The sequence below is a fragment of the Eubacterium oxidoreducens genome (assembly GCF_900104415.1).
GTDB lineage: Bacteria > Bacillota > Clostridia > Lachnospirales > Lachnospiraceae > Eubacterium_C > Eubacterium_C oxidoreducens.
Genome location: NZ_FMXR01000016.1, coordinates 1 through 57,671, shown reverse-complemented (window position 1 = coordinate 57,671; position 57,671 = coordinate 1). Strand labels below are relative to the sequence as shown.

Sequence of the window (57,671 nt, the reverse complement as noted above, 5' to 3'; positions counted from 1 at the left end):
GATACCAAGGCTTAGCAACGGTATGGTCTAAGATTCTAATGGCATTTCAGCCGATTTTGATAGGATTTGTGGTAGCTTATTTGATGAATCCAATTGAGCGACGAATCGAAAAGAAAATGCTAAAAAATCGTTTAAAGAAAGCAAAGGATGAAAAAAAAGCCAGACGCAGGGCTAGAAATTCGGCAACGGGGATTTCGATCTTAATCTTTTGTGGGATTGTAGTTGCACTTATTTTGCTGATTGTACCGCAGACCATTATGAGTATTCAACAGCTTATGGTAAGCTTGCCGGATGATATCCGATCGTTTCAAAGCTGGGTAAATGAGATGGCTGAGCAAAATGAAAGAGTTAAAGCCGTGATCAATCAGTTGAATTCGATGGCAGGACAAGAGGAAAATGGACAGTTTTCCATGCAGGCCATTATAGATTGGGTGACCAATGAATTTTTGCCTAAGTCGCAGAGTCTGCTTGAGTCCATTACGAGCGGTGTCTTTATGGTAGCCAAGACGATTGTGAATTTTGTTATTGGAATCATCATTGCCATCTATGTATTAGCGACAAAGGATAAATTAAAGGCACAGGCGAAAAAACTGATATACAGTATATTTCAGCCGATCCGGGCAAATTGGTTGGTAAATACCATAAGAGAAAGCGATCGTATCTTTGGAGGATTTATTATCGGTAAGATCATTGATTCGTTTATTATCGGTGTTATTTGTTATGTGGCAATGCTGATTATTGATTTGCCATATCCGGCGCTTGTTTCGGTTATTATCGGTGTGACAAATGTTGTGCCGTTCTTTGGTCCGTTTATCGGAGCGATTCCTTGTGTGCTGCTTATTTTCCTGATAAATCCGTTGCAGGCATTATTTTTCCTGATCCTTGTATTGTGTTTGCAGACATTTGACGGGTATATTTTATCACCGAAGATTTTGGGTGATACAACCGGACTTAATACTTTCTGGGTACTCTTTGCGATTTTGACGTTCGGCGGTGTGTTTGGGGTGCCGGGAATGGTGCTGGGCGTACCGGTCTTTGGCGTGATTTATTATATCGTCAAGGATTTCATGCGGATGTCGTTAACAAAGAAAAAGCTTCCGGTTGAGGAAGAAGCCTATCAGGATTTGCAAGAGATAAATCCACAAACGAAGGAAACCTTCTATCATTCTCCGGAAAATGATCAGGGACGTCATAGAAAGAGAAACAATTATATTTCGAAAATGAAAAAGAATAATTAAGGTTTTATTAAAGGCTTAGAACCCCTTAAAATAGCGGGTTTTAAGCCTTTTTTTGGGGCTTTGTCATTTTGACAATAAGTAGTGCCTATGGTAAAATTTGGTTTATGAAAACGATGGGAAAGTCGGCTTTTTTCAAGGAAAGTGACACGATCGTATGAATAGAAAACTTTTGAGGTGTAAGTTTTGGACAAGTATGAATATAAAGTAAAAATGCAACAGATTAAAAGTCTGATTAATGAGAATGATTATACAACGGCCGCTGAGATTGCAGACGGAATTAATTGGAAGAAAGTTAAGAATTCCAATACGCTGGCACACATTGGCAAGGTGTATGAACAAGTTGGTCGTTATGATGACAGTATAGAACTTTTATTAATGGCCTATGATCGTTCGCCGATTGGACGAAATATCGTATATGAATTAACCTGTGTTGCGATTAAGGCCGGTCAGCTGGAATCTGCAAGAAATTATTATAATGAATTTCTCGAAATTGCGCCGCAAGATCCGATGAAGTTTATATTGCGTTACCATTTGGCAAAGGCTCTTGGTGCATCTTTGCAAGAGCAGATTGGAATACTTGAAGAGTATAAAGAATTGGATTATTCGGAGGAATGGTCCTATGAATTGGCTTATCTCTACCATAAGGCAGGGATGGGTGATCAGTGTGTAGAAGAATGTGACGAACTTGAATTGTGGTTTGGTGATGGTATTTATGTTGAGAAAGCTTTAGAGCTTAAGATGCTTTATCAACCGCTCACACGACATCAGGAAGATAAGTATCGTCAGCTTAAGCAAAGTAGAAGTGGAATTGTGGAAGTGCGTCCTACGGACGATTTAGAATCCGGAGAGATTGTGAATTCTCCGGTTAAGATTCCGACTGTAAAGACGAATCCGAGCAAGTTTAATACGGTGAATCTTCAGGCAGAGCTCGCAAGATCTATGCAGGAGATTATGGATGCAAAGGAGAAGGAAGAGGTTGCGGACACCTTAAATAATGTTAAGAAGATGGCCGCAGAGATTCCGTATCTACAGGTCAATCCACAAGTGGAAGAGAAGGCACAGCGCCTTAGTGCCATGGAGGAAGAAGCTGAGATTGACGGAACACTTAAGAATGATTTTCAAGAACTTTTAGCAGAGGATTATGATGGTCAGATTAGTATGAAGGTTCCGGAGGGTAATGAGCTGGAACGGCAGATTACCGGTCAGATCAGCATTGACGATATCCTTGCAGAGTGGGAAAAGACCAAGCATGCCGCAGAAGTTGCAATGGAAAATGCGAAGATGCGCAAGCTAGCGTCTGCAAAGCAAAGAGCATTGCAGGAAACCGGCAATCTGATGGAAAAACTTCAAGATGTAATGCCTCAGATTGAAGCTTCTTATCAGGCAGAACAAGGCGAAAATGAGCCGGAGAGCTTGAAGAATAAGATTGAGCCGACACAAGAATACATTCCGGAAATAGACTCGTCAGTACCTATGCCGAATCTTTCCTTATCAAACGAGGAGCCGGCGCCGTATATTAGTACGGAAGAACCGGAGGAGACGTTTTCGCAGATGGAAGAATCGAAGGAGCCAGAGCAGTCTGTGGATGAATATCAGCCGGAACAGTCGATAGAAGATGAGGATGAGCCGATAAACTATTTTGCAGTGCCGCAGGATACACAAGAGCCGGAAACAGCATCTGACGAGATTGAATTTGACCTTGATGATTTTGAGATGGGTAGTGGTTATACGCAGCAATCGACTTATGAACCGGAAGAAGAGATGCCGGAAGCGAAGGAGCCGGAGGATTCATCTGAGCCGGAACAGGTCGAACAGATTGAAGAGGCTAAAGAGCCGGATGTTAAAGAAACGGGCCCTGCGCCGGCACAAGATGAGGATGATTCGCAAGAGGCTATGGAGAAAGCGGAAAAAGAGGCGGATGGAATTACGGATATCTTAAAGCAGGAACTGTCAGGAATATTGAGTGAAGGAATTGGACAGCTTAAGAAGGCCGGTCAGGGTATCGAAGAATTGCTAAAGAAACCGGAGAACAAACTTCCAGATCCGACGCAAAAGTTGCCATCGCTTGATCAACTTATTATTGATGAAGCGAAAAAGGAGCAGGATAAGGAACGTAAAGAAGCGCAGCTCATTGCGGACGCAATTGGAGATGACGATTATTTACGAAAAAATATTACGATGCCGGTAATTGCAGATCTTGCAGAGGAAGATGAGATGCCTCAGATTGCTGAGCCGGAAGATGATTTTGATGAATACGATCAAGAGGAATTGACGGAAGAACAAAAGAAGACATTTTCTTATTTTGTCCCTGTTAGTGGAATGGAAAGACAGATATGTCAGGTTCTTGTGGGTGCTGCCAAAAGAATGCGGGATGCGGATGGTACATCTGCCAGTGGTAATATCATCATTCAGGGTTATCCGGGAAGCGGTAAGACGCAGATGGCATCAAATCTACTAAAAGCATTGCAGCAAAAAACAGGACGCATGATTGGGCGACCGGGCAGAATCTATGCCGATTCATTGAATCAAAAAGATATTTCGAAAGTATTTGAAAAAGTTCGAGGCGGTTGTTTAATCATCGAAAAGGCCGGAGATCTTACAAGCGGAACGGCTCGTGTTCTTGCACAGCTGATGGAACAGGATACAGGAGGACTATTGGTTATCCTTGAAGATACAAGACTTGGTATAGAAGATGCTATGAGACTGGATCCGTCATTTGCCAAGAAATTTACGGAGAAGATTTCTATTCCGATTTTCACTAGTGATGAACTGGTTACTTTTGCAAGGCGTTATGCAAAGGATGAAGGATATACCATTGATGAAATGGGAATTCTTGCGTTGTATAACCGGATTGGAAATGTGCAACGAATTGATCAGGCGACAACACTGACAGAGGTAAAGGACATCTTGGATGAAGCAATTGAGAATTCAGAAAAGAGCAGTTTTCGAAAAGCATTTGGCAATGTATTTTCTAAGAATAAATCTGAGGAAGGTCTTAAGACATTAGTAGAAAAGGACTTTGAAGTGTAGGCAAAATCGGCAGCAAAGTGAGGGATTAATATGAGTGGTTTCTCAGAATACGACATGTATCTGTTTGGTAATGGCAGACATTATGAGATTTACAAAAAATTAGGTGCGCATTATGATGAACGAGACGGTGCCAGCGGAGTTCGATTCAGCGTTTGGGCGCCACATGCACATCGAGTGTGGGTGATTGGAGAATTTACGGATTGGCAGGCTCAAGATGAGTATGCTATGCAACGTTTAGAGCCACTTGGAATCTATGAGCTATTTGTCCCGGGAAGAGTTAACGGAGAGATGTACAAATACCTCATTGAAACACAGGATGGCAGAAGGATTTATAAAGCAGATCCTTATGCTTCCTATGCGGAGCTTCGACCGGGAACTTCATCTAAAATTTTCGACAGTAGTTCATACAAGTGGAAAGATACCAAGTGGATGAACAAACGAAAGAAGATAGACAGTTCTAAGGATATTCCGATGGCGATATATGAGGTACACCCGGCTTCCTGGAAGCGTCATTTTACAACGGACGAGGGGATTGAAGGGATGTATACCTATCGGGAACTTGCGCAGAGTCTGTGTGAATATATAAAAGAGATGGGATACACACATGTTGAGCTCATGGGAATCAGTGAGTATCCGTTTGACGGCTCCTGGGGCTATCAGGTAACCGGATATTATGCTCCGACCTCTCGCTATGGCACGCCGGAAGATTTTAAATATTTTGTCGACACAATGCACAAAAATAATATAGGTGTGATTTTGGACTGGGTACCTGCACATTTTCCTAAGGACGAAGCAGGTCTTCGGGAATTTGACGGGGAGCCTCTTTATGAATATCCGGATCCTCGTATGGGAGAGCATCCGGATTGGGGAACGAAGATTTTCAATTATGGTAAAAATGAAGTCTGCAATTTTTTAATCGGCAGTGCGTTAAATTGGATTGAAGAGTTTCATGTGGACGGACTTCGTGTGGATGCAGTCGCTTCGATGCTGTATCTCGATTATGGAAAAAAGGATGGTGGGTGGATAGCAAATAAATATGGTGGAAATGAAAACCTTGAAGCGGTAGAATTCTTTCGCCATTTAAATACGTTGGTTCTTGGACGTAATCCGGGTACTTTTATGATTGCGGAAGAATCAACAGCATGGCCAAAGATTACCGGTGAGGCAGCCGATGGAGGACTTAACTTCTCCTATAAATGGAATATGGGATGGATGCATGATTTTTTGGATTATATGAAGCTGGATCCGATCATGCGAAAGGGTTCTCATAATAAGATGACATTTGGAATGAGTTACAATGAATCAGAGGATTATATTCTGGTGCTTTCTCATGATGAAGTGGTTCATCTTAAGTGTTCAATGCTAAATAAGATGCCAGGATTTAAGACCGATAAGTTCCGCAATCTTAAGGCAGGGTATGCATTTATGCTTGGCCATCCCGGCAAGAAATTATTGTTTATGGGTCAGGAATTTGGCCAGGAACGTGAGTGGGCGGAAGAACGCGAGTTGGATTGGTATCTGCTTGATGATCCTGAGCATGCGGATCTTCGCTTATTTGTAAAAGGGTTACTTGGGATTTATAAAAAATATCCGTGCCTTTATACAAATGAGAGAAAATGGGATGCTTTTGAGTGGATTAACGCCAATGATGCCGATCGCAGTATTTTTAGTTTTGTAAGAAAAAGTCCTACGGGTAAAAAGAATCTGTTGTTTGTGGTGAACTTTACACCGGTTGAGCGTAATGATTATCGCGTGGGAGTCCCAAAGAAGGGAAAGTACAAGTTAATTTATACGCAGGATATGCAGCTAAATGAGTTGTTAATAGAGTCGAAAGATTATACATTTGAGGCGGAGCTTTCGGAGTGTGACGGTAGAGATTACTCGATTGCTTATCCGCTGACAGGATATGGTGTTGCGGTGTTCCATTATAATTAGGGTTTCGGCTGAGAGAGGGCGCTCCCTTCAAGGCATACTATTTTCGCCTGCACCGACCCGCCGCTATTCGCTTCTTTCCGGCGCATCTTTGATGCGCTCGCTGACGACCGTGTTCTGCTAGGATGGGGATCAAAAAACAAATAGCGGGTGTGTCTACGACACCCCTTCGGAATAATAAAAATCACGACCATGTGCAAGCGAGCTTGCAGGTCGTGATTTTGTTATTCCTAGTCTGCTTCGCAGACCAGCTATTTGTTTTATTTATGTAATCCGAGGCAGCCTCGGTTCGTCCGTAGCTCGCTAATGATGCTCGTCAAGAATCGGCGGCTCTCGATGTGCATTCGAAAATGTATCCTTTCCGGTCGCTGGAAGGTTTCCGGCCGAAAATCCACTGTGAAGCGATTTCCGCCGCAAAACAGCGACAGCGAAACAAAGCTAAATCATAGATCCCAGCGAAACCATATGTCCGACAGGAGGTTCATCCTTGTATTCATCCCAATGAGATTTTACAAATTCAATAAATGTTCTTTCCGCTTGAGAACCATAAGCCTCATTTCTGCGCAGAAGAGAAAATACATGCTCCACATCCATCGGGACAGACTTCATACCATGAGCTTCCTCGTCATCAATTGTTGGTTGGTCTCCCCAAATCGTACACCAGTGATTAAAAGCAGCAACATGAAGCAAAAGATCTGGTTGGTCAGATGTCATTCGAATATTAGGTTTCTTACCGAGCTTGTGAAAATTCTCAAGAACGAGCTGATGGAGCTGATAGTTCTCAGGGAATAACGCAAGAGGTACATCAAGAATATCTTCCCAGAAAATAAGATCCTTTGCTGCAAGCGGATGATCATCCGGCATTAACAGATAATAGCGGGATTTTAGAAGCTCGATTCTTTCAAACTGCGTCTCGGCTTGTGGAGTGCCACAAACAATGGCAATGTCGGTATTACCACTGGTGAGATTCTCACGGTAAATATTAGAAGCAAGACGCTCCACATCAAGGACAATGTCCGGATAACGCTGAACAAAGTCTGTAATCATATGATAGACATTGGTCAGACGGTTCCAAGGACCGGATACAGAGATTCGAAGTGAACCGGTAGGGTTGCCCTTAGCAGCTTCAATCTGATTCACCGCAACGGAACATTCGTGAAGAATTTTCTTGGCCTGAAGATATAAAATCTTGCCGGTATCCGTAGGGATAGTATTCTTGCCCTGGCTGTATAATAAGTCGGTACCAAGTTCATTTTCCAGTTTTTTTATGATCTTACTTAAAGCAGATTGTGTAATAAAGTTTTTTTGTGCAGCAGCGGAAAAGGTTCCACAGTCTACAATCTGTACGAAATATTCTAATTGTTTGATTTCCATAGTAATACCCTCTTAAAAATTCCTATACAGCCTAATTCTAACGCATAGAACAGCGTTTTTCAAGAAAGGAAGGGTGGATATAGTCATTTTTGGAATGACAGTCGACAAAAATTCACTTCACAAGAAGAAACTAACCGTAGTAAAATTTAAAACAACGAAAATAATAATTCGGAAACGAGGTGAGTCATATTGAATCAGGAAGTTTCGATGAAGGTGAAAGAACTGATTGGAGATAAGACGAATTTCATATTCGTAGGAGAGGCCGGAAGTGGTAAGAGCGAGGTCTGTCTTAACTTTGCAACATATTTATTAGAGGTTGCAGGGGATAAAGAAGTACATTTCTTTGATTTGGATATGACAAAGCCATTATTTCGTTCACGCGATGTATGCGAATTGATGGAGCAAAAAGGTATCCATTTTCATTTTCAAGAGCAGTTTTACGATGCACCGACTATGATAGGCGGTGTTAATCATCTGTTAAAAGATGATAGCTGCTACGTCGTTATGGATGTTGGAGGAGATTACATCGGAGCAAGAGCCCTTGGTGGGTACGCACCGAAGATTAATAAAGACAACAGCATCGTCTATTATGTGTTAAACGCATATCGCCCGTGGTCATATGATATAGAGCATATTGATGAGACACTAGGCAAGATTCTTGGTGTATCGCATATTCAGTTGGGCAAGCTTCACATGGTGAATAATCCAAATAATGGAATGACTACAACTACGAAAGAATTTGTAGAAGGGTCACAAAAGATGGAACAGATATTAGATGATATTATTGCAGTTGATTTCGCCTGTGTGCGAGAAGAACTGTATGAAGAAGTCAAAGACTTTGGCAATGTGCCAATTCTGCCGGTTCATTTGTATCTGACCTATGAATGGCTAAAGGATGAGATGCCTTCCGGGGCGCCGATGCCTGGAAGAGGCTAAGTAACAATGATCTGTACGCGAGAGCGTTATGATAAATAAATTTCAAACAGGTATATTATTTTTGAGAGGAGGATTTTAAGCGTATGGCTAAGATCGAAGTAGTAGCAGAACGTTGTAAGAGTTGCGGCTACTGTATCAAGTTTTGTCCAAAGGGCGTAATTGCAGTAGGCGACAAAGTAAACTCAAAAGGATATGAATATGTATATCCAAAGAATCCAGATGACTGTATTGGATGTGCTATCTGTGGACGTATCTGTCCGGATGGTGCAATTAATGTGTATAAGTAAGGAAGGTGAATAAAACATGGCACGAGTATTAATGAAAGGCTGCGAAGCGATTGCAGAGGCAGCAGTAAGATCCGGCTGTAGATTTTTCGCCGGATATCCAATTACACCACAGAACGAAATTCCGGAATATTTTGCAAGAAGACTTCCGGAAGTAGGCGGTAACTTTGTACAGGGTGAGTCAGAAGTAGCATCTGTTAATATTGCATATGGTGCAGCTTCAGCAGGAACAAGAGCAATGACTTCTTCTTCAAGCCCTGGAATCGCATTAAAGAGTGAAGGAATCTCTTATTGTGCAGCAGCACGTATTCCACTGGTATATGCCAACATTTCAAGAGGAGGCCCTGGAGTAGGAGCAATCCAGCCGGCACAGCAGGATTACTTCCAGGCAACAAAAGCTTCCGGTAATGGTGGATTCCAGATGAGAGTATTTGCACCATCTACTGTACAAGAAGCAGTTGATATGACATATAAGGCATTTGATTATGCAGATGAAGACAGAAACCCTGTTTTAATTCTTGCAGACGGTGTTATCGGAACAATGATGGAGCCTGTAGAGCTTCCGGAAATGCGTTCTGAAGAAGAAATCGCTAAGATCAAAGCAGAGAAGAAGTGGGCTTGTGTAGGACATGAGCTTGACTATGAGAATCGTGGATGGATTCAGCCTGGTAACTGGGATACCAACATCATGCAGCAGGTGAACGAAGATGCACAGGCATTATATGATTCATGGGTACCGGAATACGAATCATACATGACAGAAGATGCTGAAGTAATCATCGCATCTTACGGAATCTCAGCTCGTATCAGTAAATCCGTAGCTGACATCCTTCGCGCAGAAGGCATCAAGGTTGGTGTTGTTCGTGCGATTACAGTAAATCCATTCCCATACAATGCATTTGACGAAATCAACTATGATAACGTAAAGGCAATCTTAGATGTAGAGATGTCAATTCCTGCTCAGTTTGTAAAAGACGTAGAAGCAGGCGTTAAGGGACGTGCTCCAATTGAAACATGCCTGTGCTCAGGTGGTAACATCATGAGCCGTGAAGCTGTAATTGAAGCAGTAAAGAAAATTGTAGAGAAATAGGAGGTACTGAAAATGGAATTAGTTTATTCAAGAACAAAAACAATTCGGGAAGAAAAAGTTTCCGGTTTCTGTCCTGGATGTATGCACAGTACCGTAATCAAATTAATCGGTGAAGTGTTAGAAGAAATGAATCTTGTAGACAAGGCAGCATGTGTACTTGGTATCGGATGTTGTGGTCTGCATATGGAATATATGGCATATGATAACATCACAGCACCTCATGGTCGTGCATGTGCCGTAGCAACAGGTATGAAGAGATCAAATCCTGATTCTCTTGTCTTCACATACCAGGGTGATGGTGACTTCGCTTCTATCGGTCTTGCAGAGTCTGTATCTGCAGCAAACCGTGGAGAGAACATCACAGTTATCTTCATCAACAATGGTATCTATGGTATGACCGGTGGACAGATGGCTCCTACAACACTTGTAGGTATGAAGGCATCTACAGCACCTAAGGGTCGTGATCCTAAGGAACATGGATATCCAATGCATATGTGTGAGATTTTGAATCAGCTTACAGCTCCTGCATATCTTGAGAGAACAAGCTGCAACAATCCACAAAATGTCATGAAGACAAAGAATGCTATTAAGAAAGCTTTCCAGAATCAGATTGATGGAAAAGGATTCTCAATGGTTGAAATCGTAACAAGTTGTCCTACTAACTGGGGCTTAGAGCCACTCGATTCCTTAGATTACTTAGAGGAAAAGATGTTTGCAGAGTTCCCATTAGGTGTTATAAGAGATAATTAATAAGTAAGGAGGACAATGATAATGGAAACAAATTTATGTGTAGCCGGATTCGGCGGTCAGGGTGTAATGACCCTTGGTAAATTCCTTGCTTCTGCAACTTGTGATGCAACAGATAAGAATGTAACATTCTTCCCATCATACGGCGCTGAGCAGCGTGGTGGTACAGCGAACTGTTTCGTTGTAATCTCAGACGGCATGGTAGGAGCTCCACTTGGAGACGTAATGGATGACTTAATCGTAATGAACGGACCATCACTTGCCAAATTCTTACCAACCTTAAAGCAGGGAGGAACATTGTTCATTAACTCATCAATCGTTCCGGAAGATGATGTTGACAGAACAGACTGTAAAGTAGTAAAAGCTCCTGTAACAGAGATGGCTCTGGAAATGGGAAATGCAAAAGTATTAAATGTCATCATGCTTGGTGTATATGTTGGTTATACAGAAGTAGTTCCACCAGAAGTTGTATGGGCTACAATCGAGCATAAGCTTGCTAAGAAAGCAAAGCTTCTTCCTCTCAACAAGGAAGCATTTGAAAAAGGACTGGAGATCGGAAGATCACAAAAATAAATCAGTCATGATTTCAGATAAATAAGGTACATAGTTTATTAGGGAAATATAAAGACAGTTCCTTGTCATCAATGGATGGCAAGGGACTGTTTTTTTTGCTGAAAGGATGCATTCCATATGGGATAGTATGGACAAAAGGAAACGTTCCCATTTCGAGGTGTAAAGATTTCAAAAGAATTGATATCAGTAAAAATAAGAAATTGTGTCAAAAATTTTTGGTAAATTTGTGCATTTTTTGGGAGTATTGTTTGACCGGGTGGGAAAAAAGTATTATTATAAAGTTATCTGAGTAGTAAAATTGTGTGAATTATTTAACCATTACCAAATAAAGTGTCAGAAATTGCATAAACCACAAGAGATTGTTATTGCAAATCGTATAGGCATTAGATATAATTGAAAATGTATTTATTTTTGTGCAATCTACTATCAGGATGGTCAATAATAAAACAATATCGCTTATTTTGTTGCGGTATGAAATCTAGGAAAGGGGGCAAACATATTGTTAAGCAAAACCTTAAAAGCTGTCACTGAGATTGAAAAAGAAGCAAGACAGATTGTTTTAGACGCAGAGAAAAAAGCAGATCAGCTTGTGGAAGATGCGAAAGCGAAAGCAAAGCAGTCACATGCAGAGGCAGTAGCGCGGGCAAATGAAGATGCTGAAAAGTTAATCGCAGATGCAAATGCGCAGGCCGAGAAAGAAAGAGCTGCATATGCAGAGGATCTTACCGGCCGACTTGAACAAGAAAAAGAGGAAGCAATTGCTAAGACCAATCATGTTGTTGATGCAGTTGTAGCAGAGCTTGTTTAAGAAAAATAAAAAAAAGGAGGAAATGGTACATGGCGGTAGTTCAGATGAAGCGATTGAACATCGTTGCCCTTACTAAGGACAAGAACGCGATTCTGAGACGCTTGCAGGAGCTTGGAACATTAGAAATTCACATGAATGTTGATAAGCTGAAAAGTAAGAAGAAATTAAAAAATCTTACGCAGCAGGATACTTCTAACGAAAGAGCAATGTATGACAAGTACGCAAGTATATCCGAACAGGCGATTGAGATACTTGATAAGTATGTAGAAGAAAAAGCTTCTCTTTTATCATCGCTTGCAGGACAGCCACTGGTAGCTCGGTCAGAATTTATTCGAATTGAAGATAACCAGGAAAAAATCGCAAAACGTGCAGGGCAGATCGTTTCATGGGAAAAACAAATTACAGAAGCAAATGCCGAAATCCAGAAGAAGGAAACACAGCTTGAAGCGCTGGTTCCGTGGATGGGTCTCGATATACCGCTTAACACACCGGGCACAAAGCGCACCAAACTATTCTTAGGTCTTATTCCGGAGAATCTGACGCAAGATCAGATTTCACAAAGAATATTGGAAGATAATAAGACCATTACTGCGGTAGATGTGGAAGTCGTATTTACAGAACAAGACACCGTATATGTCAGTGTCGTATGTCTCAATAAAGACGCACAAGCCGTAGAGGAAGCACTCAGAAAGATGAGTTTTGCAGCACCGGCAATCTGGTCGAAGTACACACCGGAAATTAAGCAACAAAGATTGAATCGTCAGATTGCAGAGAAGAAAGAGGAAATTGACGCTGCAATAGCGAAAATTAAAGAGGCTGCAGTTGACCGGCAGGATATCAAGATGGTATCGGACTATTATAGGATGCGAGCACAGCGTTATGAAGTGCTGGGAATGCTTCCACAGACCGATAAGACGATTGCAATAAGCGGTTTTGCACCGGCGGGAATTGCAGAATCAATTGCCGGAGAGATTGAAGCAGATTATGGCGCAGCGGTTGAAGTGATTGAACCGAAAGCCAAGACAAAGACACCGGTTCTTCTAAAGAATAATGCGGTATCCGAGTCTGTAGAAGGAATCGTTGCTTCTTATGGTTTACCTAAGAAGGGCGAAATTGATCCGACAGTTGTAACGTCAATCTTCTATATCATCTTCTTTGGAATGATGTTATCCGATGCAGGATATGGTTTGTTAATGGCAATTGCACTGGGTGTAATATTAGCGAAATTTAAAGACATGAATCCGGGTATGAGAAAGAGTCTTAAGATGTTCTTCTGGGGAGGAATCTCAACAATTGTCTGGGGATTATTGTTTGGAGGCTTCTTTGGAGATGCAATTGGAGTTTTCTCAGAATGTTTCGGAAACGGACAGACGACTTTCGATGGTTTCTGGTTTAACCCGATTGGAAGTCCGATGCAGTTGTTACTGTGGTGTCTGGTATTTGGATTGATTCATATGTTTGTCGGACTTGGCATTAACGGAGCGATGATGCTTAAGCGAGGAGATGTTGTAGGATTTGTCAGTGATGTAATCGCATGGTATTTATTCTTAATTGGATTAATTGTTTTACTGATGAGTTCTAGTATTTACGCATCTATGGCAGGTACTGTACCGTTCTTTAAAGATATTGATTTGGGAACAACCGGTTTATATATCGGATTGGTACTCGCGGTTGTCGGCGGAGTCATTATTTTGTTCATGTCCGGACGAAGAAAGAGCAATGTTGGAATGAGAATATTGCTGGGTGTTTATGATATTTATGGTATCACAAGCTGGCTTTCGGATTGGTTATCCTATTCAAGACTTCTTGCTTTGGGACTTGCGACAGGAGCCATCGGACAGGTTATTAATATGATTTGTCAGATGCTTTTCTTACACAATTATCAGTATGGAGCAGGCGGAGCCAAAGGAGCCATCATTGGAGGAATCTTATTCTTCGTTGTGTTCATTGTTGGACATGTAGCCAATATGGCAATCAACCTTTTAAGTGCATATGTACATAGTAACCGTCTTGAATTCGTAGAGTTCTTCGGTAAGTTCTACAACGGAGGAGCAAAAGAATTCGAACCATATGCAACAGAAACTAAATATGTAAGATTTGCGAAGAGCAAATAAAGCGTGGGAGAACGCAAATAATAAATTCTGAAAAGATTTAGGAGGAAATTGAAATGACATTAGACGGAGCATTAATTGGTAATGTATTGGTAGTTATCGGAGCCGCATTAGCAGTTGGACTTGCAGGTGCAGGATCGGCTAGAGGATGTGGTATTGCAGGACAGGCAGCAGCCGGAGTAACAAGTGAAGATCCATCAAAGTTCGCTAAGGCTCTTATCCTTGAACTTCTTCCTGGTACACAGGGTATCTATGGACTACTTGTAGCTTTCTTAGCTCTTGCACAGGCTGGAGTATTAGGCGGAAGCGGCGGAGTAGATTCTCTTGAAAAGGGAGCTATGTATCTTGCAGCTTGTCTGCCAATTGCACTTGCAGGTTATGTATCAGGAACATTCCAGGGTAAAGCATCTGCAGCATCATGTAGTCTTTTTGCTAAGAGACCTGAAACATTTGGTAAAGCTCTTCTGTTCCCGGCAATGGTAGAGACATATGCGATTCTTGCATTGTTAGTATCTATTCTTGCATTAGTATCGATTGGATAATAAGAATTGATAATAACAGTAGGAAGGAGCTTTAGTATATGGCAGGATTAGAAAAGATCACAGATCAGATTCTTTCTGATGCAAAACAAGAGGCTGCCAAAATTGTGGCAGACGCTGAAAAGCAGGCAGCAAAGATCCTCGCCGAGGCGGATGCAAAAACACAAGAGACGGTTTCGCAGATTAAAAACAAGGCGCAAAACAGTGCCAATGTAATCAAGAGCCGTGTAGTATCTGCAAATGAACAGTTTGAACGTACAGAGAAACTTACGATCAAGCAGGAAGTAATCTCATCCGTAATTGAAAAAGCATATGAAAAGGTATGCAATCTTCCGACGGACCAGTACTTTGGACTTCTTGAAAAGTTCATTGCACAATATGCACAGCCGCAAGAAGGAACGATCTGTTTTTCAAAAGAAGATTTAGGTCGCATGCCGGCAGACTTTGAAGCAAAGGCAAAGGCCGCAGCACAAAAGGCAGGTGGAACACTTACCATCTCAAAAGAAGATAAGAACATCGAAAATGGATTTGTATTAATCTATGACGGAATCGATGAAAACTGCACAATTCGCGCTATATTTGACGCACAGCGTGCGAAGATGCAGGATAAGGTGAATGAACTCCTTTACAGAAAGGAGGACTAAACCATGATGGATAGAGATTATACCTTTGCGGTAGCTCGAACGAGAGCGTTAGAGGTATCCTTGTTTACCCAATCGGTAATTGAACAGCTCATTGCGATGAAGACGTATGATGAGGTCTTAAGAGCCATTCAGGATAAAGGATGGGGAACAGCTGAGACGGCATCAGATGCAGATGCGATTCTCGCAGCAGAGAATAATAAAATCTGGCAGACGGTTGCAGAGCTTGGTGTACCGATGGAGGTATTTGACGTACTGTCTTATCCAAATCTGTATCACAATGTGAAGACAGCAATTAAGGAAGCTTATACCAATGAACAGCATGATGAGTTCTACTTTGAGGGAACCGATCCTAGCAGAGAAGAAATCAGAGACATCATTGGGAAGAAAGAATTTTCAAAACTTCCAAAAGGTCTAGATCAGGCAGCGCAGGAAGCATTTGAAGTAATCGTGCATTCTGGAGATGGACAGATGTGTGATGTCATAATTGACCAGGCATGTTTGAAAGCAATTCAGGAAGCAGGAAAAGAATCTTCCGAGGAAATAATTAAAAAGTATGCGGAAGTTACAGTAGCAACAACGAATATCAAGATAGCGGTTAGATGTCAGCAAACCGGCAAGAGTCCGGAATTTATGCGTCGCGCAATGGTGAACTGTGCAGAGGTTGATATTGAACGACTGATTAAAGCGGCACAGACAAGCTTTGATGACATTTGCGATTATCTAAGCGGTGGATTTGCGGAAGCTGCCGAGGCACTTCGAACATCCATGTCAGCGTTTGAACGTTGGTGCGACAACTATTTGCTTGAAATGCTCAGACCTCAGAAACTGGAATTCTTTTCAGTAGGACCGATTGTTGCGTATGTATTAGCACGTCAGATTGAAATTAAGACAGTTGGCATCATCTTATCCGGTAAGAGAAATAACCTTCCGGACGAATTTATAAGAGAAAGGATTCGTGAAATGTATGTATAAGATAGCAGTATTAGGTTCATATGATAGCATCTACGGTTTTGCTGCTCTCGGACTTGATACATTTCCGGTCGAGGATGCAAAAGAAGGTGCAGAGAAATTAAAAAAACTTGCGGAAAATAATTTTGCGGTTATCTATATTACAGAAGAACTCGCAAAAGATCTTTCCCACGAGATAGACAAATTGAAAGAGAGAGTACTTCCGGCAGTAATTCTAATCCCGGGCATTTCCGGTAACACCGGAGATGGCGTACAACAGGTAAAGGATTGCGTTGAAAAGGCAGTAGGCTCAGATATCATATTTGGAGAAAATTAGGAGAGGCGGAATAAGATCACATGAGTAAAGGAACGATCAAAAAAGTTGCAGGCCCGCTGGTCATTGCTTCCGGCATGCGTGATGCTAACATGTTTGACATGGTTCGTGTAAGTAACCAGCGACTCATCGGAGAAATTATTGAAATTCATGGAGATGAGGCTTCTATCCAGGTATACGAGGAAACTTCAGGTTTAGGACCTGGCGAACCCGTAGAATCACTGGACGTGCCTATGTCCGTAGAATTAGGACCAGGACTTATCAGTAGTATTTATGATGGAATCCAAAGACCTTTGGATGATATCATGAAAGTGTCCGGTAACAGCTTAAAGAGAGGTGTTGAAGTTGCCGCTCTTAAGCGTGATAAAAAATGGCAGTTTGTTCCAACTGTAGAAGCTGGAGCAGAAGTGGAAGGTGGAGACATCATCGGTACAGTTCAAGAGACCATTGTCGTTGAACAAAAGATTATGGTACCACCGAATATGAAAGGAACAATTAAGGAAATCAAGAGTGGAGAATTTACAGTAGATGAAACAATCGCTGTTCTTTCTACCGCAGATGGTGACAAAGAGCTGACATTAGCTCAGAAATGGCCGGTCCGTGTTGGAAGACCATACAAAGAAAAATTAAATCCATCGCAGCCACTGATTACAGGACAGCGTGTAGTTGATACCTTCTTCCCGATCGCAAAAGGTGGTGTAGCAGCCGTACCTGGACCATTCGGTTCCGGTAAGACCGTTATCCAGCATCAGCTTGCGAAGTGGGCAGAGGCTGACATCGTAGTTTATATCGGTTGTGGCGAGCGTGGAAATGAGATGACAGACGTATTAAACGAGTTCCCGGAATTGAAAGACCCGAAGACAGGTCAGTCATTGATGGAAAGAACGGTCTTAATCGCCAATACATCCGACATGCCGGTAGCAGCTCGAGAGGCTTCTATCTATACCGGTATTACAATTGCTGAGTACTTCCGTGATATGGGATATTCAGTAGCACTTATGGCAGACTCTACATCACGTTGGGCTGAGGCTCTTCGAGAGATGTCAGGACGTCTGGAAGAAATGCCTGGTGAAGAAGGTTACCCTGCATACCTTGGTAGCCGTCTTGCTCAGTTCTATGAAAGAGCCGGACATGTTATTTCACTTGGTAAGGAAGGAAGAGAAGGACAGCTGTCAGTTATCGGAGCTGTATCACCTCCTGGTGGTGATATTTCCGAACCGGTATCTCAGGCAACTCTTCGTATCGTAAAGGTATTCTGGGGATTGGATAGTGCATTGGCATATAGACGTCATTTCCCTGCTATTAACTGGCTTAACAGTTATTCCTTGTACCTTGACAATATTGGACCATGGTTCACAAAGAATGTATCTCCGGAATGGCTGGAGTGTCGTCAGGAAATGATGAATCTTCTTCAGGAAGAGGCGAATCTTGATGAAATCGTTAAGATGGTAGGTATGGATGCACTTTCTGCAAGCGACCGTATTAAGATGGAAGCTGCAAGATCCATCCGTGAAGACTACTTGCATCAGAACTCTTTCCACGATATTGATACATATACATCATGCGAAAAGCAGTTGCTTATGATGAAACTTGTATGTGCATATTATGACGAAGCACAAGAAGCATTAAAAGAAGGTGCTCCATTGAACGAACTGATTAACCTGCCTGTTAGAGAGCAGATCGGTCGTTACAAGTATACAGAAGAAAAAGATATTAAGGCTGAGTACGAGAGAATCGCAACTGAGCTGACACGTCAGATTACTAATGCAAAAGGAAAGGGGGAGGACTAAATGCCAAAGGAATATAGAACCATTCAAGAAGTAGCCGGCCCTCTTATGCTTGTTAAAGGGGTTTCCAATGTATCTTATGATGAACTTGGAGAAATTGAGCTGTCTTCAGGAGAAAGAAGAAGATGTAAAGTCCTCGAAATTAACGGAGACGAAGCATTAGTACAGCTCTTTGAGAGCGCAACAGGAATTAACCTGGCATCATCCAAAGTGCGTTTCTTTGGACGAAGCCTTGAACTGGGAGTTTCAGAAGACATGCTTGGTCGTGTCTTTGACGGAATGGGTAATCCAATTGATGGAGGCCCTGAGATTCTTCCGGATATGAGAATGGACATCAATGGTTTGCCGATGAATCCGGCAGCCAGAAATTACCCTTCTGAGTTTATTCAGACAGGTGTATCTGCAATTGATGGTCTTAACACACTGGTTCGTGGACAGAAGCTTCCAATCTTCTCCGCATCCGGTCTTCCGCATGCCAACCTTGCAGCACAGATTGCTCGTCAGGCTAAGGTACGTGGAAAAGATGAAAAGTTCGCCGTTGTATTTGCTGCGATGGGTATCACATTTGAAGAATCGAACTTCTTTATTGATTCTTTCAAGGAAACAGGTGCTATCGATCGTACAGTATTATTTATCAACCTGGCAAATGACCCGGCTGTAGAGCGTATTTCAACACCTCGTATGGCGTTAACGGCAGCAGAGTATCTTGCATTTGAAAAAGACATGCATGTACTTGTAATCATGACAGATATCACAAACTACGCAGACTCACTTCGTGAGGTATCTGCCGCACGTAAGGAAGTTCCTGGACGTCGTGGATATCCTGGTTACATGTATACGGACCTTGCTACAATGTATGAACGTGCAGGTCGTCAAAGAGGCAAGGAAGGATCAATCACAATGATTCCAATCCTGACTATGCCGGAAGATGATAAGACACATCCGATTCCTGACTTAACAGGATATATCACAGAGGGTCAGATCATCTTAAGTCGTGAACTTTATCGTAAGGGTGTTCAGCCACCAATCGATGTACTTCCATCACTGTCACGTCTGAAAGACAAAGGTATCGGTGAAGGCAAGACAAGACGAGATCATGCGAATACGATGAACCAGTTGTTCTCTGCTTATGCTCGTGGTAAAGAAGCAAAAGAACTTATGGTTATCTTAGGTGAAGCAGCCCTTTCAGAGATTGATATTGTTTATGCGAAATTTGCAGATGAATTTGAAAAGACCTATGTTTCTCAGGGATATAATGCAGACAGAAGTATTGAGGAAACTCTGGACATCGGTTGGGATCTGCTTCGTATCTTACCTCGAAGTGAGCTGAAACGTATCGATGACGATATTCTTGATGAATATTATGACAAAAAATAAGAAACGAATCGATAATCAGCCAGGAAAAGTGAGGTGAGAATATGGCACAGGCTCAGGTAACTCCTACAAGAATGGAGCTCACCAGATTGAAGAAAAAGCTGGGTACAGCGGTCCGAGGACATAAGCTTTTAAAGGATAAACGAGATGAGTTAATGCGTCAGTTCCTTGATTTAATCAAGGAGAATATGGAGCTGCGACTTAAGGTGGAAGAAGGCATCAAAGCTGCCAATACCAATTTCGTTGTTGCAAAAGCTACGATGTCGGAAGAGACTATGCATACAGCGCTGATGGCACCAAAGCAGGAAGTAACACTGATTGCAGATCAGAAGAATGTTATGAGTGTTGAGATCCCTTCTTTTGAGTATAGAACCCGAACCGCGGATGCAAATGATATCTATTCCTATGGATTTGCTTATACATCCAGTGACCTTGACGGTGCGGTGAAATCTCTAGCTGATGTCTTCCCGGATATGCTAAAGCTTGCAGAGATTGAAAAGTCCTGCCAGCTCATGGCTGCAGAAATTGAGAAGACCAGAAGACGAGTAAATGCTCTTGAGCATGTCGTAATTCCGGAAACAAGGGAGAGCATTAAATACATTACCATGAAACTTGACGAAGCAGAACGTAGTACACAGATTCGTCTGATGAAGGTAAAAGATATGATGCTTGAAGAGGAACATCATTACTCAGAAAGAGAAGGTGGATTTCCGGTGGAAATCGAAACCGCAAACTAGAACAATTGTGGACAGAGGGACAGACCCTCTGTCCTTTTTTGGGATGTAGAGGATGTCAACGAGCCAAAGGAACCATGACCGTGGCATTAGGACCGTCCCCGGTGAAAAAAAGACTGTCACACAATGTGACAGTCTTTTTTGCTTAAATATAAGCTAATAAGGATTATAAATAAAGCAAGTTAAATAACTGCTTTATCGCGTTCGCCGGTTCGAATTCGGATAGCTTCGGCAACGTCATATACGAAAATCTTTCCATCACCGGCTTCTCCTGTAGGAACAGAAACTAATATTTTATCAATAAGATCTTCTGCTATTTCGTCGCTAACAACAGTCTCAACCTTAGTCTTTGTAAATATATTTTCAAAATAAGTTGTTCCGCCATAGGAGAATTCTTTTCCGCGCTGATTTCCGTATCCTGAGATACGGGTGAACATTGCACCATGTGCGCCTGATTCGTTAAGAATGGCCTTCAGCAGTTTCACTTTCTCCGGTCGGATAATAATCTCTAGTTTTTTCATATTCATGTCCTTTCTGAATCGTAGGTAGTTTTGTCGCAATAATCATTGCGGCAATGATTAAAACGATTCCAATAATGATATTAATGCCAATAGTTTCATTTAAAAAGATTGCAGCAAAAATACTTGCAAGTGGTGGTTTGGCCATAAAAATCATAGATCCTGTGCTCGTTTCTATTTTGGATAACCCGGAAAAATACATTGCGTATGCTAATCCTGTTCCAATTATAGAGATATATAGAAACTTCGGTAATACACTTAGAACATCAAACGTAAACAGATTCGTATCAGTAGCAAAACTTTGTGCGAATACAATTGGGAATAAGGTAATTGCTCCAAAAATTGATGTGAAAGTGGTAACAGATAAAGCGCCCATTCGAGATACTAAATACTTGCTGTTTAATACCGTGTAAATACAAAACATTAGCATTGATAAAATCTGGAGTAAAACGCCAAGCCCAAATGTTGATGTAATATTCCCGTCTACAAAAAAATGTAGGACACAGATAAATAATCCTGCGGAGCCAATTATTAAACCATAGCTCTTATATTTGGTTAAGGATTCTTTTAAGATTATTACGGCAAATATAGTAACAAATATCGGATTAGAACTAAATATTACGGCGCATATACTTGCGTCGGAGTAATAAATTCCGTATTGTGCAAGAGTCATAATAGCAGCAACCAGCACAAAACCAAAAAAGAATAATGCTAATACAATTTTAGGGGTAAAATGAAACTGTCTATTTTTCAAATCACGTATTGAAAAAGGTAAAAGTACTAATCCGCCAATTAAGAACCGGTAAAAAGTTAATGCAGTTCCGGATAAAACATCACCCATTGTTTTAGAGACAACCTCAAATGTACTAAAGATGATAATTGCAATAATTACCATAAGAAGAGCTTTCTTCTTGTTGTCGGTAGATGTCATAATATAGTTCGCCTTCTTTCTTTTCGTTATTCAGTTTGTTTGAGATGTGATTTATTATAATAGACTTGATGAAAAAGTCAAGGGATAAAATAGAAAATGATAAAAAAATGCAATAATACAGCGGTATATATGACAAAGAAAACCATTTAAAAGAAATATAATCTAACTGATTAGGTGAATAATAGGGAAAATAGAAAAATATAGTTGAAGAAAAAATAGAATATATTTATAATATTTAGTAGTAAGAATATAAAAGCATAAGGGGATAATATGGGTAGTAGTAATCGTAAGAGCAGGGCTCAACAAGCAGAAGAAACGAAAAAAAGAATAATAAAACAAGGGAAAAAATTAATTATTAAGAATGGTTATGAGAAAATATCGGTTGATGAGATCTCAAAAGCAGCAGATGTTACCGTAGGAACCTTTTATTATTACTTCAAATCAAAGTTTGATTTGATTATGGAGTTTTTGCCGAAGGTTGAGGATTATTTTTCTGGAAGTTATTATAAAAAACATGAAGAGGATACTTCTTATAGAAAAATAATTGATTATTTTTCCTACTTTAATACAGAAATAGAAAAAAAAACACCGGTTGAGGTGATTTCGAAAATATATACGAATCCTGAAGCGCTTGCGAATCTTGGAACGGATCGGATTATGCCAGGTGTGGAGTTAATCATAGAAGGACAGATACGAAAAGAAATAACAAAGGAATATCAGGCAATGTACATAGCACAGATACTTTTTTCGGCAAGTCGTGGTGTTTGTCAGTTGTGGTCATCAATGCCGGAATCCTTTTCTTTATCGGAAGCGACCCGAGATATCATGACAAGGCTGGTATACGGATTTTCGTTGGAAAAAAGTAAAGACTACAATAAATTTAGCAACAAATTACAATAGTATAGTTAAGAAAAGACCTCTAAACATGGAGGTCTTTTTATGTAATCAAATCAATTAGGTGAAAATGTGAAAAAATAAAGGCTGACGAAAATGTAAAACGTATAGGATGAAAAACTGGAGTTGTTGTTAATAATACACAATAAATAAGCTGTATTTAACACAAATACGCCAGAAATAGGACGATATAACCAAAAAATATAAAAAAATAAGGATTGACAACCAAAAACATTAGATATAATATAGTCACATGCCAAACGAAACTGGTCGAATTGATTAGATGGAGTTTGGGAGATTTCGCAATTTGTTTGAGATAATAACAGCTAGTAAGATAGGCAAAGGCGTCGGTAGAAATTACCGATGCCTTTTTGTTTACGAAGGCAACGGCGTCAAATACAAACGTATTTGGCGTCTTTTTGTTTTTGTAAAGGTTTTATGAAGGAAGTGAGAAGTATGGATGACAAAAGAGAAAACTTTATCAAGGATACAACATTATATCTTGAGAGGATATCAAAAACATTTGGAAGTAACAGTGCTCTTAGTGATGTCAGTATTAGCATCATGCCCGGAGAGATACATGGATTATTAGGAAAAAATGGATGCGGAAAGTCAACGCTCATAAAAATTCTCTCAGGATTTCATGCGCCGGACAAGGGTGGTGTTTTGTACGTGAATGGAGAAAAAGTGAGCTTGCCGATTCAACCCGGAGAATTTTCAAAATATGGAATGAGTTTTGTGCATCAGGATTTGGGGTTGGTAAATTCGTTGACTGTTGCAGAAAATTGGGCGCTTGGGGAAATCTCTTTATCTAATAACAAGCGACTCAACTGGAAAAAAATAAAAAATGAGGCAAAAAAGGTATTTGCTACATATGATGTTGAGATTGATCCGGATGCAACAGTGGAAAGCTTAGGACCTGTTCAAAGGGCAATGCTTGCAATTCTTAGAGCCGTGGAAGAAATACATAAAAACAAGATTGCGAGGGAAAAGAGGAGAGGTCTTCTGGTATTGGATGAGCCAACGGTATTTCTTCCAAAGACAGAGGTTGATATTTTGTTTTCGCTTGTAAAAAGAGTTACACAGGAGGGGATAAGTGTCATCTTTGTTTCGCATGATCTTGATGAAGTCATGGAACTGACAGATACATTTACCGTTTTAAGAGATGGAAGAAATGTTGGAGATGGTCATACAAACATGTTTGATAAAAATGAAGTTATCGAGATGATTTTGGGAAGTAAACTGAATCTATATCAAACAGAAAAGACAGAAGATGAAAAAGATAAAAAAACACAAGCAGAGATTCTAAAAGTAACAGATGCATGCGGAAAGATTGTAAATCACATTGATTTTTCAGTACGAAAGGGAGAAGTGCTTGGCATAACGGGGCTTGTGGGATCAGGTTTTGAAGAAGTGCCTTATCTTCTTTATGGAGACGTGCCGGTTGGAAGTGGCGAGATGCGTTTCGAACAAAAAAAGATTTCTTTGTCTAATTACAATACAACGCAGGCTGTGAAGGATAAGATGGCGCTGATTCCGGCAGATCGAAAAACAATGGGTGGTGTTATGACATTGAAGATTAGTGAGAATCTGATGATGCAGACCTATGAACATTACAAACCAAAGTGTTTAAAAAACAAGCAGATGTTAAAAAATGCAAAACAGTTGGTTGAGGATTATGAGGTGCATCCAAAAGATGTCAATTTGGATTTTGGTAATTTGTCAGGAGGAAATCAGCAGAAGGTGCTTTTGGCAAAATGGATTCAGGAAAGTCCGAAATTACTTATCTTGCATGAACCAACTCAGGGAATTGATATAGGAGCGCGTCAATCAATATATCGTTTGATTGAGGCATCGGTTCAGGAAAAAGGTATGAGTGTTATCTGCTCAAGTTCAGATTATGAACAGTTGGAGCAAATTTGTGATCGAGTTCTGGTTTTGGTAAGAGGCAGAATCGTTACGGAATTAGTTGGAAAAGATATAACAAAGGAAAGAATAACTTCTCTTTGTTATGAAACTCAATTGACGGAAAAAGGAGGTATTGCATCATGAGTTTGAAGAAAATTAATTTAGGTGGAAGTGCTCAAAAGTCAGCCGTTATTATGGCGTGGATTGCAATGTTTATTTTCTTTGCCATTCTTATGCCGGATACTTTTTTTACTTGGAATAATATCAGGACGATGTTAGCGTCTCAGGCAGTTTTGGTTATGTGTGCATTGGCAATTCTGGTTCCGATTATTGGTGGGGCTTATGATATGTCAGTGGCAGCAAATGTAACATTTGTAAATATTTTAATAGCGAAATTAAATGTTGATTTGGGTGTGCCATTGATGCCATGTGTAATTATCGGAGTACTGGCAGGTGTAGGAATCGGTGCATTAAATGGAGTGATTGTTACCAAATTTAATATTTCACCATTTATTGTCACGATGGGTATGCAAACTTTAATCGCCGGTTTGGCGCTTATGGTTAGTCAGGCGTCTATTACAGGAATGGGTCAGATGATTAAAGATCTGGTATATGCAAAGAAAATATTCAGCATTGCGCCATCTTTTTACTATGCAATTATCCTTTGTGCAATCCTGGCATATGTTTTTGCTAAGACCGCGGGAGGGAAAAGATTATTAATTGTTGGTCAAAGTGAGCAGACGGCAAGATTATCCGGAATAAATGTAGAGAGAATCAGATTTTTCAGTTTTGTGCTTTCGGGGTTAATTTCAGGATGTGCCGGAGTTGTATATACGGGAGTAACCGGTAGTGGTAACCCAACAGCAGGACTTTCCTATCTGCTTCCTGCATTCGCAGCAGTATTTTTAGGATCAACTATTTTATCACCGGGAAGATTTAATGCAGTTGGAACAGTAATAGCAGTGTATTTCCTCACAACCGGAACAAATGGTTTGGCGTTGTTGGGAGTTCAATCCTATATTCAGAATATTTTCTATGGAGCAGCTTTGATTGTTGCGGTAATCTTCGCAGCAGTGACAAAGAAATCTAAGGAAAAGAAAGAGGAAAGTGAGGCTAAAGCATTAAGGGAAAAACAATTAGAAAGTCAGACGGAATTGTATGACAACGCAAAAGTTGTTGTATAGAAACAGAAAGGAGTAAACGATATGAAGAGAATTGGCGTAGACGTAGGAGGAACATTTACAGATTTAATATATGTAGATGATGAAAAGGTAGAGGTATATAAAACATCAACCACACCGGAGGATCCATCTAAGGGAATTATGACAGGAATTGAGGCACTGTGTGAAATTACTGGGACGAAACCGGAAGAGATAGATGAAATCTTTCATGGAACAACAATTGCAACAAATATGGTTCTCGAGAAGAAGGGTTCAAGAGTTGGGTTGATTACAACGGAAGGATTTCGAGATGTTCTTCATACTGCAAGACATAAAAGAACTTATAATTTTAGCATTACACAGGAGTTGCCATGGCAGTCAACACCACTAGCGAGAAGACGTGATCGGTATGAAGTAACGGAGCGAATTGTTCCGCCAAATGGAGAGGTATATAAAGAACTTGACGAGAATCAGGTAAGAGATGTGGTAAAGAAGTTAAAAAACGACGGAGTATCAGCAATTGCAGTGTGCTTTATGTTTTCGTTTATCAATCCATCTCATGAAGAACGGGTTCGTGAAATTATAAAAGAAGAAATTCCGGATGCATATATCTCATTAAGAAGTGAGGTTGCTCCGCAGTTTAGAGAATACGAAAGTTTTACTACAACATGTTTGAATTCTTATGTTGGACCTAAGACGGCGGCATATATTGATAATTTAATTAAAACATTAAAGGATTCCGGTTTTGTTAATGCGAATCTACATCTAATGCAGTCTGCCGGTGGCGTTGCGACAGGAGAAGCGGCTGCAGAAAAGCCGGTTAATCTGTTAATGTCAGGTCCGGTAGGTGGAGTGCTTGGTGCTATTTGGACAACGAAACTGACGGGGCTGAAAAATGTAATTACATTAGATATTGGAGGAACTTCTGCTGATTTGTCTGTTTTGTCAGATTTGAAACCGGGAATGAAGCATCTGTTAGATACGCAGGTTGGCGGATTTACCGCAATGGTCCCGATGATTGATATTTCGACTATTGGTGCAGGTGGAGGATCAATTGCATTTATTGACGAAGGAGGATTCTTTAGAGTAGGACCGCAGTCGGCAGGTGCTGTGCCTGGGCCGGCATGTTACGACAGGGGAGGAGTAGAACCTACTGTAACAGATGCCAATATTCTCCTTGGCCGTTTGGGAACAGAGCTGTTAGGTGGAAGAATGACAATTCGACCGGAATTGGCAGAGAAAGCTATTGAAGAGAAATTGGGAAAGGCGTTGGATCAGTCTATTGAAGAATGTGCATTGGGAATTATTGACATTATGAACAATAATATGATTCAGGCAATTGAAAAAGATTCTGTGCGAAGAGGACTTGATCCAAGAGATTTTGCATTGTTTGCCTGTGGAGGTGCCGGTGCATTGCATGCATGTAGCGTTGCAAGAGCATTAGGAATGAAGAATGTGATTATTCCGGTGAATCCGGGCGCACTTTGTGCAGTGGGACTTGTTACAACAGATTTGCTTTATGATTATTCAAAAACAGAAATGGTAATGAGTACGGCAATGGACTATGAGCGCTTGAATCGAGATTATCAAAATCTTGAGTCTCTTGCGCTTGAAAGACTTGCAGAAGATAAGGTGGCAGATAAGGATGTTACTATTGCCAGATTTGCAGAATGTCGTTATCAAGGCCAGGGATATGAACTTCGTGTTCCGGTGCTGTCTGGAACATTGGATGAAGAGAAATTGGAAACTCTAAAAGAAGAGTTTCATAAGGCGCACGAAGCATTCTTTGGAAAGTTTTATCCGGAGACACCGGTTGAAATTGCCACGATCAGGGTTGAAGGTGTTGGTGCAATGCCTGATTTTGAAGCAACCAAAATTAAAGAGGGCACAGAGGATTCGTCTGTGGCTAAAACCGGAAGTAGAGAAACAATTTTCCGCGAAGGAGATGAAATCAAGCATTATGAAGCGGCTATTTATGATAGATCGAAACTTCTGGCAGGTAACGTTGTAAACGGACCGGCAATTATTAATCAGATGGACACAACTATTGTTGTAGAGCCGAATTGTAAGGCAACCGTTAATGAATATGGCGTTATTGTAATTGATATTGCATAGGAAGGAGATGCTTAATATGAGTGAAAAAAGATATATACTTGGAACAAATATTGAAAGAGTAGAGGTTGATCCGGTAACCTTGCAGGTTCTTGGAGGGGCATTCAGAACAATTTCAGAAGAAATGGGGTTGGTGCTTTATAGAATGTCTTATTCAAGCATTATTAGAGAATCTGAAGATTTGGGTGCCGGAATTGTTGACAGGCGGGCTAGACAGATTGCTGAAAGTGAAAATTCTCCTATGCATGCCGGAACTGTAGGTGCATGCATTAAGGGAATTTTATCCCGATGGGAAGAAAAAGATATTCATGAAGGTGATATTTTTATTCATAATCATCCATACCACGGAGCATCTCATTCGCCGGATGTCGAAATTATTATTCCAATTTTTTATAAGGAAGAGTTGATTGCATATTCGGCAATTAATGCACATGTTTCAGATGTTGGTGCTCCAAGTGCTGGTATTGCGATTAAGGCACAGGACGTAACGGCTGAGGCTAGACAGTTTTATGCATTAAAACTGTATGAAAACGGAGAGCGAAATGAACAGTTGTGGAGATGCATTTTGGATAATTGTAGAACGCCTTCTATGAATGCGAATGATTATGATGCGCTAATTGCAGCGGCTGAACATGGTAGGGTGCGATTCCTTGAACTGATTGATAAATATGGTCTTGAAATAGTATTTTCTGCAGAGGAAGAATGGTTTGATTATACAGAGCGAGTGTTAAGAGCGGAGATAAGCAAAGCAAAAGATGGCGTGTATTATTCAGAAAGTTATCTGGATGATGATGGAATTAATCTTGGGGTGCCGCTTAAAATTGCAACAACAGTGACAATTAAGGGAGATGAAATTACGGTTGATTTAACCGGATCGGCAGATGAAGTATATTCGGCTTGTAATGTTCCGTTTGAGGGAAGTACAGTACCTGCCATTAATACAATTATTCATTCTCTGTTTTTGGACGCTGATAAATTTGGCGAATATGTGCCTCAAAATGAAGGTCTTGAAAGGCCACTTCACATCATTGCGCCGAAGGGATGCTTGTTTAATCCTAATTATCCGCGTGCGTGTTATGCAAGATTTAACCAAGTAAATAGATTGGCGGATACAATTATGAATGCATTAGCAGATGCTATGCCAATGAATGTTGCTGCAGGTTGTTCGGCAGACCTTCATTACTTCGTGTACAACGGATTTGATAAAAAAGCTAAAGAATACTGGCTATACGCAGAAGTAACAGAAGGTAGTTACGGAGGACGTTATGGTAAAGATGGAATGGATACGGTAGATTGTCTCGTTGCAAATACAAGAAACATGCCAATTGAAGAAAGTGAGTGGCATTATCCATTAAGAATTGAACGTTATGGATTAAGACCACAGCCGGCTGCACCGGGAAAATGGAGAGGCGGAATAGGAGTTATTCGAGAAACGACTTATCTGTCAGATGGATTCTGTGGTTGTGAAGGTGATGGACATCTTAATAATCCAAAGGGAATCTTTGGAGGTAATACCGGAAAAGCAAGTACTCTTGTAAAGAATCCGGGAAAAGATAATGAAGAAATACTTCCTTCAAAATTTGAGTCTATTATTATGAAGGCAGGAGATTCAATTGAAGTACAATCACCTAATTCCGGTGGATATGGAAATCCACTTGAGAGAGAACCGGACATGGTTTTGAGTGATATCTTAGATGGATTTGCAACTAGGGAGCAGGCGGAAAATGATTATTGTGTCGTGATTGATTATGACAATATGACAGTTGATTATGAAGCCACCATGGAATTAAGGGCATCAAAGATGTAAGGAGATGAGGCTTGTGGGATTTGCAAAATTAGGTGTAATGGATCTATCAGAGCTTTATCGAAAAAAAGAGTTATCACCGGTTGAGTATGCGAAGGATATGGCACAGAGAATAGAAAGTGAAAACTATAATGCAATCGTTACTTTTGACAAGAATCTATGCATGAAATACGCAAAAGAATCGGAGAAGCGATATCTTGAAGGAGAACCGCTTAGCATGATGGATGGAGTGCCAATTGGCATTAAGGATATTATAGATACGAAGGAGATTAGGACAACCTATGGTTGTAACGCTTATAAAGAGCATTATCCCAAAGAAGATGCATTTGCTGTTAAGCAGCTTTTAAAGGCTGGAGCGAATGTAAGCGTAAAAACAAATACATGTCAGTTTGCAATGGGGCCAACAGGAGAAGTATCTTTTGCTGGCCCTGTAAAAAATCCATCAAATCCAAAACATGTTACCGGAGGTTCTTCGTCAGGAAGTGCTTCGGCAGTAAGAGCAAATCTTGTTCCATGTGCACTTGGAACGGATTCGGGTGGATCAATACGATTGCCATCGGCATTGACCGGAGTAATTGGTTTAAAGCCAACCTTCGGTCTGGTGAGTAACCAGGGTGTGATGCCTGTGTGTGAATCTGTGGATGTGGTTGGACCGATGACGAGAAATGTTGTGGATAACGCATTGGTGCTGAGCACGATAGCAGGATATAACGAACTTGATTGGAGAAGTGCTCCTTATCCAAAACAGGATTACACACAAAAAATTGGAGATGACGCAGTGGGGCGAATTGCGATTGGTGTTGATTTTTTGAAAGAGCCGATTGACCCTTTTGTAAAACAAGGATTTGAGATGGCGGTTCGGTTATTGCGTAAAGTCGGATATGAGACGGAGGAAAAATCGCTGGGTGATTTATCGGAGCTAAGACAGTGTCATCAGATTTTAATGATGGCGAGTGCACATTATGTTCATAAGAAAGAAATTGAGCAATATAGAAGTGATGTCTATGATCAGGTATATAGAAGACTTTGCAGCGGAGATGTCACATCAGACCGGCATATATATAATGAACTGAATAAGCACGAAATGATTCGCAGGATGAATGAAGCTATGCAGGGATTTGACTTTTTTATTCATCCGACTACTCCGCTTTTGGCGTGTAAGATTGGAGAAGGGGAAAAGGAGATAAAGATAGGTGCTTATATGGTGAATCCATTTTTGACATATGGTCAAAACACTTGGATTGCAAGTTATTGTAATTGGCCGTCAATTAACATTCCGACGGGTGAAAATGAGGACGGTCTTACAGCGGGACTTTGTATTATTGCACGACCATATAAAGAAAAGGAACTCTATCAAATCGGCGATTTGTTATTGAAGCTTGTAAAGAATAATTAAAAAAGGAGAGAATATATGATGAAAAGATGGAAGAAAATATTAGGCATAGTGGCAGTTTCAACGTTAGCAATGTCTGTTGCTGTAGGATGTGGATCAACTTCGGAAGAAGGTGGTAGTGAGTCAGTTGACTCTTCGGTAGAAACTGTAAGCGGTGATGTGGAAGAAATTATGAATGGGATTGATGAAGTGTTATCAGATTATACAGGCAACCCATCGTTTTACGCAGAAGAATTTGGCGAGACGGATGCTACTGTTCTCAAAGGGAAAAAGGTTTTCCTAATACCGGTTGATGCATCAAATGATTACGCAAATAATTATGTAGAAATGGAACAAAGGATTTTAGAGACATTAGGTGCAGAAGTGTTTATTTACAGCGCAGATGGAACAGCGGACAGCTGGATTCAGGGAATTCAAACAGCGACTAATCAGAATTATGATGTAATTGATTTAGTTGGAGGTGTTTCTTGTGATTCTTTGGAAAGTCAGATTCAGGAGGCACGAGATGCCGGGGTTTATGTTCAGGATAGTCACAATACTGATATCGACACTACCTATAATGATGATGCTACAATTGGTACTGACTTTGCTTTAAATGGGGAGCTTATGGTGCTTCAGACAATAGCGGAAATAGGTGACCCATCACAAGTAAATGCGTTAGTTATTGCAGATACCGGAGCTCCGTGTGATCCCGCAATGAAAACCGGTGTGGAAGAAACTCTTGAAAAGTATGGATGTAGCTACGATGTTAAAGAAGTGGCTGTAACAGATTGGGCAACTGGTATTCCGGATGTTACAAAAAATGCATTTATGGCAAATAGTGAATATAATGCGGTAATTGTTTATTACGATAATATGTTACTGTATGCAATACCGGCTATGCAGGAAATTGATTGTGATTTTGATTCTATTGTAGTAGGTTCTTATAATGGTAGCCCAAATATTATGACGTATATTACAGATGGAACTCTCGACTTTAATATTGGAGAAAGTGTTGGTTGGTCAGCTTGTCATTCTGTAGATTGTTTAATCAGAGGATTGAATGGTGAAGAAGTACATGCAACGGCAGGATTTGCATCATACATTATTAACAGTGAAAACGTAGAAAATTGCCTGAATCCAAGTACAGGCGAAGGGTCTTATGCATATGATGGCGTTCAGGATATTTATATTTCCGGGTATTCGGAACTTTGGGGAGTAGATATTTCAGGAGCATTTTAAGAAAGTGGGCAGAGGGGCTTCCCCTCTGTCCGTTTTTTTTTTTTCAAAAACGGATTAAAAAAAGCAAAGCGAGGCTGCGCGTGCGGTCACAATTAACAAAATCATAACACATTAGCAGACTTTTTCTGATAAAATGGGGGCAGTTAAGTATGCACGGAGGTAAATAGCATGTCAGAAAAGATTTTAGTAGTGGATGATGAGAAAGAAATTGCAGACCTTTTGGAAGTATATTTAAAAAATGAAGGATATGAAGTCTACAAATCCTATAATGCAGCGGATGCATTTGAGTGTGTTAAGAAAAATGAAATCGATCTTGCACTGTTAGATGTTATGCTGCCGGATATAAGTGGATTTGAAATATGTGAAAAGATACGAGAAAAATACAAGTTTCCCGTTATTATGTTGACGGCAAAGGTGGGAGAAGCAGATCAGATTAACGGACTTATGATAGGAGCGGATGATTATATTACAAAGCCGTTTCGCCCACTTGAAGTATTAGCTCGAGTAAAGGCGCAGCTGCGAAGATATAAGACCTATAGCATAGAGAATAAAGAAGAACAAAGCGATGAAGTAATTGCCAAATCAGATTTTGTCTTAAATGTAGATACACATATTGTTACATTGAATGGGATACCACTTAATGTGACACCGACAGAATTTTCCATATTGAGAATCCTGCTCGAACATTATGGAAAAGTAGTCAGTGCGGAGGAATTGTTCCACGAATTGTGGGAAGACGAGTATTATACGAAAAGTAATAATACAATAACCGTTCATATTCGTCATCTTCGGGAAAAGATGGGAGAGATAGTAGAAAATCCAAATTATATTAAGACCGTATGGGGAGTAGGATACAAGATTGAAGATTAACAAAACAAAGTCAAATCAGAAAATCTTAACACGTTTTTACTGGAGAACGCTTGCTATTTTGGCAATGGCAGTGGTGATTATCATTGTTTTAAGAACGGTGCTTAGAGGTAAGATGGCCAATCTTATGGTAACCTTTATGAGTAAGGTTTTGGGCATCGATTGGGAAGCCGGCAAGCATATTTACTGGGAGCGGATAGAAGGACATCTGGATCTTATCATTTTGATTGCTGTCATTTTGGTATTTTTGATTCTGTTTCGAATATCACTGGTTATGTTTAACCGGTATTTTACAGAACTTGAGCGAGGCATAGCGCAGTTAGCACAAGAGACCGAAGAGCCGATTGAACTTAGATCCGGTCTTGAGCAAATGGAAGAGACGTTAAATGATGTACGTTTGAAATTGATTGAAAACCGCGAGAAGATTCACGAAGCAGAACATAGAAGAAATGATTTGGTGTTATATTTGGCACATGATATTAAAACACCTCTTACCAGCGTTGTGGGGTATTTGAATCTGCTCGATGAATCGCGAGATATGCCTTCCCAGCAAAAAGATAAATATGTTACGATTGCCAGGGAAAAAGCGGAACGACTTGGAGAGCTGATCAATGAGTTCTTCGATATTACGCGTTATACATATCAAGCCGAACAACTGTATTTGCAGGAAGTGAACCTTGCATTTATGTTGATGCAAGTGTCAGATGAGATGTATCCGCAGCTGACAAAAAGAAAAAAGACGTTGACGATAGCCGTACCAGATGATATATACTTAAAAATGGATCCGGAAAAGATGGCACGAGTATTTCAAAATATCATCAAAAATGCGATCGCATATGGAAAAGAAGGGTGCGAAATCAAGATCTGGTCGGAAGAACAAGATGAAGATATTGTGATTCATCTGCAAAATAAGGCTGATATTCCGCCGGGAAAAGCAGAAAAGTTGTTTGAGAAGTTTTATCGTTTGGACGGAGCGCGTTCGACAGAAACGGGGGGAGCCGGTTTAGGACTGGCAATAGCAAAGGATATCGTAGTGCTTCATAATGGAGAGATTCACGCGACATCTGACTCGGAGAATATTGAATTTATTATAAGATTGCCGAGAAATCTTTGATAACAGGGGGGAGTTTTAAGTATCAAGTTCAATTAGGTAATGATTTGAAAAAGTTTAGGGTGAAAATAGGATGGGGAATGAAAAAAAGCATTCATTAAATAGTGTACTGTATAACATAATTTTTGTTGTGGTAGTATTGCTTTTCATAGTGATAGGGATTGCTGTAGTAAAAGGGAATTACATAGATCGCGTGGAGGTAGAGTCGATCGAATACAGCAACGGATGGACAACTGAAGATGGAAACGAAATGTCGATGAATGATGCATGGACGGTGTGGGAAGATGGCGCAGATACTTATACATTAAGTAAAGTACTTCCAATCAGCTATAAATCAGAGAGTGCATGCCTGAATTTTCGAAGTAAGAATTGCGATTTTAAGATTTATATAGATGGTGATGAGATTTATCAATATGAACAAAAGGGTCCTAAAATAGTCGGGAAATCCTGTGGTACGATTTTTCATAGTGTAGAATTGTACGATTCTTATAAAGGAGAGACGATAACATTTGTTGTAGATGCAAGCTATCATGATGACAGCTGTTTTATAAACTCCTTAAGTATTGAGCCGGCATTAACCTATAATATTGCTTATATGCGTAGCCATGTTATGGAATTCATTATCGGGATAGCAATTTTTATTATAGGAGTTATGTTAATTATATTATCGGTTGTAATGAAGAGGGCAAAATATGAGCCATATTTAACATTGTCATTAGGTGTTTTGGCGCTTGTTTTAGGGTTTTGGACAGCGATAGAAACCGTATTTGCACAGATGATATTTGGAAGAACAGCGCTGATGCATTATTTGGATTTTTTAATGCTAATGTTGCTTCCGATAACATCCATTGTCTTTGTAAATGCATATGTACTGACGAAAAGACCAAAACTGGTCAGCATTGTCTCATTTTCGGTGCTTGCTGAGATGGTAGGACTTACGCTTACAACCATAACCGGCATTGCGGATTATCATGAATTATTGAAGATTATTCATGCAGTTATTATTTTGGCAGCAGTGTTTATTGCATGGATGATTCTGAAAAATCATAAGGAACTTAGAGAACGACGGATTAGGACGATTGAGCATTATGGAATATACCTGGGCGTTATTATATTGGTGGGAACAGCAATTGTTGAAATTGTAAAATATAATAATTCAAATATTCAGACGAGTGACTCAGCACATATCGTAAGATGGGGAGCCTTTTTCTTTATATTAATCGTGTCGTTTTCTACAACCGCAAAAGTGATGCGGGAAATGCGACTTGCCAAAGAGGCTGAGACAATTCAGAAGATGGCATATACAGATGCTTTGACCGGAATGAAGAATCGTACCGCATATCGGCGAGATGAGGCGGAATATGAAAGACAGGTACAAAGCGGACAAATCGATCAAATCATAATAGCTATAGTGGATTTAAATAACTTAAAGACCATCAATGATACATTAGGACATCATTGGGGGGATATTGCAATTAAAAAGGCAGCCGAGATTATTGAGCATGCAGTGGAGGATAAAGGATCGGCATATCGAATCGGTGGAGATGAATTTGCAATATTTTTATACCATCCAACACAGTCGGTTGAAGAGATTTGGAAAGAATGTCAAAAGGAGATGCGCGATCAGGAAATATTATATAATGCAATTCCTGAAAAAGAATTTGAATTGTCAATGGCATATGGCGCAGTGGTTTATGATCGGGAAAGCAGCGGCTCCTTAGAACGAATGGAGCAGGTTGCAGATGATCATATGTATGAAATGAAACGAAAAATGAAAGAAAAAATCAGAACAGGAATAAACTAATGAATATATTTTCTTTGCAAAACATTACAAAATCGTATGGAGCTGGCAAGTTGTTCGAGGATACTTCTTTCTTTCTACAACAGGGGGAGAAAGTTGGGATAATCGGAATTAACGGAACCGGAAAATCAACATTGTTAAAGATGATAGCAGGGGAAGAAGAGCCGGATGCAGGAAGTCGAACGGTGGCAAATCATGTGGTTATACGGTATTTGCCGCAGAATCCCCGGTTTGAAGCCTCTATGCAGGTGTTAGAGCAGGTATTGCAGATCTTAAAAGAAGAGCATCTTGAAGATATGGAAGGTGCTGCTAAGAATATGCTTACCACTCTAGGTTTAAATCATTATGAACAACCAATCAAAGAATTGTCAGGCGGCCAGCGAAAGCGGCTTGCACTGGCAATTGTTCTTTTGGTGCCTTGCGATCTATTAATCTTGGACGAGCCGACGAATCATCTGGATCATTTTATGGCGGATTGGCTGGAAGAATATTTACGAAATCGTCAAGGTGCGCTAGTTATGGTAACGCATGATCGGTATTTTTTGGATGCGGTTTCGAATAGAATTGTCGAAATCGATCACGGAAAAATATATAACTACAATGCCAATTACTCCGGTTATCTTGAGCGAAAAGCGCAGCGGGAAGAAATGCAGGAGGCAAGTGAGAGAAAGAGACAAGCCATCTTAAGGAATGAGTTAAAATGGGTGATGCGAGGAGCACTGGCGCGCTCTACAAAGCAAAAGGCAAGATTGGAAAGATATGAAAATCTAAAGAATCAACCGGGGATAAGTGAAGACGATAAGCTTAAGATGAGCAGTGTTTCTACAAGAATGGGAAAAACAACGATAGAGATTGAACATTTATGTAAAGCATATGGCAATCGAGTGTTGATTTCAGATTTTACTTATTATTTCCTAAAGCATGACCGCATTGGATTTGTTGGGACAAATGGATGTGGAAAAACGACTTTAATGAGAATGCTGATAGGAGAAGAGCCTTATGATAGTGGAACAATTAAAATAGGGCAGACGATCAAGATTGGATATTATTCGCAAGAAATCGTAACAGATCCAAAAGGTGGCATAGCCTATATGGATCCGAAGATAAGGGTGATTGATTATATTAAAAATACGGCAGAGTTTGTAAGAACAAGTGATGGACTCATTTCTGCATCAAAGATGGCGGAGAGATTTTTGTTTAGCGGAGAGGAACAGTATAGTTTGATTGAGAAACTTTCAGGTGGTGAAAGACGCCGATTGAATCTTCTTCGTGTACTGATGGAAGCGCCAAATGTGCTAATCTTGGACGAGCCGACGAATGATTTGGATATTGCAACCCTGACGGTATTAGAGGATTATCTGGATCATTTTGAGGGAATTGTAATTACCGTATCGCATGACCGGTATTTTTTGGACCGAACAGTAAGAAGAATCTTTGCTTTTGAGGAAGGCGGCGTTCTTCGGCAGTACGAGGGCGGTTACACCGATTATCTAAATCGCTTGAAAGCAGAAGGCCGACAGCCGGAACAATTGCAAAATATAAAACAGCCGTCGGGAAAAAAGACGACGACTGTAGTAGACGAAGACGGCCACGTTTTGACGGGAAAAGCAGCTTATAAAGCATCAAAGGTCAAGGTGTTAAAGTTTACCTATCAGGAGCAAAAGGATTATGACATGATAGAATCTGAAATAGAAAAGCTTGAGGATGAACTTGAGGTGCTGGAAAAAGAAATGCTTGCGGCAGGCAGCGATTACGGAAAACTTAGAGAATTATCGGAAAAGAAGGATGAATGCGAAAAGCAGCTGGAGCTTAAGATGGAGCGCTGGGAATATCTGGAAGAAAAAGCACAAAAGATACAAGATAGAAGCTAAGAACGAACGAGAGATATCCTTGATTTGCAGGTGGAACTTCCTGCTTTTTTCAGTAAATCCGGTAGAGAAAAATACTATTTACAGTGCAGCGTAGGTATGCTACGTTTTATTTGGATAAAGGAGGCGTGTAAGATGGCACAATTGGATCTTCGGGTGATTAAAACAAGAGAATTAATCGAACATGCCTTTTTAGAATGTTTGAAAGAGATGTCCTTTCAGAACATGACCGTAAAAGATGTAACACAAAAGGCACGGGTGAATCGTTCAACATTTTATAAGCATTATCAAGATAAATATGATTTAAAGGATTGTGTGGTAGACCGCGTATTAGAAGAGTTTACACAGGGGCTTGATGTAACATTTATAGAAAAAAAGTTCTTAGGAGATGAAGAGTATTATGTGCTCCTTCGAAAGAGCCTTGAAAGAATATATGAAAATAAAGATCTCTATCAGCTTTTGTGGAATTGTTATCTGCCGCAAAGGGATGTGTTTCAGGAGATGATAGAGGGTGGATGTAAGCGGCTGGAACAGGAGATTCGTCGCAATCGTGATATTTTGGATAATCGTAAGGAAATAGCAGGTTTGTATTCTCATTTGTTTGTGGGAACCATGATGATTTCCGTGCGTTGGTGGTTCTCAGATGGAAAAGATATGGACGTAGATACTTTTACCAGAATTATGCTTTTGCATATGGATGAGGGAATTATCCAGACACTTAGGGGGCATTTTGCTTACTAGTTGGCAATTAAGGGAGATGAAGATGGCAAGCGCAAAGAAGAAACGACGTCGAAAAAGACGGATTCGTATACAGATTATATTGATTATTCTGGTGCTTTTAGGACTGGCATATTACTATCTGGGGGGATACGCAGAAGAAATTTCACAGATTAAAGAGGAAGCTACGCGTTATGTAAATGGATCAAACACCGATACATTTAAGACCGATCAGACAACTACCATAGTGGATATCAATGGGAAAGAGCTCGCATCGATGAATGCCGGAGATGAATCTTATTATTTGACTTATGAGGAGATTCCGCAGGTATTTGAACAGGCCATTATCAGTATAGAAGATAAGAAATTCTATAGTCACAACGGAGTGGATTATAAGGCAATCTTGAGAGCGATAATTGCAGCTGTTCGGCGAGGAGAGGTAACGCAAGGCGGAAGTACGATTACACAGCAATTGGCAAAAAATATATTTTTGACGCAGGATCGTAATTGGGAGCGTAAAGTAGAAGAAATATTTATTGCAATCAAACTGGAAGAAAAATATTCCAAGCAGCAGATTATGGAATATTATTTAAACAATATATATTTTGCAAATCGATTATATGGCATCCAGGCGGCTAGTCGGGGATATTTTAATCGTGATGCCAAATACCTGACGTTGTCAGAAGTAGCATTTTTGTGTGCGATACCAAATAATCCCAGTTTATATGATCCGCTTACCAATATGGATGCAACGCTGGAGCGGCGAGATCTTATACTGCAGAATATGTATGAAGATGGAAAGATTTCGGCTAGTGAATATAAAAGCGCAATAGCCGAAGAGATTGTGCTTGATGTTCCTGAGGATGAAACGAATGATTACGAAGAAACCTATATAACGAATTGCGCGATTCGGGCGCTGATGGCGGCAGATGGATTTGAATTTGAAGTAGCATTTGATTCGGACGAAGAAGAGGATAAGTATGATATAGCCTATGCGGAAGAATATGCGAAATGTCAGGAAGATTTATTGACGGGAGGTTATACGGTATATACGTCAATCGATCCAAAGATTCAAAAACAGTTGCAAAAGGCGGTAAATCAGGAATTAAAAAGTTTTAAGGCAAAAAATGATGAGGGTATCTATAAGTTGCAGGGGGCAGCAGTCTGTATTAATAATGCAACCGGTTATGTAAGTGCGATTGTGGGAGGCCGAAGTCAGCAGCATGATGGTTATACACTTAATCGAGCTTATCAAAGCTTTCGACAGCCTGGAAGTTCTATAAAGCCACTGCTTGTTTATACGCCTTGCCTAGAACTGGGATATACACCGGATACCATCGTTGAGGATAAAAAAATTGAGGATGGACCGAAGAATTCGTCTGGCACCTATTCCGGTAAAATAACGCTTCGGACAGCCGTGGCACAGTCGAAAAATACGGTTGCATGGCAGTTGTTTGAAGAACTGACACCGGTAATAGGTTTTCAATATCTGTTGGATATGAATTATTCTCATATTGAAGACGACGATTACAGATTGGCCAGTGCATTAGGAGGATTTACAACCGGTGTATCCGCATTGGAGATGGCGGCCGGGTATGCCACATTGGAAAATGATGGAGTATATCGGGCACCGACTTGTGTCATGGAAATTGTAGATAGCGAAGGGAATCAAGTTGAATTTGAACGAGAGACAAAGCAGATCTATAAAAAGAATGCTTCACGTATGATGACGAGTATGCTTGAGACCGTTATGCAAAGTGGGACAGGGCAAGGACTGGCACTTGAAGATATGAGCTGCGCCGGAAAAACGGGAACAACCAATGAAAATAAGGATGGATGGTTTGTTGGATACACACCGTATTATACAACGAGTGTTTGGGTTGGTTATGATCTTCCAAAAGAACTGACAGATCTTCAAGGAAGCTCCTATCCCGGAAAAATCTGGAATACTTTTATGGAAAAAATTCATGAAAACCTGGAGAATCAGGAATTTGCATCATATACAAAAGAGTTGTCAAACGAGGAAGAGACGCAGTAGGGTTTTGCAAATGAAATGTTCAACTCATGGCCGGTAAACTGGCAAATAGATGATATAGATTAGGATTTGTAATAAGTGGATAAGTAGGATAAAATAATGTTAATTGGTGCATAACATCATACACAAAGCGGGGTAAAGCATAAATGCGAGGAGGTAAAGTATGACAGGTGGTCAGATTCGATTAGCAAATAAGTTGCTTATCATTGTTATGATTATCACAATGGGATTTAATATTTTGGGTATGGCTTTGTTATATAAAAATGCAGAGTTTGCCGGCGTGAGTACATCATTGGTAGTAGCAACTTTGGTTATGTTTATTGTGGGGCTTATAATCTTTTTGGTATTGTTTGTGATGAAGCCGGATACGCTTCATTTGCTGTATGCGAGCAGTATTATATATACGGGATTATATTGTTTTTCCATGATTTCTCAAAAGGATAGTTCGACCTTTGCGTATATTCTGCCTATTTTGATTTTGCTGATTGTCTATGGAAATCAGTTCTGCATTAGATTCGTAGGAATTGTGGAGCTGGCAGTGAATCTTTATATGGCAGTTTCTGTCATGTCTGCGGCACAAGATAAACAGGCGATGATTCAAAGCGTATCGTTAGAAGTGATTGTAGCAGTGCTTGCATTTGTTGCATTGTTTTTGGGCAATAAATTGCTTCGGAACTTTATGGAAGAGTCACGAGAAATGATAGAAAGTGAATCGCAGCACAATCGCGAACTCAAAGACGAAATAGTAGCGGATGCGGACGACATTTTAAAAAATGTAATTTCTACCAAGGAATACATGGATAGTATTATGGATCATACCAACGTGGTAAATGATGCGCTTGGACATATTGGAACCAGTACGGAATCAACGGTGCAGGCGGTAGAAGAACAGCTCGAAATGACCGGGAATATTCAGGGAATTATTCAGGAGACGAATGAAAAGACGGAGAATATTGTTGAGATTACGGCGCAGACACAGGCAGCAGTTTTAGAAGGCGCCGGACTCGTAAAAGAGTTAAATAAAGAAGCACAAAATGCATTAACAGCCGGAACGGATATGAAGCAGGCAGCACAGCAGCTTATGGAAAAATCGGTTGAGGTACGAAGTATTACCGATATTATTTTAAATATATCCGGACAGACGAATCTTTTGGCATTAAATGCTTCCATTGAAGCAGCCAGAGCGGGAGAAGCCGGAAAAGGATTTGCCGTTGTTGCGGATGAGATTCGGGAACTTGCGGATCAGACACGAGAAGCAACAGAGAATATTACATCCATTCTTGATATGTTGGTACATGAAGCAGAAAGTGTAACACAAAAGGTGGATGATACGGTTGATACAACGATGCGAGAGGGAGAGCTGATTTCTAAAACAAATGAGAGGTTTGAAAGCATTCTTAGTGATGTTACGAATCTAGACCAGGAGATTCAAAACGTGGCGGAGATGATGGATAACATTCGCGTGGCGAATGAGCGGATTGTAGATAGCGTTGAGACACTTTCTGCGACCAGCGAGGAAGTTACGGCGAGTACACAAGATGCAATCGGACTTAGTGAGGACTGTGTAGAGCTGGTGAATTCCTTTGATGCGAAGATGCAGACCATTGAGGTTGCAGCTAGAGAGTTAGGAGAAAGCAGAGCGCAGTAGAGAGCATAATAAATCGGGTGCCTAAATGAGCACTCGATTTTTTTATAAAAATAAAAAAATAAGGGGGAAGTATGTGATATACTAACTACACGAAAAATCATGAGAGGGGTTTATTATGAATATAAGAACATGGGCAAGTGTCGTAGTGCTGCCGACATTGGTAATCGGACTATGTATAATAGGCGGTATAAAGGTGCAGGCTTCACAGACTGTAGTGAAGGAACAAAGTGTAAGTGCCGGCAGTTCAAATCTTACTTATAAGTGGGAATATGACTTAGAAGAAGGTGCAACGCTTGATGATTATGAGCTGGAGATGTCGACAGATGCTTCTTTTGCGGAAGATGACACGATAGAATTTGATTCAGACAATGCAACTTTTACAAAAGTATCAACTTCTAAGTTTCAGATTAAGATTCCATTTGATAAATTGGGTAACGGAGGAGCTTATTATATTCGCGTTAAGTTAGCATATACGGATGCGTCGGGGCAAGAGTATAAGATGTATTCGTCTGTAACACAATATACAGTTGTGAAGATTAATAAAAGTAATTTTCCGGGCATGTATAAGCTTTTAAAAAAAGGTGTTTATGGAAAGAAGAAGCGCTATGATGCTGATAAAGACGGATATCTGACAACGCAGGAGCTGCAACAGATTACGGAACTCAATAATCATGTTATAGTCAAAAAGAACAAGAAATATACGAATAGCGAGAACGTGCAATATAAAGTCACGAGTTTTAAGGGAATCGAGTATCTGACCAATCTAAAGACGGTGGACATCGGAAAGTATGCGAAGAAAATAGCGGACCTTAGAGCGTGTACGGCGAAGAAGGCTTATTTTGATTATGTTCTATCAAGTAATATAAAGGTGAATGCACCAAATGCAACGAGTGTATATGTATTTGCAGATGAATATGCTGCTTCAACAAAGTCTGTAAATGTTTCAAGCTGCAAAAAAGCAGTAGAATTGGTCGTCTATGGAAGTTTTAATAAGTATTTGACGGTTAAAATGCCAAAGAAGAACTCTCATCTTAGAATTGTTTCGCTTTCTTATGTAACGAATAAAAGTATAGATGGTAATAAATACAAGAATTTAAACCAGCTGTATCTATATGCAGCCAATACATCATCCGTAAAGCTTACAAAGTGTAAGAATCTGCATTATGCTTATTTTTATTTTGATCTGAATTTAAAAAAGATCGATTTAACAAAGAATAAGAAGTTACGTGCAGTAGATGCCTTTCAGTGCTTTAACTTAAAAAAGGCAAATATCAAGACATCCTCCGGAAAGAAGACCATTGACCATGGAAAGTGGTGGTATAAGACGAAGGCCTACAAAAAAGAAGTAAAAAAGATCAATCAATATAAAAGCTGCTAAATATGGAGCAGATAGTCCCATAATTTAAAACTTAATTCATAAAGAAATAGAAGATGCGAATCGGAAATGGAGATATCGAGGAGCTCTTCTATTTTTTTTATGCGATAAAAGAACGTACTTCGGTGAATATGAAGCGCTTTGGCCGCATTTGCCATATTACGGTCATTTTGCAGATAAGCTCTTAGCGTTTTGACAAATTCGGTGTGATAGATGGCATCATAATCCTGCAAATGATACAGGTGATAATGAATACCGGCTTCAAGGGCGGTATTATCGGTATTGGAAAAAAGCACATAAGGGAGTGCGTCAACGCTGTATCCGACATGGTGATTTCCGGGTGCTTGTTCGCATAGCTGAAGCGTAGTATGCGCCTGTCGGAAAAAAATATGAGTTTTAAGTAAATCGGCAAATGGCTGGCTGAAGGCAACTCTTAAAGAGTTTCGGGAGGCATATTCTATAACCGGTGAAGTAAAATCATGATCCAAAAAGATTGGTTGTTTTGTGTGAATAAACAGCACAATAATATCCTGATAAGCAATGGACATACTTCCTGGAAAGAGGTTACGAAGACGACGAAGCTGTTGCTTATTGAAAAAGTCACTTCCCGAAGGGGAAAGGCGGTCAAATAAAGCCAGACAATAGTAAGAGCCAAGCTGTTGATTCAGTAATTTTAAACGTGCATGAATTCGTTGCAGGTTACCAAAGCGACCATCTAATAGATCGGTTAGAAACGTTTCATATTGTAATCCGGTTTGCTCGGAGAAGAAGTCGTGCTTTTGCATTTCGATGCTGCAGATTTGTGAAAGTGCTGTAGTTAGGCGAAGTTCGCGTGAAGTTGCGTTGGCAGTTGATGGAAGACAGACTGCAACATAACCACTCATGACATGATGGATGCGGATGGCGCTAAAGATCCAATTGGTCTCAGGATGGTCTTCCGTATTGACAAAAAAGGCTTCTGTAAAGGTGTAGATCTTCTCTTCAATCTGCAAACGTCTAAGGCTTTGGATTTCCTCAATGCTAAGAAATAAGCCATCCGAAGAATCGTCAAGGCCAAAAGAAAGCTTTCGCATGCCAGAAGAGGCTGCGATGATGGCATAGCTTGTATCCAGGATAGAGATGGGATGTCCTAGAATCTGTTCTGCGTAGTCGGTTAAAGAATCAAGTCCATCTCCTTTTAACATCAAAGCATACATAGATTGTATCTCCGATTGAATTGTGGTTTCCAAAGAAAGCACATCATTTAATATCTGATAGATATGAGAAGTGTCCACATCATTCGAAAGACAGATTGCCGGAAATGGCAGAGAGCGGTGATGAGCAAGATCCAGAATCATAAGTGGCTTATCAGCATCTGCCAACATCTGTTGCAGCGATTTGGAAAGTCTATGAGAGGAGAGCAAAAATAGAGTATGTGAATCCGGAAGGGAGTTTTCGGTTAAGTGGCTAATTTGGTAGACTGGTCGCTGTTTGTCATAAGGCTGATGAAAATAAGAAATATGGTGTTCATTAAGTGCGTTTAATAATACGTTTAAAGTTGTCATAGTTTTACCTCGCTGACTTTGATTCAACAAATGTTGAAAAATATGATATATATAAGCGGAATTTCCGACATGCGTTCGAAGTTGATTTTACTTAATTATGCTATAATCCAGACAAGAAGTCAAAACGCGGACAATTTTTGAGATGAAACGATTAGATAATTGTTGAACATAAAAAGGAGTAGGTAATATGGCAACCATTACAATTGATGGAATCACGTTAGAAGTGGAAGAAAAGGAAAATGTGTTAGAAGCAGCACTGGAAAATGGAATCTACATTCCGCATCTTTGTCATCATCCGGATCTTCCGGATAATGGATCATGTCGTATGTGTATTGTAGAGGTAGAGGGGATGGATGAGGTTACGCCGTCTTGTACATTAAAGCCGAGGGACGGTATGGTGATTCATACCACAACGGAGAGAGTAAACAAGCTTCGAACGCTTGCACTAGAACTGTTATTGGCAGGTCATCCGGAGGATTGTTCTACCTGTCCGAAGTACGGCAACTGTGAACTGCAGACATTAATCCAGTATATTGGAGCCAACAATGCCAGAATGCGGACACGCACAAAGGGAATAAAGGCGAACGAAGATAATCCTTTGCTTATCCACGATATGAACCGCTGTGTATTATGCGGAAGATGTGTCAGAGCCTGTAACAAGCTTCGCGGCGTAGGGGTTCTTGATTTTCGAAAAAAAGATCTTGAGACATATGTGGGAACGCTTCATGATCAGTTGCTTGCGGATGTGGATTGCCGGTTTTGTACAGCCTGCGCCGAGGTCTGTCCGACTGGAAGTATTCGGGATAAGATGCAACTGATAAATACGGATCTTAAGAGAGAAGAAGCACTCGTACCTTGCAAGGGAGAATGTCCGGCGCATACGGATATTCCAAGATATATTCGTTATGTAAAAGAAGGTGACTGTGATGCGGCAGCAGCAGTTATCCGTGAGAAGGTTCCGTTTCCACATGCGCTTGGCATGATCTGCACACAGGCTTGTGCAAAGCAGTGTAAGAGGAAGGAAGTATCCGAGGCGATGTCAATTCGCGAGATTAAGCGTTATGCAGCAGAGCATGATACAGGAAAGTATTGGAAGGGCAAGGGAAAACAACTTGCCGATACCGGTAAGAAGGTCTGCGTAGTTGGCGGTGGACCGGCCGGTCTGACAGCCGCTTACTATTTAAGAAAACAAGGTCATGATGTGACTGTGAAAGAAGCACTTCCGACGGTCGGTGGTATGATGGCATATGGAATACCTGCCTATCGTCTTCCACGAGACATCATCGCAAAAGAAGCCGCGGTTATTACAGACCAGGGCGTGAAGGTTGAGACAAATGCAAAAGTTACAGATATATTGGCATTAAAAACACAATATGACGTAGTATTGATGGCAATCGGCAATCATGTCGGCGTTCGTCTTCCGATGGAAGGAAATGACAAGGAAGGCGTATTGCTTAACATCGATTTTTTAAGGAAAGCATCGCTTGGCGAAGAGACCGGTATGGGCAAGAGCATCATCGTGCTTGGCGGAGGTAACGTTGCATTTGACTGTGCCAGGACGGCTAAGCGTCTTGGTGCAAAGGAGATTCATCTGGCGTGTCTGGAGGCTAGGGATAAGATGACCGCAGATGAAGAAGAAATTGTGCAGGCTATGGAAGAAGGCATTCAGGTACATCCGGCGCAGACGTTTGAACGAATCACCGGAGACGGTAAGGTAACCGGCGTCGACTTTATGAATGTGAAGGACTTTTACTTTGACGAGAATCGCAAGGCAATCATCGAGAAAGAAGAAGGTTCTGAGCATCATATCGATGCAGACACTGTTATCTTCGCAACCGGTCAGTGGGCTGAGCTTTCACCACAGCAGGGTCTTGAGCTTGGTAAGGGAAACAGCATTAAGGTAGCGGACAATAGCCTGGCATCATCGGTAGAAGGTATCTTTGCAGCGGGAGATGTTGTATACGGAACGAAATCTGTAATCCAGGCGATTGCATCCGGAAGGGATGCCGCCTGTGAAATCGACCGCTTCTTAGGTGGAGACGGAGACATCACAGAGCAACTTGCACCGGTAGAAATTCCAGATCCATGCATTGGCAAGGAAGAAGGGTTTGCACATCTTAAGGCAGCAGATCAAAAGATTCTTAGCGCAGCCGAAAGAGAGAACAATTTTGATTTGTTTGATTTTGGAATCTGCGAGAGCGATATCTGCGGGGAGTCTTCAAGATGTTTGCAATGTGACCTAAGATTACAGATTCACGAGCCGAGACTTTGGACACAGTATTCGGATCAAAAGGAGGCGTAAGAAGATGAGAGATAGGATAAATCAGATGAGCGCCGACGAGATTCGCGGCAAAGTAAAACAAGCAGCGCTAACAGAATATGGGGATTTAAAAAGTTTGGTAATCGAGAAATGGGACGAAGGCGCTGAAGGCATTGTGGCAGCACTTAATAACTCGGACATTGAAAAGCCACTGCTTGGGTTATGGAAAGAACATACAGATCAGATATTTGCCGGTATGGAAGCTGCGGCAAAGGCAGTCGAAACAGACCATAAGGTCTTATATCTGCCGGAAGGGGAAGATGAATTGGCGGACTCGCTTAAAGATAAAGCTGATCAGGCAGGCATCGAGATTCGCGTAGCATTTTTAAATAAGCGTGCGAATCAGGGATGCATCTTCCATCATATTGAAACGATGTATGAACTGGCAAATGTCCTTGCCGGTGACTATGAACCGGGCTATCACATCGCCGTTCAAACAGACGGTAAGATTGGAGAACTCAAAAAGTATCCATATGGAACGAAGCTTTCTGAGATTGCCGGGGCTAAGGATGTGAAAGCGGTTCGCCTTGGAACAATGCTCTATGGGCCGGAGATTCTTGAGACTGAATTGGATGCGGACACGAAGGTGGGAAATGGACTTCTTACCATCTTCTCATCCAAGAGTTGTATCATCGATGAGTGCGAGAAGATTCTTTTGGCAGAGCGCAGACACAGCTGCGGGAAATGTAATTTCTGTCGTGAAGGTCTTATCCAGCTTCACACGATGATGAAGGAAATTACGCAAGGACGGGGAAAGAAAGAATTTGTCGATATGCTCGATGAAATATCTGAGGCGATGACATTTTCCACACCATGCTCCATGGGCCAGACAGCTTCTGATGTGGTAAGGGGATCGCTTAAATACTTTTCATCGGAATACGAGGATCATATAAAGAAGAAAAAATGTGCAGCCAATGTCTGTAAATCGTTTATGACGATTTACATCGATCCGAACACCTGCGAGGGTTGTGAGGAATGTGCAGATGTCTGTCCGGTGGATGCGATTGAAGGAAAGGCCGGCTTTATTCACATGATTGATGAATTTGAGTGCACAAAGTGTGGCAAATGTATCGAGGTCTGTGAAGAAGACGCCATCATTCAGACAACCGGACGAGTTCCAAAACTGCCTACCCGCTTAACCAAGGTAGGTAAATTCAAGAAACGTCATTAAGATTAGATGCTTATGAGGAGGAAGATAGCATGAAAACAATGGAAACAGATGTAATTGTAGTAGCAGCCGGTCCTGCCGGTCTTGCAGCAGCTGTAACGGTTGGGGAAGCCGGTCTTGATTCAATTGTATTTGAAAAAGCGAATACAACCGGTGGAGCAGCCAACATGGGTATGGGACCACTTGGCCTGGAAACCAAGATTCAAAAAAGACAGTTTGATTCTATCACGAAAGATGAAGCTTATGATATTCACATGAAGTATACACATTATCAGGTTGATGCCGATCTGGTGCAGACTTATTTTGACAAGTCTTCGGATACCATTGAGTGGCTCGAGGACCTGGGCGTAGAGTTCGCCGGCGCTTTCCGTTACTTTGCAGAATCTGCAGCTACCTGGCATATCGTGAAGCCGGAAAATGGTGTAATCGGACCTCGCGCAGCCGGTCCTATGGTTCGGATTTTAACCGACAAGGCAAAAGAACTTGGTAGCGAAATCTTCTTAGAGACTCCGGTTAAGGAACTCATTATGGAAGATGGCAAATGTGTGGGTGTTAAGGCTGTGGATAAAGACGGCGAAGAGATTGAAGCACGTGCAAAAGCGGTCATCGTCGCAACCGGTGGATTTGGTACGAATGCTGAGATGCTGAAAGAAAACTTTGGATACAATCTCTGGGAGGATTTCTTCCCATTCAACGTGCCGGGCACAAGTGGTGACGGTTTGAACATGATGTGGAACGTCGGCGCTATGAAGTATGGGGCCAATGTCGAGAAGATCTACCAGCTCAAAGACAACATGAACTATTTCTTGCTGGATGCGGTTCTTCGTCAGCCGAACCTGCTGATTAACCAGCGCGGCGATCGTTTTATGAATGAGGACCGTATGGGTAATACGACATTTACCGGTAATGCCATCGACATCCAGCCGGGTAACTATGCTTACTGTATCATGGATGACGGTATCTTAAAGTATTATAAGAAAAATGGTCCGGATATCTTCGATATTGTACATCCGGAAGAGGCATTTATGCAGGTGGAGCCGGAGTTTGAGCGTGCAGTGGAGGAAGGATATGATGGTTACTTTGAAGCGGAATCCATCGAAGAGCTTGCTGAAAAGCTCGGCATTGATCCGGAAAAACTAGAAGAGACCATCGAAGATTACAACGATATGTGTGATTGTGGTTATGACTCACAGTTTAATAAGAATCCAAAGTTCCTGCATCCAATCACTGGTAAAGGCAAATACAGAGTCGGCAAATTCTATGTGGCTGCTTATGGAACTATCGGCGGCGTAAGAGTCAACAAGTACTGCGAAGTATTCGATAACAACGAGCAGATTATTCCGGGACTTTACAGTGCTGGTAATGATGCTAATACCCTCTACGGAGACAGCTACAACTTTACCCTTCCTGGAAATTCCATGGGATGGGCTGTAAATTCTGGTCGTATGGCAGGAGAGTCAGCTGCGGATTATATTGATGAGTTAGACGATTAAGTAAGAGTTTTAACTCAGTCGGAGAACAAGCTCCGACTGAGTTAAACGCTCCGCGAGGATGCGCACGGATTCGGACAGGAATTTGTCTGCTGAAGCAGACCCGAATCCGGCGCGCAAGACTCGCGAGCGAGTCTTGACATGTACACCGGCAGATATGCGAAAATCTAAACCCGAGTACAAACGTTATTGTACCCGGGCTTAATATTTGTTTTATGCTCTTATGTTGGTCTCGCCAGCCATGACATTACACGTAATATACATATTCTGACGAATTATTTCAATGTAAATTCACGGATAAACTCTTCTCCCTGTACAAAAAGCGGCTCAATAATATTACATTTATATGATAATCTTTTAGACCAAAATTGGAAAGATAAATTGTTTATTATTATGATGAAAGAGCTATCTTCTATATGTACATAGGTTGGAATACTTGAGGTTGGACAAAATATGGAAGAGTTTTTGCTATATGAATAGTGAACGAGATGAAGGGACATGACCACTTAGATAAAATTTTTCCTTGACAGTGCATCAAAAAAGAATTAATATAATCGAGTGACTAAATAACGATGCGTGGCTCAGTTTGGTATCGCCAGAGCACTAAGATGGTGGCGAGCGAAGCGAAGACAGCATCATAGGTGCGAGGCATGCAAAACACTTGATGAATCAAGACCGAAGGTCGCAGATGAATCTAGTGAAATTGCAGAGCGCTGTGTAGCAGCGAAAAAATTAATAGCGATGCGTGGCTCAGTTTGGTAGAGCGCTGCGTTCGGGACGCAGAGGTCGCAGGTTCAAATCCTGTCGCATCGACTCAGTAAAATCAATGGTTTCGGATTTCCGAAGCCTTTTGATTTTGCTCTCAGTTCTAACTTTGTTCTAACTTTTATCATTTATTTTCGTTTTAATCCCTATTTTAGAAGACTTCCCATGCTGTTGTTAATAGGTTACTCGTTGCTATAATTCTTAATCTGTATGATATTCGTCATAGCATCGGATATCTCTTTCTTTGCATCTTTTTCTTTTACCTTAGCGTAGATCCTAAGGGTTGTGTTAATGTCTGCATGACCTACCCACTTCTGAATGCTCTTTACATCGTTGCCCTGATGGACGAGAATAGAGACACATGAACTTATGACTTTCTTGTTAGGGGCTCCTGAGCTTCGTTATATTCCCCCAGATAATTCAGGAGTTTTGTCTTTGTGATTTTGTACCTCTTACCGACTTTCACAGCGGGGATGCTGTCGTTCTTAATGAGTTTTCGGATTGTATTTGGCGCAACGCCGAGTATTTCAGCGACCTCATTAATGTTAAGAATCGGTGGGTATTCGTTTAATAAATCATTCATTTTTTGCCTCTAAACCAAAAGTTAATCAAAACAATAATTCTGTTACTATCTGTATAATAAAGCATAAAAACGTTAATGGCAACAACAGAAATGTTACTTTTGTGATTTCCAACAACAAAATTGTGCTTTTTCATATCTTTATTGTTGTTTCTGTGGTAGAATGAGCAAAGTAGGTCTTAATTAAAAGTAGTAGGTAAAAGGAGATGAACCTTATGTATATGTACAATCCATTTGGAACCGCACCAGAGGACTTCGACCGAGAAACAGCCGGAAGCCGTATTGGGCGAAGAATACGTGCAATACGACAGGAAGAAGATATGTCACAAAGCGAACTTGGGAAAAAGGTCGGTCTGAACGCAAATAGAATACAACAGTATGAAAATGGAGCGCGAAACCCAAAATTCGATTTATGTAAACAGATAGCGGAAGCCTTAGAAGTCGAAGCAAGCGCCTTACAGGATCCCCAGGTAACAAGCTACCTCGGTGCTATGTTTGCGTTTTTTGAAATGGAAACACTTTATGATCTCCGTTTAAAAGAGGTTGACGGCCAAATGTGTATTTGCTTTGGTGAGAGCCAGCATGACATCAACGTCAGCACAATGAATAAAAACCTTAAGATGTGGTATGACCGTAGGAAACAGATGGAATCTGATATTTTAGGGGCATCATCAGAAGAAGAAAAGAAAAGGATAATCCACGAGTATCATATGTGGGAATGGAACTTTCCTTATTCTACAGATGCAGATGCTCCGTCTAAATCAGAAAGAGCTGCGAAGGAAAGTGCAGCACATGAACTCGAAAAAATAATGAAAGCCGAAAAATAAAGGAGGAACAATTTTTGCAGACATTATCTGCAAAATTGGAGGATTAAATGGATTTACAGGAAAACAAGCCGGAATTAGTGGGAACCAAGGATGTCACTCTGGATGGCGAATACGTAAATTGGATACATGAAATAAAACAGCGATTTCGTAATGCTCAGATAAAAGCCGCTGTTAAGGTGAATTCCGAACAGCTTCTTTTCAACTGGCAGCTCGGAAGAGATCTTGTCATCCGTAAAGCTGAGGAAAAATGGGGAACCGGAATCGTTAATCAGGTCAGCCTTGATTTGCAGGCAGAGTTTCCTAATGCTAAAGGATTTTCTGCGCGTAATCTTTGGTTTATGAAGCAGTGGTATACCTTCTATACTGAAAATGCAGAGGCGGCAACGCTGATTTCGGATATGGAAGCGCATCTGGATATGGGCAGCCCTAAACTGAAACAAGTTGCTTCAGATATTACAGAGGAAAAACTGAACCAGCTTGGTTCAGAAATTCATAAACCAAAACTGAACCAGCTTGATTCAGAATTATCATTTCCATCGTCATTCGCTTTTGTGCCTTGGAAGCATCATGTGTTAATAATACAAAAATCTCATAGTATCGATGAAGCACTGTTTTACATTGAAAAAACAATAGTGGGAAATCTCAGTCGTAGTGCTCTGGATAATATCATCCGGGCTGACCAATATCATACCACTGGGAGAGCAGTCACTAATTTTGATGGGAAGCTCCCTGCTATTCAAGGTAAACTAGCAAAGGAAATATTAAAGAGCAATTATGACCTGGGGTTTGTGAGCCTACCGGAAGAATATGATGAAAATGCATTGGAGGATGTATTGGAACAGCGTATGACGCGCTTTCTGCTTGAACTTGGTGATGGCTGGGCTTTTGTGGGAAGGCAGAAGGAAATCATAATAGCCGGTAAAACCAGAAAGATTGATCTGCTGTTTTATCACATATATCTCAGATGCTATGTAGTAATAGAACTAAAGGTTAAGCCGTTTGATCCGGAATTTACAGGAAAGTTGAATTTCTATGTAAATGCGGTTAATGAGTTCGTTAAACATGACAGTGACAATCCTACTATCGGGCTTTTGATATGCAGGGATATGAATCACACAGAGGTACAGCTTGCATTTCAGGGCATTACCACGCCTATGGGAGTTGCTACGTATGACAATGTCAAGATTAAGGAAATACAAGAATACTTACCTACCGCAGAGCAAATACAGAGGCAAATTGATCTTGCTGAAGAAGAATACAAAATGAATTTGCAGGGAGAACCTTTTAATTAACGCGTGTGTGTGACGGATTAGACGCTGATTTATGAGTGCTGGATATGACTTTTTGAGGGGTTGCTATGTATCCTGGAGCTTGGATAGGCAAAAAGGCAAATGAAAACGGAATATTGATTCTCGGAGAATCCCATTATGGAGAGACTGAAACCACAAGAGGCGTTATTGAGTTCTATCTGAGTGAAAATCACAAAGGTAGCAGAGACGAATGGATGCGGTTTTTCGATAGGATATCTAAATCCTTTGGGTATTATGAAATGAGCGAAGAATTCTGGGATAAGGTGTTTTATGGCAATTATATAGAGATGCCTTGCGGGGTTGGGGATAATAAGGCTGATGAAGCAATTTCCGAAAACCGAAGGGATTATAATAATAGTCTGTTTTCTTTTGTTAATGAGAACGATATAAATTGTATAGTGTGTTTTAGCCAGAAGGTGTATTATGCCATGCCGGATTTGGTTGGTGATGAATTCTGTGAAGAAGATATAGAAATTGGGAAATCTTCTGGCGGCCGGAGAAATATTGCCAGAATCTGTTATTATTTGGCAACGGATGAAAAGAGGAAACATTGCGAAGTGTCGTTGGAAAAGCCACTTACAGTATATCAGGTAAAACATCCGTCACGGGGGTTTGATATCGGTCAAGCTAAGGAGTTCTTTTATAAAAATAAAGAGCTTATGTCAATATGCAAATAATGTATTATAATGTGGAAAGTGTAAATATTGTTTTGGAGGAGGTAGTGTATGAAAAAGGTTTTAAAAGTATTTTCTCTTATTCTTGTGCTTACTATGGTGCTGTCATGTGTACCATGTGATATGACTTTTGCAGGAAGCAAGACTTGGACCACGACATCTGTAAAAAAAGAACTGAAATCAACGAAGAAACAGCTTAAGAAGTATCAGAAGCTTTATAAGAAAGACCAGAAAAGGGTTAAAAAGGTCAACAAGGGAAAGATATATATAAATACAGCATCTTCGGATTACTCGGATGCATTTTATATGGCAGGATATTTCGTTATCAAGGATATGGATAGCGGAAATCTCTATGCAGTCGGTTCGGGCAAAAGCAAACTGACGGTAGTTATAAATTGGGATGGATCCTATTATGTGGACGGCTGTGTAAAAAAGACCGGAAAGACAAAGACAGTGAATGGTTCTAAACTATACTTTGTAAAAGGCGTTTCATACACAAAAAACAAATATGCTTCTAAACTCGGAAAACTAAGGAGCAAAAAGAACGGGCTTAAAAAAGCTCTTAAACTGACTTATACAATCAATGATATTCCTGAGTGCTATGTGGGTACAAATTATGATTGAACAAAATCGCTGCGCGATGGCCTGCCTAGGCTGTGTGCAGTGATTTTCTTTTTATCAAAAAGGCAGTAGAAAGTAAGTCCTAATAGTAGTATTGTTATAGTCGCGAAACTTAACAATCAAACAGGATCATTACTAACACTGCCATGAAAAGAATACCATTCGCTTGTGCAAAGTACAAGCATCATTTTGATGTACATGCACCTCCAAAGTTTTAGTTGTTCCTATCAATGACTATACTTTCGGAGGTTTTACTATGTATGATGAATATTTGAAAAAACTTGATGAAGCAGGAAAAATACGCAATCTTAAGGAACGTTCTATATCCTGCTATCATAACTATGTTGCTTATTTTTTAAACTATGTCGGAAAAGATCCTAAGGAACTTACCTGCCAGGATGTACGAGATTTTCTTCTACGCAAAAAAGATGAGGGATTAAAGGCCACTACCTTGAATCTCTATAACTCATCTATTCGCTTTTTTTATAAGTTTGTTCTCGGCATACTTTGGGATGAGATTTTAGTCCCACGCATGATAAAAGATCAACCTTTGCCGGTTGTTCTTACATTGGATGAAGTTAATCTCTTTCTCGATAACGTTGAGGATATAAAATATAAGGCAATGTTTGCAACCATGTATTCTTCTGGAATGCGTGTATCAGAAGTCATACACTTGCATTATGATGATATTTCCAGATCAAACATGCAGATTCATGTACGGAATACTAAAAACCGCATGGATCGTTATACAATTCTCTCAAAGAAAAATCTTGATATACTCACCCGCTATTGGTTTGAGAGAAATCGCCCCACCGGCATTCTTTTCCCCAACAGATTCACAGGAGAATATCTTACAGTAAGTACTCTGGAACAGGTCATGCGCAGAGCCATTAAAGAATCAGGTATTACTGCTAAAGCAACACCTCATAGTCTTAGACACAGCTTTGCAACACATCTCATGGAGCAGGGGGTTGATCAAAAGTATATACAAACTCTTCTCGGACATAGAGATCCTAAATCCACTGAGGTATATTTACACAGAAGCAATAAGACTATTATGGGGATTCAGAGTCCTTTTGACAGAGAGGACCTAAAAAATGAATAAACCTACTGTCCAAGATATATTTTTGAAATTTTATTCTGAATATCTTGAGAAATATACACCATCAGCGGAACAGTCCAAAGTTTCAAATGCCATTATGAATTGTAAGACTTCACGCATGGGGGCAAATGTACAGGTATGCGAAGACTGTGGTTGTATTTCAATCCACTATAATTCCTGCAGAAACAGGTGTTGTCCTATGTGTCAGACTCTTCCTAAAGAAAAGTGGATGGATATGCGAAAGGAAGATGTTTTAGATGCTCCATATTTCCATCTGGTATTTACTGTTCCAGCTGAGTTGAATCCTGTTATCTACAGCAATCAAAAACTTCTTTATGATACGTTGTACCATGCTGCTTCAGCCACTATCAACGATCTCTCTGTTCAGGATAAATACCTTGGTGCAAATGTTGGATATATCTGCATACTGCACACATGGGGATCAGAGATGAATTATCACCCTCATATACACACAATACTTTTGGGTGGAGGTCTTGATAAAAACAAACATTGGAAAGATAAGGGTGATAAGTTTTTTCTACCGGTACAGGTGATCTCCAAAGTTTTTCGCGGAAAATACATGGAAGAATTAAAAAGTCTGTGGGAAGATGGAAAGCTAAAGTTTTATGGTTCATCAGAAAAATATCAGAATAGATATGAGTTTAAATCCTTAATTGATACCTGCTATTCTAAGGAATGGATTCCTCATTGCAAGAAAACATTCAATGGTGCTCAATCAGTAATTAAATACCTTGGCAAATATACTCATAGGATAGCCATAAGCAACTACAGAATCATTCGCATCAATGGTGAAAATGTCACATTTTCCGTTAAAGACTACCGTAATGAAGGCAAATGGAAGGAACTTACTATAAGTGGAGTTGAATTTATAAGGCGATTTCTTATGCATGTTCCGCCAAAGCGCTTTGTAAGAATAAGGCATTATGGATTGCTTTGCAGCCGCATGAAGAACAGTAATCTTACTTTATGCAGGAATCAACTTGGTTGTAAGAAGTATATATCCGAGCTCAGGAATATGACATCTGCTCAGATATTGGATCATCTATGGGGATTTAAGGTCGGTATATGCAAGCACTGTGGCGGAAAAGTGATTGATCATCATAGACAAAAACCGTTACTTTGTTGATATACAGGAATAATATTTGCAAAAACCTCGCATATGGGAGGTTTATTTCTGATACCCTAAAATACAAAAAACAAAAGACATAATGTATGCTATTATCTAATTAGGCAGTAAAACTGGTAAGCTCCATGAATTGAAACTCCATATGTATCGGCTCCACGGACGCTTACTTTGTTCAATTAGGTTAAATCGCAATAAGATCAAACGAAAGGGCAGTTATTGTTATAATTCAAGCTGCTTTTTCGTTTGACCTTACAGCGATTCTAACCTAAAGAATTTG

The 57,671-nt window shown here is 40.5% G+C and carries 47 protein-coding genes and 1 tRNA gene (1 of these 48 running past the window's edge); 43 read left to right on the top strand and 5 right to left on the bottom strand.

Annotation, left to right across the window (positions count from 1 at the left end; all coding sequences use genetic code 11):
• The 3 genes from BLS20_RS10745 to glgB all read left to right on the top strand — a co-directional run.
• A protein-coding gene (locus BLS20_RS10745) for an AI-2E family transporter (RefSeq protein WP_090174377.1) crosses the window boundary here: on the top strand, positions 1-1,238 show its 3' portion. It extends 130 nt beyond the left edge of the window; only the last 1,238 of its 1,368 coding nucleotides appear in the window; its start codon lies beyond the left edge, outside the window; it ends in the stop codon at positions 1,236-1,238.
• A 210-nt stretch (positions 1,239-1,448) separates the two neighbouring features.
• Positions 1,449-4,268, top strand: coding sequence for a hypothetical protein (locus tag BLS20_RS10740; protein WP_176762384.1), 2,820 nt, complete (start codon positions 1,449-1,451; stop codon positions 4,266-4,268).
• 30 nt (positions 4,269-4,298) lie between these two features.
• Positions 4,299-6,203 (top strand): 1,4-alpha-glucan branching protein GlgB, encoded by a 1,905-nt coding sequence (gene glgB / locus BLS20_RS10735; protein ID WP_090174375.1) that lies wholly within the window; start codon positions 4,299-4,301, stop codon positions 6,201-6,203.
• Between the two features lie 435 nt (positions 6,204-6,638).
• Here the strand turns inward: glgB and BLS20_RS10730 are convergent, their stop codons facing one another.
• Positions 6,639-7,574, bottom strand: coding sequence for a LysR family transcriptional regulator (locus tag BLS20_RS10730; protein ID WP_090174374.1), 936 nt, complete (start codon positions 7,572-7,574; stop codon positions 6,639-6,641).
• Between the two features lie 189 nt (positions 7,575-7,763).
• Here BLS20_RS10730 and BLS20_RS10725 point away from each other — a divergent pair, with 189 nt between their 5' ends.
• The 14 genes from BLS20_RS10725 (at position 7,764) to BLS20_RS10660 (ending at position 20,486) form a co-directional block, all read left to right on the top strand.
• Complete coding sequence (locus tag BLS20_RS10725; protein WP_242870576.1) at positions 7,764-8,510, top strand: hypothetical protein; 747 nt, start codon at positions 7,764-7,766, stop codon at positions 8,508-8,510.
• 83 nt (positions 8,511-8,593) lie between these two features.
• Entirely contained in the window at positions 8,594-8,797 is a 204-nt protein-coding gene (locus tag BLS20_RS10720; protein ID WP_090174372.1) for a 4Fe-4S dicluster domain-containing protein, read from the top strand.
• A 16-nt stretch (positions 8,798-8,813) separates the two neighbouring features.
• A complete protein-coding gene (vorB, locus tag BLS20_RS10715; protein WP_090174371.1) occupies positions 8,814-9,884 on the top strand; it encodes a 3-methyl-2-oxobutanoate dehydrogenase subunit VorB in 1,071 nt (356 codons plus the stop codon).
• 12 nt (positions 9,885-9,896) lie between these two features.
• Positions 9,897-10,634, top strand: coding sequence for a thiamine pyrophosphate-dependent enzyme (locus tag BLS20_RS10710; protein WP_090174370.1), 738 nt, complete (start codon positions 9,897-9,899; stop codon positions 10,632-10,634).
• A 21-nt stretch (positions 10,635-10,655) separates the two neighbouring features.
• Complete coding sequence (locus BLS20_RS10705; RefSeq protein WP_090174369.1) at positions 10,656-11,204, top strand: 2-oxoacid:acceptor oxidoreductase family protein; 549 nt, start codon at positions 10,656-10,658, stop codon at positions 11,202-11,204.
• A 499-nt stretch (positions 11,205-11,703) separates the two neighbouring features.
• Positions 11,704-12,012: an ATP synthase subunit B family protein gene (locus BLS20_RS10700; protein ID WP_090174368.1), complete on the top strand. Its 309-nt coding sequence runs from the start codon at positions 11,704-11,706 to the stop codon at positions 12,010-12,012.
• A gap of 29 nt (positions 12,013-12,041) precedes the next feature.
• Positions 12,042-14,126 carry a V-type ATP synthase subunit I gene (locus BLS20_RS10695; protein ID WP_090174367.1) on the top strand — a complete coding sequence of 695 codons (2,085 nt, stop codon included), beginning with the start codon at positions 12,042-12,044 and terminating at the stop codon, positions 14,124-14,126.
• A 53-nt stretch (positions 14,127-14,179) separates the two neighbouring features.
• Entirely contained in the window at positions 14,180-14,665 is a 486-nt protein-coding gene (locus BLS20_RS10690; protein ID WP_090174366.1) for a V-type ATP synthase subunit K, read from the top strand.
• Between the two features lie 38 nt (positions 14,666-14,703).
• Entirely contained in the window at positions 14,704-15,306 is a 603-nt protein-coding gene (locus tag BLS20_RS10685) for a V-type ATP synthase subunit E (RefSeq protein WP_090174365.1), read from the top strand.
• Between the two features lie 3 nt (positions 15,307-15,309).
• Positions 15,310-16,278, top strand: coding sequence for a V0D/AC39 family V-type ATPase subunit (locus BLS20_RS10680; protein WP_090174364.1), 969 nt, complete (start codon positions 15,310-15,312; stop codon positions 16,276-16,278).
• A complete protein-coding gene (locus tag BLS20_RS10675; RefSeq protein WP_090174363.1) occupies positions 16,271-16,591 on the top strand; it encodes a V-type ATP synthase subunit F in 321 nt (106 codons plus the stop codon). Before BLS20_RS10680 ends, BLS20_RS10675 begins: the two co-directional genes overlap by 8 nt.
• 20 nt (positions 16,592-16,611) lie before the next feature.
• On the top strand, positions 16,612-18,378 hold the full coding sequence (locus BLS20_RS10670; protein ID WP_090174362.1) for a V-type ATP synthase subunit A: 1,767 nt from the start codon (positions 16,612-16,614) through the stop codon (positions 18,376-18,378).
• Positions 18,379-19,752, top strand: coding sequence for a V-type ATP synthase subunit B (locus BLS20_RS10665; protein ID WP_090174361.1), 1,374 nt, complete (start codon positions 18,379-18,381; stop codon positions 19,750-19,752).
• Between the two features lie 41 nt (positions 19,753-19,793).
• Positions 19,794-20,486: a V-type ATP synthase subunit D gene (locus BLS20_RS10660; protein WP_090174360.1), complete on the top strand. Its 693-nt coding sequence runs from the start codon at positions 19,794-19,796 to the stop codon at positions 20,484-20,486.
• 179 nt (positions 20,487-20,665) lie between these two features.
• On the opposite strand, the gene BLS20_RS10655 is transcribed toward BLS20_RS10660, so the two are convergent.
• On the bottom strand, positions 20,666-21,004 hold the full coding sequence (locus BLS20_RS10655) for a P-II family nitrogen regulator (protein WP_090174359.1): 339 nt from the start codon (positions 21,002-21,004) through the stop codon (positions 20,666-20,668).
• Complete coding sequence (locus tag BLS20_RS10650; RefSeq protein ID WP_176762383.1) at positions 20,943-21,896, bottom strand: DMT family transporter; 954 nt, start codon at positions 21,894-21,896, stop codon at positions 20,943-20,945. The genes BLS20_RS10655 and BLS20_RS10650 overlap by 62 nt, the downstream gene beginning before the upstream one ends.
• A 306-nt stretch (positions 21,897-22,202) precedes the next feature.
• On the opposite strand from BLS20_RS10650, the gene BLS20_RS10645 reads away from it, so the two are divergent.
• The 15 genes from BLS20_RS10645 to BLS20_RS10575 all read left to right on the top strand — a co-directional run bounded on the left by BLS20_RS10645 (position 22,203) and on the right by BLS20_RS10575 (position 43,849).
• Positions 22,203-22,832: a TetR/AcrR family transcriptional regulator gene (locus BLS20_RS10645; RefSeq protein ID WP_090174357.1), complete on the top strand. Its 630-nt coding sequence runs from the start codon at positions 22,203-22,205 to the stop codon at positions 22,830-22,832.
• Positions 22,833-23,282: 450 nt separating this feature from the next.
• Positions 23,283-24,878 carry a sugar ABC transporter ATP-binding protein gene (locus BLS20_RS10640; RefSeq protein ID WP_176762382.1) on the top strand — a complete coding sequence of 532 codons (1,596 nt, stop codon included), beginning with the start codon at positions 23,283-23,285 and terminating at the stop codon, positions 24,876-24,878.
• Positions 24,875-25,918 (top strand): ABC transporter permease, encoded by a 1,044-nt coding sequence (locus BLS20_RS10635; RefSeq protein ID WP_090174355.1) that lies wholly within the window; start codon positions 24,875-24,877, stop codon positions 25,916-25,918. Before BLS20_RS10640 ends, BLS20_RS10635 begins: the two co-directional genes overlap by 4 nt.
• A 21-nt stretch (positions 25,919-25,939) precedes the next feature.
• The gene (locus tag BLS20_RS10630) at positions 25,940-28,009 is read left to right on the top strand and encodes a hydantoinase/oxoprolinase family protein (RefSeq protein ID WP_090174354.1); all 2,070 of its coding nucleotides are present in this window, start codon (positions 25,940-25,942) and stop codon (positions 28,007-28,009) included.
• A gap of 16 nt (positions 28,010-28,025) precedes the next feature.
• Positions 28,026-29,813 carry a hydantoinase B/oxoprolinase family protein gene (locus BLS20_RS10625; protein ID WP_176762381.1) on the top strand — a complete coding sequence of 596 codons (1,788 nt, stop codon included), beginning with the start codon at positions 28,026-28,028 and terminating at the stop codon, positions 29,811-29,813.
• Between the two features lie 13 nt (positions 29,814-29,826).
• Entirely contained in the window at positions 29,827-31,206 is a 1,380-nt protein-coding gene (locus BLS20_RS10620) for an amidase (protein ID WP_176762380.1), read from the top strand.
• Between the two features lie 15 nt (positions 31,207-31,221).
• The gene (locus tag BLS20_RS10615; RefSeq protein ID WP_090174351.1) at positions 31,222-32,424 is read left to right on the top strand and encodes a sugar ABC transporter substrate-binding protein; all 1,203 of its coding nucleotides are present in this window, start codon (positions 31,222-31,224) and stop codon (positions 32,422-32,424) included.
• A 168-nt stretch (positions 32,425-32,592) separates the two neighbouring features.
• Complete coding sequence (gene vanR / locus BLS20_RS10610; RefSeq protein WP_090174350.1) at positions 32,593-33,294, top strand: VanR-ABDEGLN family response regulator transcription factor; 702 nt, start codon at positions 32,593-32,595, stop codon at positions 33,292-33,294.
• Complete coding sequence (locus BLS20_RS10605; RefSeq protein WP_090174349.1) at positions 33,284-34,405, top strand: sensor histidine kinase; 1,122 nt, start codon at positions 33,284-33,286, stop codon at positions 34,403-34,405. The genes vanR and BLS20_RS10605 overlap by 11 nt, the downstream gene beginning before the upstream one ends.
• Before the next feature lie 70 nt (positions 34,406-34,475).
• Positions 34,476-36,206, top strand: coding sequence for a GGDEF domain-containing protein (locus BLS20_RS10600; RefSeq protein ID WP_090174348.1), 1,731 nt, complete (start codon positions 34,476-34,478; stop codon positions 36,204-36,206).
• Positions 36,206-38,074 carry an ABC-F family ATP-binding cassette domain-containing protein gene (locus tag BLS20_RS10595; protein ID WP_090174347.1) on the top strand — a complete coding sequence of 623 codons (1,869 nt, stop codon included), beginning with the start codon at positions 36,206-36,208 and terminating at the stop codon, positions 38,072-38,074. Before BLS20_RS10600 ends, BLS20_RS10595 begins: the two co-directional genes overlap by 1 nt.
• Before the next feature lie 132 nt (positions 38,075-38,206).
• Positions 38,207-38,812, top strand: a complete 606-nt coding sequence (locus tag BLS20_RS10590; protein ID WP_176762379.1) for a TetR/AcrR family transcriptional regulator — start codon at positions 38,207-38,209, stop codon at positions 38,810-38,812.
• A gap of 22 nt (positions 38,813-38,834) precedes the next feature.
• Complete coding sequence (locus BLS20_RS10585; RefSeq protein WP_176762378.1) at positions 38,835-40,826, top strand: transglycosylase domain-containing protein; 1,992 nt, start codon at positions 38,835-38,837, stop codon at positions 40,824-40,826.
• 160 nt (positions 40,827-40,986) lie between these two features.
• Positions 40,987-42,471, top strand: a complete 1,485-nt coding sequence (locus BLS20_RS10580; RefSeq protein WP_090174344.1) for a methyl-accepting chemotaxis protein — start codon at positions 40,987-40,989, stop codon at positions 42,469-42,471.
• 115 nt (positions 42,472-42,586) lie between these two features.
• On the top strand, positions 42,587-43,849 hold the full coding sequence (locus BLS20_RS10575; RefSeq protein WP_090174343.1) for a hypothetical protein: 1,263 nt from the start codon (positions 42,587-42,589) through the stop codon (positions 43,847-43,849).
• On the opposite strand, the gene BLS20_RS10570 is transcribed toward BLS20_RS10575, so the two are convergent.
• The gene (locus BLS20_RS10570) at positions 43,846-45,390 is read right to left on the bottom strand and encodes a PucR family transcriptional regulator (RefSeq protein ID WP_090174342.1); all 1,545 of its coding nucleotides are present in this window, start codon (positions 45,388-45,390) and stop codon (positions 43,846-43,848) included. The genes BLS20_RS10575 and BLS20_RS10570 overlap by 4 nt on opposite strands.
• A 187-nt stretch (positions 45,391-45,577) precedes the next feature.
• On the opposite strand from BLS20_RS10570, the gene BLS20_RS10565 reads away from it, so the two are divergent.
• The 5 genes from BLS20_RS10565 (at position 45,578) to BLS20_RS10550 (ending at position 51,181) form a co-directional block, all read left to right on the top strand.
• Positions 45,578-47,692: an FAD-dependent oxidoreductase gene (locus BLS20_RS10565; RefSeq protein ID WP_090174341.1), complete on the top strand. Its 2,115-nt coding sequence runs from the start codon at positions 45,578-45,580 to the stop codon at positions 47,690-47,692.
• A gap of 4 nt (positions 47,693-47,696) precedes the next feature.
• Positions 47,697-48,881: an NADH-ubiquinone oxidoreductase-F iron-sulfur binding region domain-containing protein gene (locus tag BLS20_RS10560; RefSeq protein ID WP_090174340.1), complete on the top strand. Its 1,185-nt coding sequence runs from the start codon at positions 47,697-47,699 to the stop codon at positions 48,879-48,881.
• Positions 48,882-48,910: 29 nt separating this feature from the next.
• Positions 48,911-50,371, top strand: coding sequence for an FAD-dependent oxidoreductase (locus BLS20_RS10555; protein WP_090174339.1), 1,461 nt, complete (start codon positions 48,911-48,913; stop codon positions 50,369-50,371).
• A gap of 573 nt (positions 50,372-50,944) precedes the next feature.
• Complete coding sequence (locus BLS20_RS13545; RefSeq protein ID WP_143010257.1) at positions 50,945-51,130, top strand: hypothetical protein; 186 nt, start codon at positions 50,945-50,947, stop codon at positions 51,128-51,130.
• Positions 51,108-51,181: transfer RNA gene (locus BLS20_RS10550), tRNA-Pro, on the top strand. Before BLS20_RS13545 ends, BLS20_RS10550 begins: the two co-directional genes overlap by 23 nt.
• Positions 51,182-51,500: 319 nt before the next feature.
• Here the strand turns inward: BLS20_RS10550 and BLS20_RS10545 are convergent.
• Complete coding sequence (locus BLS20_RS10545) at positions 51,501-51,716, bottom strand: helix-turn-helix domain-containing protein (RefSeq protein ID WP_090174338.1); 216 nt, start codon at positions 51,714-51,716, stop codon at positions 51,501-51,503.
• Between the two features lie 212 nt (positions 51,717-51,928).
• Here BLS20_RS10545 and BLS20_RS10540 point away from each other — a divergent pair, with 212 nt between their 5' ends.
• The 6 genes from BLS20_RS10540 to BLS20_RS10515 all read left to right on the top strand — a co-directional run bounded on the left by BLS20_RS10540 (position 51,929) and on the right by BLS20_RS10515 (position 57,394).
• Positions 51,929-52,540, top strand: a complete 612-nt coding sequence (locus BLS20_RS10540; RefSeq protein WP_176762377.1) for a helix-turn-helix domain-containing protein — start codon at positions 51,929-51,931, stop codon at positions 52,538-52,540.
• A gap of 47 nt (positions 52,541-52,587) precedes the next feature.
• On the top strand, positions 52,588-53,832 hold the full coding sequence (locus tag BLS20_RS10535; RefSeq protein WP_090174336.1) for a PDDEXK nuclease domain-containing protein: 1,245 nt from the start codon (positions 52,588-52,590) through the stop codon (positions 53,830-53,832).
• Between the two features lie 65 nt (positions 53,833-53,897).
• The gene (locus BLS20_RS10530; RefSeq protein WP_090174335.1) at positions 53,898-54,527 is read left to right on the top strand and encodes a hypothetical protein; all 630 of its coding nucleotides are present in this window, start codon (positions 53,898-53,900) and stop codon (positions 54,525-54,527) included.
• Positions 54,528-54,575: 48 nt separating this feature from the next.
• Positions 54,576-55,148: a hypothetical protein gene (locus BLS20_RS10525; RefSeq protein WP_090174334.1), complete on the top strand. Its 573-nt coding sequence runs from the start codon at positions 54,576-54,578 to the stop codon at positions 55,146-55,148.
• 253 nt (positions 55,149-55,401) lie between these two features.
• Positions 55,402-56,250 carry a tyrosine-type recombinase/integrase gene (locus tag BLS20_RS10520; protein WP_090174333.1) on the top strand — a complete coding sequence of 283 codons (849 nt, stop codon included), beginning with the start codon at positions 55,402-55,404 and terminating at the stop codon, positions 56,248-56,250.
• A complete protein-coding gene (locus tag BLS20_RS10515; RefSeq protein ID WP_090174332.1) occupies positions 56,243-57,394 on the top strand; it encodes an IS91 family transposase in 1,152 nt (383 codons plus the stop codon). Before BLS20_RS10520 ends, BLS20_RS10515 begins: the two co-directional genes overlap by 8 nt.
• Positions 57,395-57,671 lie beyond the last annotated feature (277 nt).

Excerpts from the sequence above, each read along its gene's own strand:
- BLS20_RS10645 (WP_090174357.1), top strand. The coding sequence starts at position 22,203 with ATGGGTAGTAGTAATCGTAAGAGCAGGGCTCAACAAGCAGAAGAAACG.
- BLS20_RS10695 (WP_090174367.1), top strand. The coding sequence starts at position 12,042 with ATGGCGGTAGTTCAGATGAAGCGATTGAACATCGTTGCCCTTACTAAG.
- BLS20_RS10545 (WP_090174338.1), bottom strand. The coding sequence starts at position 51,716 with ATGAATGATTTATTAAACGAATACCCACCGATTCTTAACATTAATGAG.
- BLS20_RS10540 (WP_176762377.1), top strand. The coding sequence starts at position 51,929 with ATGTATATGTACAATCCATTTGGAACCGCACCAGAGGACTTCGACCGA.
- glgB (WP_090174375.1), top strand. The coding sequence starts at position 4,299 with ATGAGTGGTTTCTCAGAATACGACATGTATCTGTTTGGTAATGGCAGA.
- BLS20_RS10575 (WP_090174343.1), top strand. The coding sequence starts at position 42,587 with ATGAATATAAGAACATGGGCAAGTGTCGTAGTGCTGCCGACATTGGTA.
- BLS20_RS10560 (WP_090174340.1), top strand. The coding sequence starts at position 47,697 with ATGAGAGATAGGATAAATCAGATGAGCGCCGACGAGATTCGCGGCAAA.
- vorB (WP_090174371.1), top strand. The coding sequence starts at position 8,814 with ATGGCACGAGTATTAATGAAAGGCTGCGAAGCGATTGCAGAGGCAGCA.
- BLS20_RS10585 (WP_176762378.1), top strand. The coding sequence starts at position 38,835 with ATGGCAAGCGCAAAGAAGAAACGACGTCGAAAAAGACGGATTCGTATA.
- BLS20_RS10525 (WP_090174334.1), top strand. The coding sequence starts at position 54,576 with ATGAAAAAGGTTTTAAAAGTATTTTCTCTTATTCTTGTGCTTACTATG.
- BLS20_RS10685 (WP_090174365.1), top strand. The coding sequence starts at position 14,704 with ATGGCAGGATTAGAAAAGATCACAGATCAGATTCTTTCTGATGCAAAA.
- BLS20_RS10710 (WP_090174370.1), top strand. The coding sequence starts at position 9,897 with ATGGAATTAGTTTATTCAAGAACAAAAACAATTCGGGAAGAAAAAGTT.
- BLS20_RS10570 (WP_090174342.1), bottom strand. The coding sequence starts at position 45,390 with ATGACAACTTTAAACGTATTATTAAACGCACTTAATGAACACCATATT.
- BLS20_RS10535 (WP_090174336.1), top strand. The coding sequence starts at position 52,588 with ATGGATTTACAGGAAAACAAGCCGGAATTAGTGGGAACCAAGGATGTC.
- BLS20_RS10635 (WP_090174355.1), top strand. The coding sequence starts at position 24,875 with ATGAGTTTGAAGAAAATTAATTTAGGTGGAAGTGCTCAAAAGTCAGCC.
- BLS20_RS10625 (WP_176762381.1), top strand. The coding sequence starts at position 28,026 with ATGAGTGAAAAAAGATATATACTTGGAACAAATATTGAAAGAGTAGAG.
- BLS20_RS10555 (WP_090174339.1), top strand. The coding sequence starts at position 48,911 with ATGAAAACAATGGAAACAGATGTAATTGTAGTAGCAGCCGGTCCTGCC.
- BLS20_RS10640 (WP_176762382.1), top strand. The coding sequence starts at position 23,283 with ATGGATGACAAAAGAGAAAACTTTATCAAGGATACAACATTATATCTT.
- BLS20_RS10680 (WP_090174364.1), top strand. The coding sequence starts at position 15,310 with ATGATGGATAGAGATTATACCTTTGCGGTAGCTCGAACGAGAGCGTTA.
- BLS20_RS10690 (WP_090174366.1), top strand. The coding sequence starts at position 14,180 with ATGACATTAGACGGAGCATTAATTGGTAATGTATTGGTAGTTATCGGA.
- BLS20_RS10600 (WP_090174348.1), top strand. The coding sequence starts at position 34,476 with ATGGGGAATGAAAAAAAGCATTCATTAAATAGTGTACTGTATAACATA.
- BLS20_RS10705 (WP_090174369.1), top strand. The coding sequence starts at position 10,656 with ATGGAAACAAATTTATGTGTAGCCGGATTCGGCGGTCAGGGTGTAATG.
- BLS20_RS10650 (WP_176762383.1), bottom strand. The coding sequence starts at position 21,896 with ATGGTAATTATTGCAATTATCATCTTTAGTACATTTGAGGTTGTCTCT.
- BLS20_RS10590 (WP_176762379.1), top strand. The coding sequence starts at position 38,207 with ATGGCACAATTGGATCTTCGGGTGATTAAAACAAGAGAATTAATCGAA.
- BLS20_RS10515 (WP_090174332.1), top strand. The coding sequence starts at position 56,243 with ATGAATAAACCTACTGTCCAAGATATATTTTTGAAATTTTATTCTGAA.
- BLS20_RS10530 (WP_090174335.1), top strand. The coding sequence starts at position 53,898 with ATGTATCCTGGAGCTTGGATAGGCAAAAAGGCAAATGAAAACGGAATA.
- BLS20_RS10660 (WP_090174360.1), top strand. The coding sequence starts at position 19,794 with ATGGCACAGGCTCAGGTAACTCCTACAAGAATGGAGCTCACCAGATTG.
- BLS20_RS10675 (WP_090174363.1), top strand. The coding sequence starts at position 16,271 with ATGTATAAGATAGCAGTATTAGGTTCATATGATAGCATCTACGGTTTT.
- BLS20_RS10580 (WP_090174344.1), top strand. The coding sequence starts at position 40,987 with ATGACAGGTGGTCAGATTCGATTAGCAAATAAGTTGCTTATCATTGTT.
- BLS20_RS10740 (WP_176762384.1), top strand. The coding sequence starts at position 1,449 with ATGCAACAGATTAAAAGTCTGATTAATGAGAATGATTATACAACGGCC.
- BLS20_RS10665 (WP_090174361.1), top strand. The coding sequence starts at position 18,379 with ATGCCAAAGGAATATAGAACCATTCAAGAAGTAGCCGGCCCTCTTATG.
- BLS20_RS10615 (WP_090174351.1), top strand. The coding sequence starts at position 31,222 with ATGATGAAAAGATGGAAGAAAATATTAGGCATAGTGGCAGTTTCAACG.
- BLS20_RS10655 (WP_090174359.1), bottom strand. The coding sequence starts at position 21,004 with ATGAAAAAACTAGAGATTATTATCCGACCGGAGAAAGTGAAACTGCTG.
- vanR (WP_090174350.1), top strand. The coding sequence starts at position 32,593 with ATGTCAGAAAAGATTTTAGTAGTGGATGATGAGAAAGAAATTGCAGAC.
- BLS20_RS10720 (WP_090174372.1), top strand. The coding sequence starts at position 8,594 with ATGGCTAAGATCGAAGTAGTAGCAGAACGTTGTAAGAGTTGCGGCTAC.
- BLS20_RS10595 (WP_090174347.1), top strand. The coding sequence starts at position 36,206 with ATGAATATATTTTCTTTGCAAAACATTACAAAATCGTATGGAGCTGGC.
- BLS20_RS10670 (WP_090174362.1), top strand. The coding sequence starts at position 16,612 with ATGAGTAAAGGAACGATCAAAAAAGTTGCAGGCCCGCTGGTCATTGCT.
- BLS20_RS10520 (WP_090174333.1), top strand. The coding sequence starts at position 55,402 with ATGTATGATGAATATTTGAAAAAACTTGATGAAGCAGGAAAAATACGC.
- BLS20_RS10730 (WP_090174374.1), bottom strand. The coding sequence starts at position 7,574 with ATGGAAATCAAACAATTAGAATATTTCGTACAGATTGTAGACTGTGGA.
- BLS20_RS10630 (WP_090174354.1), top strand. The coding sequence starts at position 25,940 with ATGAAGAGAATTGGCGTAGACGTAGGAGGAACATTTACAGATTTAATA.
- BLS20_RS10565 (WP_090174341.1), top strand. The coding sequence starts at position 45,578 with ATGGCAACCATTACAATTGATGGAATCACGTTAGAAGTGGAAGAAAAG.